The sequence below is a fragment of the Ferrovibrio xuzhouensis genome (genome assembly GCF_042648965.1).
Lineage (GTDB): Bacteria > Pseudomonadota > Alphaproteobacteria > Ferrovibrionales > Ferrovibrionaceae > Ferrovibrio > Ferrovibrio xuzhouensis.
The window spans coordinates 55,827-113,497 of sequence record NZ_JBHRYJ010000001.1 but is presented as its reverse complement, the minus strand read 5'-3'; the positions used below and the strand labels follow the sequence as shown (position 1 = coordinate 113,497).

The following is a 57,671-nucleotide window of genomic DNA, read 5'->3' as shown; positions in this document are numbered from 1 at the left end:
CGAGGCCGAAAGTGTCGTGGCTGTAAATCAGCACACGGGTGCCGTCGCTGCGCGAAACCATGCCGGGACCCCCCTTGGGACCACTTCGGCCCGGACTATGGCACAGCCATCCGTCCTAGGCCAAGAGCCTGAGGCGCGGATGTTTCTGCAAATCGTTCTGCATCCGTTGCGGCATTGGCGCCCCGCTCCGAGTGGGTTAAGGTTCAGCGGGACGAGGGGGTGCCCGTGGAGAAGAATCTTTACCGGTTTATCCTGAAACACAGCCTGAAACAGCAGATTACCATCACTCTGCTGTCTCTGGCCTCGTTCATTCCATACTACTACTACCTGAGCATGCCCAAGGCGATCGTCAACCAGGGCATACAGGGGAAGGACATCCAATTCCCGGTCGACTTGCTGGGACTTGGCTTGATCCGGCTCGACCATACCCATTATCTGCTGGCGCTCTGCGTCGGCTTTCTCGGGCTGGTCCTGGTCCAGCAGGCGTTCAAATACGTCATCAACTTCTTCCAGGGCGTGACCAGCGAGCGGATGCTACGGCGCCTCCGATACGACCTCTACGCCCAGATGCTGCGCTTTCCACTGCCGACCTTCCGGCGCACCAGCCAGGGCGAGATCATTCCGATGATCATCGCCGAGGTCGAGCCGATCGGCGGATTCATCGGCGAGAGCTTTGCGCTGCCGATTTTCCAGGGCGGCATGCTGCTGGTGATCTTCACCTTCCTGCTGGTCCAGAATCCGTTCATGGCGCTGGCCGCGGTGGCGCTGTATCCGATCCAGTTCTATTTCGTGCCGAAGATGCAGGCCAAGGTGCGCGCGCTGGGGCGCGAGCGCATCAGGAACCAGCGCCGTCTGTCGGACCGCATCGGCGAGACGGTCAGCGGCATGGTCGAGGTACATACCCATGACGTCTCGAGCCGCATGCAGGCGGAATTCACGGCGCGTCTGGGGATCAGCTACTGGATCCGCGTGGAAATCTTCCAGCGCAAGTTCATGATCAAGTTCCTGAACAACTTCATCCAGCAGCTCGGTCCGTTTTTCTTCTATGCCATCGGCGGCTACCTGGCGATCCGCGGTCAGCTCGATGTCGGTACCGTGGTGGCGGCGGTCAGCGCGCACAAGGAAATGGCGGCGCCGTGGAAGGAGTTGCTGAACCATTACCAGAACCGCGAGGATTCGAAGCAGAAATACGAGCAGGTCGTCACCCAGTTCGAGCAGGAGCGTATGCTGCCGCCCGAATACCAGCTCGATGAGCCGGAAACCCCGGTCGATCTCGGCGGTGCTATTTCAGTTTCCGGGGTGTCGCTGCACGACGACCAGGAGAACGCCATCCTCGACAACCTGACCATCACAGTGCCATGGCCGGCGCGGGTCGCCGTGGTCGGCGGCGTGGGGCGTGACGAGCTGCTGCAGCTGCTGGCGCGTACGCTGGAACCTGATCGCGGCAAGATCCTGATCAATGGCCAGGACACCGGCGCGTTGCCCGAGACGGTGACCGGGCGGCGACTGGCCTATGTCGGCAGCACGTCGCATATCTTCAATGCCACGCTCGGCGACAACCTTTTTCTCGGCCTGCGGCATCGTCCGCAGAAATCGCCCGAACGGACGCCGGACCAGCAAAGCCGCTTCGAGAAGGAGATCGGCGAGGCGATCGCCTCCGGCAACTGCCCGTTCGATCCGGAAGCCGACTGGACCGACTACAAGGCGGCCGGTGCCGATGCTCCGGATAGCCTGACCGTCCGGGCCATCGATGCGCTGAGAGCCGCGGCTTTCGATGAGGATGTCTTCCAGCTTGGCATGCGCGGCAGTATCGATCCGGAAGTCCAGCCCGATATGGCACAGCGCGTGCTGGAGGCGCGCCGGGCCTTTCGCGTCGAGTTGACCAACGGCGCGCTGGCCGACCTTGTGGAAAGCTGGGACCCCGCCAAATACAACACCAACGCCACGGTGGCCGAAAACCTGATGTTCGGGACGGCGCGGAACAGCATCTATCAGGATGACAACCTGGCGCGCGATCCGCATATCCTGTCCGTGCTGGATATGGTCGGTCTGCGGCGGCGCTTTCTCGAAATCGGCCATGAAGTCGCCAGCACCATGGTCGAACTGTTTGCCGACCTGCCGCCGGACCACGAGTTCTTCCAGCAGTTCAGCTTCATCGCCTCGGACGACCTGCCCGATTACAAGGATCTGCTGCTGCGCAGCCGGCCCGATGCGCTCGATCAGTTGCCGGAAGCCGACCGGGTCCGGCTGATGTCGTTGCCGTTCAAGCTGGTGCTGGCGCGGCATCGCCTCGGCCATTTCGACGCCTCCGAGCGGGAAGCCATCCTGCGCGCGCGCGAGATTTTCGCCCGCACCCTGCCGGACGACCGCCGCAATGCCATCGCTTTTTTCGATCCGGAACAGTTCACCGTGTCGTCGAGCATCGTCGACAACATCCTGTTCGGTCGCGTTGCCTACGGGCAGGCGCAGGCGCAGGAGAAGATCGGCCGGGTGATGGCCGATGTGGTGGCGCAGATGGAGCTGCGCGAGCCGATCATCGCCGTTGGTTTCCAGTTCGAAGTGGGCATTGCCGGCGCCCGGCTGACTGCGGCACAGCGGCAGAAACTGGCGATCGCCCGCTCGGTGGTGAAACAGCCGGACTGGCTGCTGCTGTCGGAGGCAACCGCGGCGCTCGATCCGCGCAGCCAGGCGGCGGTGATGGCGGAAGTCCTGGAGCGTCGCAAGGACCGCGGCCTTGTCTGGTCGCTGCAACGTGCCGCCGATTGCAGTGGCTTCGATCAAATCCTGGTGATCGAAGGCGGCAAGCTGGTGCAAAGCGGCAGCTATTCAGACCTGTCTGGCAGGCAGGGCCGTTTCAGGCAGCTTCTCGAACATGCTTGAGGGCGCCGATGACAATCACGGGGTTTCACCATGAGCCTGAATGAAGAAGTCGAACTGCTGCGGCGGATCCCGCTGTTCGCCAAGATCGAACCGTCCAAACTGAAACTTCTGGCCTTTACCAGCCAGCGGCTGACCTACAAGCCGGGCGATGTGCTGTGCCGGCAGGGCGATCCCGGCGACGCGGCCTTTGTCATTGTCAACGGCGAGGCCGATGTCAGTGTCGATACGCCGTCCGGTCCGCTGACGGTGGCGCATCTCAAGCAGAATGATTTCGTCGGCGAGATCGCCATTCTCTGCGAGGTGCCGCGCACGGCGACCGTGGCCGCCGTGACGGAGGTCACAACCCTGCGCATCGAGAAGGATCTGTTCTTCCGTCTGGTCAACGATTTCCCGCAGATTGCCATCGAGATCATGCGGGTGCTGGCGCATCGCCTGGAGCGCACGACCACCGACTTGCGTGAAGTCTCTGCCAAACTGAAGACCTGAAAGCCAGAAAGCATTCCCCGGACATGAGTCGACTAGACAGTTTTATCCGGCGCCTTGAGGCGCAGCGCAGCCTTTTGGACTGGGCCGCCGCATCGATCGGCGACCGGCCCGGCCTTGTTCTCGAGGTCGGCCTCGGCAACGGCCGGACGTATGACCACCTGCGGCAGAAACTGCCCGGCCGCGACATCTACGCCTTCGACCGCGCCAACAACGCCAACCCGGCCTCGGTGCCGCCGCCGGACCGGCTGCTGCTCGGCGATTTCTTCGATACGCTGCCGGAATTCGCCCGGCAGCGTCCCGGCCAGGCCGTGCTGATTCATGCCGATGCCGGCCTGGGCGACCCGGCCGCCAATGTCATTCAGGTCCGCAAGGTGGCGGCAATGGTGCCGGCGTTGGCGGCCTCAGGGGCGATCATCCTCAGCGACCAGCGATTTGAGCATCCCGATTTACTACTACAGGATGCTCCGGTGCCCATTCCGCCAAACCGTTACTACGTCTTCATCCGCAAGTAACCAATTCCGTAAAACATGCTACTCCTGATGCAGGCATCAGACTTCAGGGGGAAGCATGTCGGAACAGAAGAAGCGGAAGATCGCCATCCTGGGCGGTGGCGTCGGTGCACTGACCAGTGCCTTCTATCTCGCCAGCCGGCCAGGTGCGGCCGAGATGTACGAGATCACGGTCTATTCGATCGGCTGGCGTCTCGGTGGCAAATGCGCGACGGGACGCAATCCCGAATTCGGCAACCGCATCGAAGAGCACGGCATCCACGGTTTTCTCGGGTCGTACTACAACACGCTGTCGATGATGTCCTCCGCCTATGACCAGCTGGGCCGGCAGCCCGGCGAGCCGCTGGCGACTTTCGAGGATGCCTTCTATCCGATCGATTCCATCCTCTGCTGGGAGTTCCGCGATTACCGCTGGGTGAACTGGAAACTCACCATGCCGCGCAACGACCTCAAGCCGTGGGAGCCGCAGTCGCTGCCGACCCTGCGGCACTGGATCGAGGCGGTGATCGGTTTCATGGGGCGGCTGTTCGAGCATCACGCACCGTCGTTTGCCACCGTCGGTTTCGATGGCAGCATCGCGCGCGGCATGGTCCACTCCATGACCAGCCATGCGGCAGCCATCGCGCGCGGCGAGGGCGGCCCGCTGCTGACCGCCATCGAGGACTTCTGGAACTGGTTCAAGAGACAGGTCGAAAAGCTGGTCGAGAACAGCGATGCGCTGCGGCATCTCTATGTCACGCTCGATTATTTCCTGACCATGCTGCGTGGCATCATCAAGGATGACGTGATCAACAAGGGCTTCGACCAGCTCGACGGCGAGAATTTCTCCGACTGGTTCGCCCGTCATGGCGGCTCGATGCTGACCATCTCGTCGCCGCTCAGCATGAACACGCCGAATCTGTCCTACCAGTATCCGGATGGCGACACGACCCGCTCGCCGCAGATGGCGGCCGGCGCCTATCTGCACTGGACCCTGCGCGAATTTGCCTATCTCGGGTCATTCGGCTGGCTGTTTGCCGCCGGCACCGGCGATACCGTGGTGGCGCCGCTCTACCTCGTGCTCAAGCGGCTCGGTGTGAAATTCGAGCTGTTCCACAAGGTGCGCGAGATCACTGCCAATGCCGCCGGTGATGCCGTCGACGAGGTGGTGATCGACGTCCAGGCGACGCCGAAGGATGCGACTGCCGGCTATGATCCGCTGATCGATCTGCCGCTGGCGAAATTCGGCGGCAAGACCCTGCCGGTCTGGCCGGATCGCCCGCGTTACGAACAGCTGGCCGAGGGCGACCGCCTGCAGGCCGCCGACGTCGATCTCGAATCCTACTGGACATCCTGGCAGCCGGTCGGCGAGAAGCGCCTCAAGGCCGGCCGCGATTTCGACACGCTGATCTGCGGCATTGCCATCGGCGCGCTGCCGTATCTGGCGCCCGGGCTGATGGCGGCCAATCCGAAATGGCCCCAGATGGTCGGCGCGATCAAGACCGTGCAGACCCAGACGCTGCAGGTCTGGATGAAGCGCAGCCTGAAGCAGATGGGACTACCGTTCGACTTCAAGAATTATGACCGCCTGATCGGCGCCACCTTCGTCAATCCGATCGACGGCGTCGCCGATTTTTCCGACCTGATCCCGATGGAGACCTGGCCGGCGGCGAACATGCCGCAGTCGCTGCTGTATTTTTCCGGCGCGACGCCGCAGTACGGCCCGCAGCCGCCGTTCAGTGACCATGACTATCCGGCCCGCGAATATGATCGCGTGAAATACCAGGCCCAGCAGTATCTGCAGGCCTGCATGGGCGCCCTGCTGCCCAAGGCGGTGAGCAACGTCGTCCATCCGCCCGGCGATCCGATCGGTTTCGATTTCTCCGAACTGGTCTGCCTGGAAGACGACGCGGCCACCCTGGGTGTGGCACGGCTCGACCAGCAGTTCTGGAAACCCAACATCGATCCCACCGAGCGCTATACCACTTCGCCGCCGGGCAGCACGCAATACCGCCTGAAGGCCTGGAATTCGGGGTTCAGCAATCTCGTGCTGGCCGGCGACTGGATCTATACCGGACTTAATGTCGGCAGTTTCGAGGGCGCCTGCATGGGCGGCAAGCTCGCCGTGCATGCGGTCGACCCCACCGCCATGCCGCTCGACCAGGTCTACGGCTATCCGCCGGGGCAGGGGCCGGTCAGCCTCTGAAGTGCCCAGGCGCTGAACCACTGGTCCCTCGCCGTATCCTTGGTTAGGCTTCGGCTGCCGTCGGCGTGTTCTCTGCCGGCGGCGGCAGGCCGAACAGGACAGAACGATGGGCAAACCCGGGCCGCACAACCTGATCACCGATATTGCCGGGCTGAATGTCGGCCATGCCGATGATGCGCGGCTGCGCAGCGGCGTCACTGTCATCCTGCCGACGCATCGCGCCGCCTGTTCGGTCGATGTGCGTGGCGGCGGTTCCGGCACCCGCGAGACCGATCTGCTGCGGCCCGAGGCCACGATGCCGGCGGTGGATGCCGTCTGCCTGTCGGGCGGTTCGGCCTTCGGGCTGGATGCCGCGTCGGGTGCCATGCACTGGCTGGCGGCGCAGGGCCGCGGTTACGCGGTCGGCGGGCATCGCGTGCCGATCGTGCCGGCGGCGATCCTGTTCGATCTCAACAATGGCGGCGACAAGGCCTGGGGGGCGGAGCCACCCTATCGCAAGCTTGGCTGGGCGGCTTGTGCGGCGGCCGGTCCGGCATCGTTTCCGCTCGGCAATACCGGGGCCGGCTACGGCGCTGCGGCGGGCCGGCTCAAGGGCGGGCTCGGCAGTGCGTCGTGGGTCGAGGATGACGGCCTGATCGTGGCGGCTCTGGTGGCGGTGAATGCCGTCGGCAGTGTGCTGACGCCGGGCAACCGCGGCTTCTGGGCGGCGCCCTACGAGCAGGCCGGTGAATTCGGCGCCATTGCGCCGGCGGCCGGGGCGGGCAACATCGATCTCGGCATCGCCGCCGAATCGCGCATCGCTCCGCCACAGACCGCCACCCCGCATCTTGGCGGCCATACCTGCATCGGCGTGGTGGCGACCAATGCGGTGCTGGACAAGACGGCATTGCGTCATGTGGCCGGCATGGCCCACGATGGCCTCGCCCGGGCCATCCGCCCGGTCCACACCCCATTCGATGGGGATACGCTGTTCGCCATAGCGACGGCGGACTGGCAGGGGCCGGCCGGCGGGGATGCCGCCAGGCCGTGGCTGATCGCCCGGATCGGCAGCATTGCCGCGGATTGCGTGGCACGCGCCGTGGCGCGCGGCGTATGGTCGGCGGATACACTCGGGCATCTGAAATCGGCCCGGGAACAACTGAACGAGGGAACAGACCGATGAACAAGTGGCTAGCAGCGCTGGTCGTCGCCACACTCGTGGTGGCGGGCGGTTTGTGGTTTACCACGCGTCAGGTGGGCGAGCAGGCCGGGGCGCCGCAGCCGGCAGTGCGCGACAGCGTCGTCATCGGCATGGCGCTGGAGCCGCCGGGGCTCGACCCGACCATCGCGCCGGCCGCGGCGATCGGCGAGATCACCCATCTCAACATCTTCGAGGGTCTGACCAAAATCCGCGAGAACGGCGAGGTGGCGCCGCTGCTGGCGCAAAGCTGGACCGTGTCGCCCGACATGAAGACCTTCACCTTCAAGCTGCTGAAGGGCGTGACGTTCAGTGACGGCACGACATTCGATTCGGCTGACGTGAAATACGCCTTCGAGACCTATGGCGGCGAGAAAAGCACCAACAAGCGCAAGGCGGTCTTCGCCAATATGGCAAGTATCGAGACGCCGGACGCTGATACCGTCGTCATCATGCTGAAGTCCGCCGATCCGCAGCTGCTGTTCAGCCTGGGCGAAAACACGGCGGTGATTACCGCGCCGGAATCGGCGGCGACCAATGCCACCAAACCGGTCGGCACCGGGCCCTATGTGCTGCAGGACTGGGTGAAGGGCGATTCGGTCACCCTGGTTGCCAGCAAGAGCTATCGTAACCCGTCGGCGATCCATATCCGGACGGCGAAGTTCCGCTTTATCTCCGATGCCGGCGCCATGGTCACCGCCATGCTGGCCGGCGATCTCGATGCGATCCCGATCGGCATTACCGGCGAGAATGTTGCCCAGTTCGAGCAGGACAAGCGGTTCAGGGTCACCATCGGTTCCACCGAGGGCGAGACGATCCTGACCATCAACAACAAGCGCAAGCCGCTCGACGATGTCCGGGTGCGGCGGGCGATTTCCTATGCCATCGACCGCAAGGCGATCATCGACGGCGTCAATTCGGGCTATGGCATCCCGATCGGCAGCTGGATTCCGCCGCATGATCCGGCTTATGTCGACATGACCGGCCGCTATCCGCATGACCCGGCCAAGGCCAGGGAACTGCTGCAGGAGGCGGGGGTGAGCAACCTCGTGCTCACCCTCAAGCTGCCGCCGCCGGCCTATGCCCGCCGCGCCGGCGAGCTGATCGCCAGCGAGCTCGCCGCGGTCGGCATCACGGCGAAGATCGAGAATATGGAATGGGCGCAATGGCTGGACGGCGTGTTCAAGAACAAGAACTACGACCTGACCATCATCAGCCATGTCGAGCCGAACGACTATGTGAAGTTCGCCGACCCGAATTATTACTGGCAGTATGACAGCCCGGCCGCGCAGGCGCTGATCGCCAAGGCAGGCTCGACGCTCGACAAGGACGAACGCATCAAGGCGCTGCAGGACCTGCAGCGCCTGCTGGCCGACGATGCCGTGGTCGGCTTCCTCTACAACCTGCCGCGCATCGGCGTCTACAAGGCCGGCCTGACCGGCTTCTGGACCAATGCGCCGATCTTCGTCAACGACCTCTCGGCGGTATCCTGGCAGCAGTAGCCCGGGGCCGCGCAGGGGCGGATACGGAAAAGGGCCGCCGGATCGCTCCGGCGGGCCTTTGTGATATCAGGTCTGTCGTGGCGGTCAGCGCACGAAGACGTGGACCTCGTTGGTCGCCAGCTGGGCATTGCTGCCGGCGGTGACGTTGACCCGGCTGGCGGGCAGGCCCATGTCGGCCAGCGAGCGCAGCACCCGGTCGGCATTGCGGCGGGCCTGGTTCTGGTTGCTGGCAGTCTGGGCCTGGCTGCCGCCGGCGGCCACGGCCACCACGTCGAACATGGCATTCGGCTTGCGGGCCAGCGCCTGCGACACGGCGTTGTACAGCGCCTGCTGATAGGGCACGTCCGCGCGGTCGAAGCGGATCACCACCAGCGGGGTGCGGCCATCGGTGGCCGTCGGGCCGGCGGCCGCGGCGGCATACTGCTGGTTGCCGGCATAGTAATTGGCGCGGGTGCCGAGCGCCGGGCCGAGCATCTCGCCCTGTTTCACGCCGGTGGCCAGCGCGGTCAGGTTGGCCCGCTCGCTGCCGATATAGTTCGACTGGCGGGCGACATCCTGGCTCAGCTCGCCGAGCAGGCGGTCGATCAGCACCACGGTCTTCGAGGTCTCGTCCTCGAGCACCGCAAGCTGGCGGTGGTCCTCGTCGATGGCGCCCGACAGGCCATAGGTCGACTTGATGGTCTGCAGCAGGTAGGTCGACATCGCCGAATCGGAGGCGACCTGGTTGCCAAGGCCGCTCAGCTGGGCGACATCGGCCGACATCTTGTCGAGATCGACCTGGGCCGAATTCCACTGGCTGACCAGGATCGGGTTGCCGGGCGTGGTGCCCATCTGCAGCCGGGTGCTCACCGCGGCGACAAGGCCGTGGTAATCCTGCGAGTTCTTGGTTGCATTGGCGCGGATCGACTGCAGCTGCTGGTTCCGCTGGGTGATCGCGGACTGCAACTGGCTCAGCTCACCGCGCATCTGCTGGATCTTCTGGCCGACATAGGTGCCGGTCGGCTGGCCGGGCGTGACGCCGGGAACGACGAAATTGGTCGTGCCCATGGTCGGCGGGCTCAGCGTCGGCTGCGGATTGGCCTCGGCCTGCGAGGGCGGAATCTGCTGCCGGACCGTGGCCGGGCTGTTCGTGCCGCTCGGATCTTCACCGGCCAGCGAAGGCCAGAGCTCGTCGGAGACATAGGAGCAGCCGGACAGCAGCAGAATCAGACTGACCGCCCCCGCTGAGCCCAGGGCCCGCGTCGAAAACAGAGCCCCGCGTCGTTGCGCCGGGTTACGAACAGGATGTGCCATGCCGCGCCATCTCGGTTGATAAAATCAAGTGCGTTGTGGCCTGTGGGCCCCCCGGTCACAGCAAGCACGCCAGACAGGATTTCCCCCCGTCAGCACAGACCTGCCGCAACCGCTGGCATTCTAGGGGTGCCATGGCGGCCCCGCAAGCACCATCTTCCTGTAGAATCCGAGGGTTGTGCCAATTCAGGCCGGCGGCGATATGACCCTTGCGTGCCCCCGTCGAATTGAGTAGGTTCCGCCCCCGTCGCGGTTTCGCGGCACGTGCGCTCGTAGCTCAGCTGGATAGAGCACCAGACTACGAATCTGGGGGTCAGGAGTTCGAATCTCTTCGAGCGCACCATTTTCCCCATACTGCAGGGCATCGGCCTGTTTACCGGATGCCCGGTTGGGGACTTCGCCCCCTGACAGCCCCGCCCATCTGTACCGGTGATCCGGAGTCCCGCGACTCGGCCCTTGTCGCAGCAGGGGCGTAAGATTTCAGAAAAAGGTCCGGTGTGGCCCGGCCTTTCAGCCCGGCCGGAGCGTCAGTGGGATGCCCCGGACCGGCTGAGGGCGAGCGCTACCAGCGTGCAGACCGAACCCGAGAGCAGGTAGGCCCCCGACGCGATCAGGCCGAAATGACTGGCCAGCAGCAGGGCGGCGAGCGGCGCGAAGCCGGCGCCGAACAGCCAGGCCAGGTCGGAGGTCAGCGCCGAGGCCGTATAGCGGTAGGTGCGCGAGAAGTTCGAGGCGACAGCCCCCGAGGCCTGTCCGAACGACAGTCCGAGCAGGATGAAGCCCAGCACCATGAACAGTGTCTCGCCGACATCGCCACCGTCCAGCAGCTGCGGGGCGAAGCCGCTGAATGCGGCGATGGCAGCGGCCGTGCCGGCGAGCAGCTGGCGGCGGCCGATGCGGTCGGCGATCAGCCCCGACGCCAGCATCGCCGCGACGCCGACGGCGGCGCCGATCAGCTCGATGGTCAGGAAGCGCGCCGGCGGCTGGCTGGTGAACAGGAAAATCCACGACAGCGGGAAGACCGTCACCATGTGAAACAGCGCGAAGCTGGCCAGCGGCGCAAAGGCGCCGGCAATGATGTTGCGGCCTTCCATGCGCAGGGTTTCGATGATCGGTGTTGGCTCGAGATCGCGGTTCTCGAACTGCTTGCCGTATTCGACGGTCATCACGATCCGCAGCCGGGCGAAGAGGGCCACGACATTGATGGCAAAGGCGACGAAGAACGGATAGCGCCAGCCCCAGCTGAAGAAGTCGTCAGGGGACAGGTTGGCAATGAAATAGGCGAACAGGCCGCTGGCCACGACGAGGCCGAGCGGCGCGCCGAGCTGCGGGATCATAGCAAACCAGCCGCGCCGCCCAGCTGGCGCATTCAGCGACAGCAGCGAGGCAAGGCCGTCCCACACCCCGCCCATCGCCAGGCCCTGACCGATGCGGAACAGAGCGAGCAGCAGGGCGGAGGCAGCCCCGATCGTCTCGAACCCGGGCAGGAAGGCTACGGCGACGGTCGAGGCGCCGAGCAGGAAAAGAGCGACGGTCAGCTTGGCGCCGCGGCCATAGGCGCGATCGATCGTCATGAACACGACGGTGCCGACCGGCCGGGCGACGAACGCGAGCGCAAAGATGGCGAAGGAATACAGCGTTCCGGTCAGCGGGTCCGCATAGGGGAACACCAGCTTCGGGAAAACCAGAACCGACGCAATGGCATAGACGAAGAAGTCAAAAAACTCCGAGGTGCGGCCGATGATCACACCGATGGCTGTCTCGGCCGGCCCCACGCTGCCGTGATGATGCGCGTCGGCGGGCGGCATGTCCCGCTCAAGGCTCGACGATGCTGATGTGGCAGTGTTCATGGAGTAACCGAATATCTTTCGTGCATCGGAGGGGCTTGCCGCCCGGCTGACCCATCATATTCTCTCCCGGACCGGCGCCAAGAGGAGATGGAAAATTGTCCGTGGACATATTGCCTCATGGACAAATTGTCCAAGGGCAACTTGCCTCATCCTCCTGGCGCGGAAAAACCGCTATTTACGCCTCCGTCTGTTTCCATGACCCGGCGGATTTCCCCTTGCGCCTCTTTCGCATCATAACCTTAACCTCTCTGGTCCTGTCCGTGGGCGGCTGCAAAGCCGTCGTCCTCGACCCTGCGGGGGATGTTGCAGCCCAGCAGCGCGACCTGTTGCTGCAGGCCACCGGGCTGATGCTGCTGATCATCGTGCCGGTGATGGCGCTGACGGTGTTCTTCGCCTGGCGCTACCGGCACAGTAACAAGTCTGCGCGGTATGAACCCGACTGGGATCATTCGATGCAGCTTGAACTGGTGATCTGGGGCGCCCCGCTGCTGATCATCATCTGCCTCGGCGCGCTGACCTGGATGGGCACCCATCTGCTCGATCCCTATCGCCCGCTCGACCGCATCGCCGCCGGCCGTCCGGTGCCCGGCAGCGCCACGCCGCTGGAGGTCGATGCCATCGCGCTCGACTGGAAATGGCTGTTCATCTATCCGCAATACGGCATTGCCACCGTCAACGAGATGGCCGCCCCGGTGGACCGGCCGATCACCTTCCGCATCACCGCCTCGTCGGTGATGAACTCCTTCTATATCCCGGCCCTGGCGGGACAGGTCTATGCGATGCCGGGCATGGAAACGAAGCTGCACGCGGTGATCAACCAGCCTGGCGCCTACAAGGGGTTTTCCGCCAACTACAGCGGCGCCGGCTTCTCCGGCATGCGCTTCACCTTCCATGGCGTCGACGACGCCGGTTTCGACAAATGGGTGAGTGATATCAGGACGGCCGGCGACGCACTCAGTCGTGCCCGCTATCTCGAACTTGAGCGCCCGAGCGAGAACGTGCCGGTGCGGACGTTCGGCGCCGTCGACAAATCGCTCTATAACGCCATCCTCAACATGTGCGTGCAGCCGGGCAAGATGTGCATGAGCGAGATGATGTCGGTGGATGCCCGGGGCGGCCTGGGGCTGGCCGGCATCGACAACCTGCTGCCGCTGGAATACGACAAGTATGCCCGTCGCGGCAGCACGGTTTTCGGCACCAGGCCGCGCCCGGTTGCCGGCCTCTGTGCGATCCCGCCGGAGGAGACCGGCATCGAGGCGCTCGCGGCCCCGCTGTCCCGACCCGCCCGGGATGCAGCTCCGGCATCGCCGTCCTATTCGCCCGTCGGCCTGCGCCGGCCCGAACCGTCGCCCGCCGCGCGGCCGTCCAATTCCTGAGGCATTTCCAATGGATTCCTCCATGCTCAAGTTCATTTTCGGGCGGCTGACGCTGGATGCACTGCCGCTGCACGAGCCGATTCTGGTCGGCACCTTTGCCGTGGTCGCGCTGGGTGGTGTCGCGCTGTTCGGCGCGCTGACCTATTTCCGGCTCTGGGGCTACCTGTGGAAGGAGTGGTTCACCAGCGTCGATCACAAGAAGATCGGCATCATGTACATGGTGCTGGGCATCGTGATGCTGCTGCGCGGTTTCGCCGATGCCATCATGATGCGGCTGCAGCAGGCCATCGCCTTCAACGGCTCGGAAGGCTACCTGCCGGCCCATCACTACGACCAGATTTTTACGGCCCATGGCGTCATCATGATCTTCTTCGTGGCGATGCCGCTGGTCACCGGACTGATGAACTATGTCGTGCCGCTGCAGATCGGTGCCCGCGACGTCTCCTTCCCGTTCCTGAATAATTTCAGCTTCTGGATGACGGTGGGCGGCGCCGTCATTGTCATGATGTCGCTGTTCATCGGCGAGTTCGCCCGCACTGGCTGGCTCGCCTATCCGCCGCTGTCGGAAACCGCCTACAGTCCCGATGTCGGCGTGGATTATTACATCTGGGGCCTGCAGGTCGCTGGCCTCGGCACGTTGCTGTCTGGCGTCAATCTGATCTGCACGATCATCAAGTTGCGCGCCCCGGGCATGACGCTGATGAAGATGCCTGTGTTCACCTGGACCGCGTTGTGCACCAACGTGCTGATCGTCGCCTCGTTTCCGGTGCTGACGGCGGTGCTGGCGCTGCTGACCCTCGACCGCTATGTCGGCACGAATTTCTTCACGAACGACTTCGGCGGCAATCCGATGATGTACGTGAACCTGATCTGGATCTGGGGTCACCCGGAGGTCTACATCCTGATCCTGCCGCTGTTCGGCGTCTTCTCGGAAGTCACCGCCACCTTCTCGGGCAAGAAGCTGTTCGGCTATACCTCGATGGTCTATGCAACCGTGGTGATCACGGTGCTGTCCTACCTGGTGTGGCTGCATCACTTCTTCACCATGGGCTCCGGCGCCAGCGTCAATTCCTTCTTCGGGATCACCACGATGATCATCTCGATCCCGACCGGCGCCAAACTGTTCAACTGGCTGTTCACCATCTACCGGGGCCGCGTCCGGTTCGAACTGCCGATGATGTGGACGGTCGCCTTCATGCTCACCTTCGTGATCGGCGGCATGACCGGCGTGATGCTGGCGGTGCCGCCGGCCGATTTCGTGTTGCACAACAGCCTGTTCCTGATCGCCCATTTCCACAATGTGATCATCGGCGGCGTGCTGTTCGGCCTGTTCGCCGGCATCAGCTACTGGTTCCCCAAAGCCTTCGGGTTCAAGCTCGATCCCTTCTGGGGCAAGCTGTCGTTCTGGTTCTGGGTGATCGGTTTCTACTTCGCCTTCATGCCGCTCTATGTGCTGGGCCTGATGGGGGTGACGCGCCGGGTGCGGGTCTTCGACGATCCGTCGCTGCAGGTCTGGTTCGTGGTGGCCTGCTTCGGTGCCTTCCTGATCGCGCTCGGTATCCTGTGTTTCCTGATCCAGATCGCCGTCAGCATCCGCAAGCGCGAACAGCTCCGCGATCCCACCGGTGATCCGTGGCAGGGCCGCACCCTCGAGTGGTCGACCTCTTCGCCGCCGCCGGAATACAATTTTGCCTTCACGCCGGTGATCCACGACCGGGATTCCTGGTGGGACATGAAACGGCGCGGCTATGTTCGCCCGCTCACGGGGTTCAAGCCCATCCACATGCCGAAGAGCACCGGCACCGGAGTGATCCTCGCCGGCCTCAGCGTCGTGTTTGCCTTTGCCATGATCTGGTACATCTGGTGGCTGGCGGCGCTCAGCTTCCTGGCCCTGGTCGTCACCGCGATCGGCCATACCTTCAACTATCACCGGGATTTCGATATTCCGGCGGATGAAGTTGTGCGGGCCGAGGACCGGCGGACGCAGCTTCTTGCCGCCCGGAGCTGAACCATGACCACAGCCATCACCGAAACCCACGCCGCCGGTCACGCGCCGGTTTTTTATGTGGCGGACGAGCATCCGCATGCCGAAGGGCACAGCACCATGCTCGGCTTCTGGATCTACCTGATGAGCGACTGCCTCATCTTCGCGATCCTGTTCGCCACCTATGCCGTCCTCGGCGGGAACTACGCCGCCGGCCCGTCGCCAAAGGATGTCTTCGAGCTGCCACTGGTGGCGGTCAACACCACGATGCTGCTGCTGTCGTCGATCACCTACGGCTTTGCCGTGCTGGCGATGCAGAAGGGGCGGGTCGTGCCGACGCAGGCGTGGCTGGCGATCACCGCCGTTTTCGGTCTCTGCTTCGTCGGCATCGAGTTGCACGAGTTTTCCGGCCTGATCGCCGAGGGTGCGGGGCCCGGGCGCAGCGCCTTCCTGTCGGCCTTCTTCACCCTGGTCGGCACGCATGGCCTGCATGTCAGCACCGGCCTGCTCTGGCTGGTGACCCTGATGGTGCAGGTCGGCCGCCACGGTCTGACCACGGCGAACCGTCGCCGCCTGATGTGCCTCAGCATGTTCTGGCATTTTCTCGACGTCATCTGGATCGGCGTCTTCACATTCGTCTACCTGATGGGGATGCTGCGATGAGTGCGAATGCACAGGCAGGCCACGACGCGGCCCATGCGGGTGGTCACCACGATCACGAGACCGGCGGTGCCCATGCCAGCCTGCGCGGCTACCTGATCGGTTTTGGCCTGTCGGTCGTCCTGACGGCCATTCCGTTCTGGCTGGTGATGTCGGGCGTGCTCGACAGCAAGCAGGCGACCGCCATTGCCATCATGGTGTTTGCCGTGGTGCAGATCGTCGTCCACATGATCTTCTTCCTGCATATGGATGCACGGTCGGAGGGTGGCTGGTCGATGATGGCGCTGATCTTCACCCTGATCGTGGTGGGCATCGCGATGTCCGGCTCGCTGTGGGTGATGTTCCACCTCAACGCCAACATGATGCCGACCATGCATGACATGAGCCGGGTGCCGTGACGTCTGCGGCGGATACGCGGCCGGTGATCCGGCCCGCGCTCCGTCAGGCTGCCATGGTGCGGGCGGGCAGAGGCTGGTCGCGCCCGTCGCGCCGGCTGATCGTGCTGACCGTTTTTGCCGTTCTTGGCATTGCCCTGCTGTCTGCCCTCGGTGTCTGGCAGGTCGAGCGGCGGGCCTGGAAGCTGGGCCTGATCGACCGGGTGGACCAGCGTGTCCATGCCGCCCCCGTTGTTGCGCCCGGCCCGGCCGACTGGCCGGCGGTGACGCGGGCCCGCGACGAGTATCTGCGGGTGACCGCCAGCGGCCGTTTCCTGAACGACCGCGAGACCCTGATCCGGGCCGCGACCGAGCTTGGTTCGGGTTACTGGGTGCTCACCCCGTTCCGGGTCGATGCGGGCTTCACCCTGCTGGTCAACCGCGGCTTCGTGCCGCCGGACCGGCGCGACCCGGACAGCCGTCGCTCCGAACAGGTCACCGGCGAGACGCAGGTCACCGGGCTGCTGCGCATCAGCGAGCCCGGGGGCGGGTTTCTGCGTAAGAACGATCCTGCGCAGGACCGCTGGTACTCGCGCGATGTGGCCGCCATCGCCGGTGCCCGCGGCCTGCCGGATGTCGCGCCGTATTTTGTCGATGCGGCTGCAGGAACCGCCGGCCCGGGCGACTGGCCGCGGGGCGGATTGACCGTGATTGCCTTTCCCAACAACCATCTGGTCTATGCCATCACCTGGTTCGGATTGGCCCTCATGCTGTCCTGTGCGATAGTCTTTGCATGGCGCGAAGAAGGGCGACATGACGGACGACACTCGCCGAACGATTGACCGATATGCTGTCGTGGGCGCCCGGGAACGCGTGCGGGCTGGCTGGCAGACGTGGGTCGACCGGCTGCAGCGGCTGCTGACCCTGTTCGCCGATGACAGCGGGTCGGGCGCGGGCATTCATACTGTGCCAGATCCCGACGTCACCAACCGCAGGAACATGGCGCTGCTGATCCAGCTGCGCTCGATCGCCATCGTCGGCCAGGTCGTCACGATTGTGGTGGTCGAAGCCTGGCTCGGTGTCGCCCTGCCGCTGGCCCAGATGGCGCTGGTGTTGCTGGCTTTGATCACGCTGAACATCGCAACCGGCGTGTGGCTGCGCCTGCGCCGGGCGGTGACCGGGCGGGCCCTGCTGCTGGTGCTGGTCTTCGACGTGGCGGCGCTGAGCGTGCAGCTCTGGCTGAGCGGCGGCGCGGTCAATCCCTTCATATCGCTGTTCCTGCTGCAGGTCACGCTGGGGGCCGTGCTGCTGGATGCCCTGTCGACCTGGATCATTGTGGTACTGGCCTGCCTGAGCGTGGTCGGCCTGACCTTCTGGCACCGCCCGCTGGCGCTGCCGGACCCGTCAATCGGCGACATGTTTTCCCTGCACTTGACCGGCATGCTGGCCTGCTTCCTGCTCGATGCCGTCCTTCTGGTCGTCTTCGTGACCCGGGTGAGCCGGAACCTGCGGGAGCGCGACGCGCATGTCGCCGCTATGCGTCAGCATGCGGCGGAGGAAAATCATATCGTCAGGATGGGGTTGCTGGCTTCCGGCGCCGCCCATGAACTGGGCACGCCGCTCTCCTCGCTCTCGGTCATTCTTGGTGACTGGCGGCGCATGCCGGCGGTGGTCGGCGATACCGAAATGGCGCAGGAGCTCGAGGAGATGCAGGCGGCGGTCCGGCGCTGCAAGGCGATCGTGACCGGCATTCTGCTGTCGGCCGGGCAGACGCGGGGAGAAGCCTCCGAGGCGACCACCTTGAACGCCTTTATCGAGGGGATCGTCCTTGAATGGCGTGGCTTGCGTGCGACGGCCGGCTTCGCGCTGGAAAACGGCATTCACGATGCGGAGCTTCCCGTCGCATCCGATGCCGTCATCAGGCAGGCCATCTTCAACGTGCTGGACAATGCCTTCGAGGCATCGCCGCAGAACGTACGGCTCACCGTCGATCAGGACCGGGATATGCTGGTCCTGCGCGTCTATGATGCCGGGCCTGGCTTCGATCCGGCCATGCTGTCGCAGATCGGCAAGCCGTATCAGTCCAGCAAGGGCCGGGCCGGTGGCGGGCTTGGCCTGTTTCTGGTGGTGAATGTCGTCCGCAAGCTGGGTGGTTCGGTTGCGGCGCGCAACCTGCCGCAGGGCGGTGCCGTGGTGATGCTCACCTTGCCTCTGGCAGCGCTCAAGATCCCGGAGGGCCAGCATGCCTGACGAGATGTCCGGCGGACCGCGGCTGCTGATCGTCGAGGACGACGCGGATTTTGCACGCACCCTGAAGCGCTCCTTCGAACGGCGTGGCTATGAGGCTCGGGTGGCCGACAGCCTGGAGCAGATGCAGGAGATCCTGAAGACGCACAGTCCCAGCCATGCGGTGGTCGACCTGAAGCTCGGTGGCGCCTCGGGTCTGGCCTGTGTCGAGGCCCTGCATGCACATGACCCCGGGATGCTGATTGTCGTGCTGACCGGTTATGCCAGCATCGGCACCGCGGTGGAGGCGATCAAGCTCGGGGCCTGCCATTATCTCGCCAAGCCGTCCAATACGGACGATATCGAGGCGGCGTTCAACAAGCGGAACGGGGATGCCGAGGCGCCCGTGGTGGAGCGGCCGAGCAACATCAAGACGCTGGAATGGGAATTGATCCACCGGACGCTCGCCGAAGCGGACTTCAACATCTCGGAGACCGCCCGGCGGCTCGGCATGCACCGGCGTACCCTGGCGCGCAAGTTGGACAAGAAGCGGCTGGACTGACCGGCCCAGTCCGGCCGGATTCAGAGTTCGCCGAAGGCGGTCCGGATCGGCCCGGGCTGGATGCCGCTGGCCAGCAGCTGGCCGGCAACGGTTTCCTTCAGGCGCGCCAGGCCCTCGGCGTCGTTTGCTTCGCAGCGTGCCACCAGAATGTCCTGGGTGTTGGAGGCGCGCAGCAGCCACCAGCCCTCGTCGGTGCTGACCCGGATGCCGTCGATGTCGTTGAGTGCGGTGCCGTTCGACCGCAGCCGCGCCTTGATCTCCTCGATGACCGGGAACTTCCGCGATTCCGGACAGTCGATGCGCAGTTCCGGCGTATTGATCATGGCCGGCAGGCGGGCGTGCAGTTCCGACAGGCTGCGGGAGTTGCGGGCGATGATGTTCAGCAGCCGCAGTGCCGCATAGAGCGCGTCGTCGAAGCCGTAGTAATGATCGGCAAAGAAGATATGCCCGCTCATCTCGCCGGCCAACAGGGCACCGGTCTCCCGCATCTTGGCCTTGATCAGCGAATGGCCGGTACGCCACATCAGCGGCTTGCCGCCGTATCGCGTCACGGTGTCGAACAGCGCCTGGCTGGTTTTGACATCGGCAATGACGGTGGCGCCCGGATGGGCGCGCAGCACGTCCTCGGCCCACAGCATCATCAGTTGGTCGCCCCAGAGGATGTCGCCGCTGTCGTCGATCACGCCGATGCGGTCGCCGTCGCCATCGAAGGCGATGCCGAGGTCGCAATGCTGGCGGTGCACTTCCCGGCGCAACTGTTCAAGGGTTTCCGGCAGGGTCGGGTCCGGGTGGTGGCCGGGAAATTCGCCATCGACCTCGCCATTCAGTACGATGTGGCGGCCGGGGATCGCCCGCACGAGGCGTTCCACCACCGGGCAGGCGGCGCCGTTGCCGGGATCCCAGACGACGTTCAGCGGGCGGGCGAGATCGGTGTCCTGCAGCAGCCGCTTCACATAGGCGCCGAGCACCGAGCGGCGGGTCGACCTGCCCTGGCCGGTTTCCATCGCATCGCTGTCGATGATTTCGCCCAGTTCCTGGATCGCTTTGCCGTAGATCGTCTTGCCGCCAAGCACCAGCTTGAAGCCATTGTAGTCCGGCGGGTTGTGCGAGCCGGTGATCATGGCGCCGGCATCGGCCTTCAGGTGACGTTCGGCGAAATACAGCATCGGCGTCGGACCAACGCCGATCCGGATCACATCGAGGCCGGCACTGCGCAGGCCGCGCGCGAAGCGGTTGGCGATCTGGGGTGAGCTGAGGCGTCCGTCCTGGCCGACTGCAACCGTCTGGCCGCCGTGGCGCCGGACCATGGTGCCGAAGGCCCGCCCGAGGTTCTGGGCATCGTTCGGGCGCAACGTCGTACCAACGATGCCGCGGATGTCGTATTCCCGCAGGATGCTGTGATCGAACTTCTGCCTCGACATGGCCTTTTCTCCTGTGCCGCACAACCGATGCCTCGCTCTTAGAGGAAAGGCGCCGGTCTTGTGTGTGGTAAAGGCGTGTCCGGCCCGATCCACTGGCCGGTATGACAAAGAATCGATTTGCATGTGACTATTCTGTGGTTCGGCCACCGGCATGTCTTTGTGCCCTTGAACCGCCGCAAATGCCTGTTCATATTTTGCAGGTGCGAACAAGAGTCCCGCGGCTTCGCGACTGGAGGCATCTGCGGACTGGCGTTCGTTATCCGCCTTATTGCGGCGGACAAGCCCGCTCCGGCCGGTCATATGGCTGACGGAGTGATTCCATAATCAGGGGGAAACGCGAAGAGGAGGCGTAGCGTCGTCAGGCGCCGCGTTCGTGTGACTATTGTGCCAGACGCGGCAGTTGATTTTGAGACCCCGATAAAACCGCGAACAGGGAGCATCATGAAAGGGGCCGGTACATGGATGGTGCTGTGCGCCTGCCTGGCAACACTCTCGGCCTGCGATTCACGCCGCTGGCCGCTGGGTGCCGACTTCCGGCTGCCACCGCAGTCCGGCAGCAGAGCGGCCACGCCGACAGCCCCGGAAAAATCCCCCCGCACCGCAGCCACAGCCTCGCTCGGGCCTGCCGGCCGGTCACCGTCCGACAATGCCGGCGATCCCATACTGGTCGGCCTGAATGCCGACCAGCTGCGCGGCATGCTCGGCTCGCCTGCCGAGCAGGAGCAGGAGCCGCCGGCCGAGGTTTGGCGCTATCGCTACGGTCGCTGCACCCTTGATATTTCGCTCTATCCCGATGTTCACACCAACACGCTTCACTCACTCAGCTATGAGGTAAACGGAGATGACGGCACTGATCAGAGCAAACGCCAATGTACCGCCAGGCTTCGCTCCTGGGCGCACCGATAGTGCTGCGCCGCCGCAGCACCTGATATCGTCGGAAGCGGGCGATGCCCTGCGCATCGTGCTGGTCGACGACGACGACGACTTCCGCGAGGCGATCGGCGCCGAGCTGGAAGACCTCGGGTTCCACGTTACCGGCCTGCCCGACGGGCCGTCGATGCTGGACTATTTTGCGGCCGGCAACAGCAGCGACGTGGTAGTGCTGGACTGGCGCCTGCCGGGTACCTCGGGCCTCGATCTGCTCGGCCAGGCGCGTAGGCGCGGCATTGCCGTCCCCGTCGTCTTCCTGACCGGCATGCCGGCGGCGGCCTACGAGAATGCCGCCCTTGATGGCGGCGCGATGGATTTCGTCAACAAGTCGCGCGGCGCCGCCATCCTGGCAAAACGGATTCGCCTGATCTGCGAAGCAGGCAAGCTGCCGCCGGCGGAGCGGCATGAGGAAACGATCGCTTGCGGCGAACTCGTGCTGCGGCCGAAAGTCAGCCGCGCCGTGTGGCGGGACCAGGACCTGAATCTGACCGTGGTCGAATTCAACATCATTCGGCTGTTGGTGCAGAATGTCGACGAGTATGTCACCTACCGGGCGATTTATGACTGCGTGCATCATGCGGGTTTCATAGCCGGAGACGGAGAGAATGGATACCGAACCAATGTCCGCTCTTCCATCAAGAGAATTCGCAACAAGTTCCGCGCCATTGATCCGGACTTCTCCGAAATCGAAAACTTCCTGGCCTTCGGCTACAGATGGCGGAGCGAAACGTCCATGGCGTAGGCGCCTTCGGCTTGTCCGCCGGCTGGCGCATTCGCTGACGCTCAAGCTGGTCCTGCTGATCGGGGTGTTCATCGCGCTGCCGATCGTCCTGTACGGGCAGTTCGAAAGTGCCGACACCCAGCGCCGGGAACTGGTCAGTCGCGGCATCCAGCAGCGCAGCTGGCTGATCGCCCAGGCGCTGACCCCCTTGCTTGATCGCCCGGATGGTCTGCCGCACAAGGCGATGAATCAGATGCTGGCGCGATTCAACGACGGCCGCACGTTTCTCAAGCTGATGTTCCGCCCGGCCGGCACGGCGGCCGGCGGCAGCTTCTACTATATCGCATCGGCGCCGGAAGTGGCCGCCAACGGGGTCGGGGCGGAACTCCAGAGCCTGGCCGAGCACGGCGTGCTGCGACAGCTGGCCGACAGCTGCGAATGGAATACGCCGCTCGACCTGCGCTACCGGCAGCCGGACGGGCATGAGGAAATCCTGACCGCAGTGCTGCCGATCCAGTCCCGCTGGGGCTGCTGGGTGCTGGTCTCGTCGCATCCGGCCACCGAATTCCTGAATATCTCGATCGGACGGTCGTACTGGCAGACCCGCGAGGTACGGATTGCCGCGGCCATCTATCTGGCCTTTGCCCTGCTGGCGACCCTGGTCGCGGTCAGCGTGTGGCGCAGCCTGCATCATTTCCGCCGCGTCGCCCGCGAAATCCGCCAGGGCCGCGGTCGGGCCCGGCCGTTCGCCAACCGGGCCGTGGTCCCCGAACTGACCAGTGTGGCAGTCGATTTCGATTATCTGGTGCGCGACCTGCGCCGGGTGGCCCATGACATCCGCCAGACCGCCGAAGACAACGCCCATTCCTTCAAGGGCCCGATCAGCACGATCCAGTCGGCCATGGAACCGATCCGGAATATGGTGGCGGCGGAAAATCCGCGGGGCCAGCGGGCCATCCGGCTGGTCGATGCGTCGGTACGCCGGTTGTATGCCATGGTGAATGCCGCGCAACGGCTGGATCACGATACGGCGGACATGATCGATGCGCCGCGCATGGCGGTCAACGTAACCGATGTGGTCGGTGATATCCTGTATCGTTATCGCGAAACGCTGGGCGACCGCAATATCCGCCTGATCCGGGTGCTTGAGGAAAACGCACTCGTTTGGTCCGGTGCCGGTGTCATCGATATTGCATTCGAAAATATCCTGTCGAATGCGATCAGCTTTTCGCCGGCAGGCAGCGGCATTTCAGTCTACCTGTTCCGCGACAACGGCTGGGTGCACCTGCATGTGGATGACGAAGGGCCGGGCATCGCGCAGGAAAAACTGGAGCATGTGTTCGATCGCTATTTTTCGCTGCGGCCGCGGCGCGATCGCGAGTCCGGTGAAGGCGCCGCTCATGCCGGCCTCGGCCTGTGGATCGTGCGCCGGAATGTCGAGGCCCTGGGCGGCAGCATAGAAGCGATCAACCGCATCAGCGGCGGCCTCAGCATGCGCATCAAGCTGCCTCTTGCAGGATAGTTGAGTCTGCAGACACAGGAAGATCACTGGCCGATACGGCGTGGCCCGAAGATAGTCGGATCGTTGCACATATGACAGCGAGGTCGACAATGAATGCCGTGACGGATACCAGCCGGCTGCTGGAGCAGACCAGCTTTCGCATTCATCCCGTCATTCTGGCTGGCGGCTCAGGCACGCGCCTGTGGCCGCTGTCGCGGGCGTCCTACCCGAAGCAGCTGCTGCCGCTGACCTCCGAGCACACGCTGCTGCAGGAGACGGTCCTGCGCAACCTGTCCGATGCCGGATATGCCGAACCGATCATCGTCTGCAACGAAGATCATCGCTTCATGATCGAGGAACAGCTTCAGCAGGTCGGTGTTTCCGCGCAGCAGATCATTCTCGAGCCGGTCGGCCGCAACACCGGACCGGCGCTGACGGCGGCGGCCCTGTTGCTGAACCGCCGCGAACCCGGGGCGATGATGCTGGTGCAGCCAGCCGATCATGCCATCGGCGCGGTGGAAGCACTGCATATGGCCGTGCAGGCCGGCCTGTCGCCGGCCGATGCCGGGCGGCTGGTCACGTTCGGCATCAAGCCGACGCGCCCGGAAACCGGCTATGGCTATATCAAGATCGGCCCGGTCCTTGAAGGGGCCGACCATGTCCGCCATGTCGACCGGTTCGTCGAGAAGCCGGATGCAGAAACCGCGGCCCGCTACCTGGACAGCGGCGCCTTCCTGTGGAACAGCGGCATCTTCCTGATGTCGGCCAGCCATTATCTCGATCAGGTGGGCCAGCTGCATCCGGCCATGCTGGAGGCCTGCGAGCAGGCCGTGGAGCGCGGGCAGGAGGATCTTGGATTCTTCCGCCTTGACCGCGGCACATTCGCGAATGCGCCGGCCCTGTCGATCGACCGGGCCGTCATGGAGCATACCGCTCAGGCTGCGGTCATCCCCGTTGACATGGCATGGAATGATCTCGGGTCATGGCAGGCCCTGCACGAGGTCGGCGACGCCGATGCCGAAGGCAATGTCATTTCCGGCGATGTGATCGCCCATGATGTCAGCAACTCCTACCTGCGGGCCGACGGCAAGCTGCTGGCGGTCATTGGTCTCGATAATGTGGTGGTGGTGAATACCGATGATGCGGTATTGGTTGCCGCCGCCGACCGGGTCGGCGAGGTCGGGCAGATCGTCGAGGCCCTGAAGCAGCGCAACCGCCAGGAATCGCTCGGTCACCGCAAGACCAACCGCCCCTGGGGTTCTTACATGTCCGTCGATACCGGGGAGCGCTTCCAGGTCAAGCGCCTGACCGTCAAGCCGGGCGAGAAGCTCAGCCTGCAGAAGCATTTCCATCGTTCGGAGCATTGGGTGGTCGTACACGGCACGGCCATGGTCGAGCGCGACGGCGAGAGCATGCTGGTGCGCGAAAACGAGTCCGTCTACATCCCGATCGGTGCCGCACACCGGCTCGGCAATCCCGGCAAGCTGCCGCTGCACCTGATCGAGGTCCAGTCCGGCTCCTATCTCGGCGAAGACGATATCGTGCGTCTGGCGGACAGTTATGGCCGCCTTTGAGGAGGAGGACCGTCCGGCCCTGCTGATCGCCGGCGGGGCAGGTTATATCGGCAGTCATGTCTGCAAGGCGGTCGCCGAGGCCGGCTATCTGCCGGTTACCTACGATAACCTGATGTCAGGTCATGCCTGGGCGGTGCGCTGGGGGCCGCTCGAAGGCGGCGACCTGCAGGATCCGGCACGTCTGGACGAGGTGATGCGCCGCTACCGTCCGGTCGCGGTCATCCATCTGGCCGGCCTGATCATCTCAAGCGAATCGGTGCGCGATCCGGCGCTGTATTACGCCCATAACGTGGCCGGCACGCTCTGCCTGCTCGATGCCATGCGCCGCAACGGCATCGAGCGCATCGTCTTTTCGTCCAGCGCCGCCGTCTATGGCGAACCGGAGGTCAGCCCGATCTCCGAACAGCATCCGCAACTGCCGGTCAGCCCCTATGGCGACAGCAAACGGATGGTCGAAACGATCCTGCGCGACTATGCCCGCGCCTATGGCCTGCATTCGGTGTCGCTGCGGTATTTCAATGCCGCCGGCGCGAGTTCTTGCGGCGACATCGGCGAGGCCCATCATATCGAGACTCACCTTGTGCCGCTGATCCTGGAGGTGGCAGCCGGCGAGCGTGCGGCCCTGTCAATCTACGGGGCGGATTATCCGACCCGGGACGGTACCTGCCTGCGCGATTATGTCCATGTCTGCGACCTGGCCGATGCCCATGTGCTGGCGCTGCAATACCTGCAGCAGGCCGTGGGCGCCCATGCCTTCAATCTCGGCCATGGCCAGGGGGCGACCGTGCGCGAGGTTCTGGCAACAGCCGGGCAGGTGACCGGCCGGAAAATCCCGACCCGGATCGAGCAGCGCCGGCCGGGCGACCCGGCGATCCTGCTGGCGGACGCTACACGCGCCAGGCGTGTGCTGGGCTGGCAGCCGGCGGTATCGGACCTTGAGACCATCGTGGCCTCGGCCTGGCGCTGGCATCAAAGCATTTTGCATCGGAAGCAAGCCTATAGTAATGAATAAATGTGTTTTTTTGGCTTGTGAGGATGCAGATGGCCGTTTCCATCCGGGGGCTCCTCCCGAAACTGTATCTGACGGCGGCGATTGCCGGCCTGATCGGAACGTCAGGCGCCGCCTCGGCGCAGAGCACAACACGCGAATTGCCGCCCGATGAAGTGCCCCGCGGCGCCACGGTCGCCGAGCGGCCGCGGCCCGACTACGACCCGCCGGGCGTGCGGCTGGGCGGCTTCCTGCTGCTGCCCGACCTGACCGTCGCCGAAAGTTTCAACAGCAATATCTACGCGACGCAGAACAACCCGGCCAGCGACTTCATCACGGCGGTGTCGCCGAAGGTTGACCTGCGGTCGGACTGGGGCAGTCATGCCCTTAATCTGCACGCCGACAGCACCATCGTGCGCTACACGACGCATGATTCGGAAAACTACAACGACTATACCCTCGCGACCGATGGCCGCCTCGATGTGCTGCGCGACCTGCAGTTGTTCGGCGGCGCCGGGTATCAGGTGCGTCACGAGCCACGGTCCTCGCCGGACAACCAGGGTGGCGTCGAGCCGACGGAATACAGCGTCGCCTCGGTCAATGCGGCGGTCGAGAAAACCTTCAACCGCCTGGTCATGCGCCTGGATGGCAAAGCCGAACGATACGTCTATCAGGACGTCGCTGCTGCCAACGGCACCACCATCAGCCAGTCCGGCCGCGACCGCGACCAGAGCGAGCTGTCATTGCGCAGCGGCTATGAATTCGCTCCGCACCGGCAGATCTATGCGCTCGGCGCGGCGAACAACCGCCGTTACGACAATACGCTGGATTCCGGCGGCTTTGCCCGCGACTCCGACGGTTATCTGATGGCGCTGGGGACCAGCTATGACATCGATGGTGTCATCATCGTCGATATCTATGCCGGTTATCGCGAGCAGAATTACGATGACGCGCGTCTCGACTCGATCGGCGGCTGGACCAGCAAAGGCAAGCTGACCTGGAATGTGACGCGCCTGACCACGATCACCGGCACGCTGTCGCGCGAGATCGAGGAAACCACGCTGGCCAACGCCTCCGGTTATTTCGCCACCGTGGCCAATCTGCGTGCGGATCACGAACTGCTGCGCAATCTGCTGCTGAATGCATCGGTCGGTTATGAAGACGACGACTTCGAAGGCATCGGCCGCAACGACCGCTACTACACCGGCACTCTCGGGGCCAAGTACCTGCTGAACCGGAATTTCTCGCTGTCCGCAGGCTATGGTTACCGGACGCGCAACTCGGATGCCGCCAATTCCGACTTCAGCGAGAATGTGGTTTTTCTGCGGCTGAGCAGCCATCTCTGAGCCACGCAGCCGCATTCAGAGGCCATTGTTTGGTCACACCCCGATCTGACCGATCTTGATACAAGACGCCTGAGAGCTGTCGCCCCGGGGCGACAGCGCAACTCAGGAGGGGCGCTGCCATGCCTCGTATCCAGGATCGAATTTTCCGGACGCTGCGTCGATGCCTTGGCCTGTTCACGGTTCTGGCCGTGGCCGGCTTCCTGCTGCAGGGCTGCGGCGCCCCGGCGGAGCCATCTGATGCCCCGCCGGTCGCCTCTGCCGCCGATGCCTACAAGCTGGGTGCCGGCGATCATGTCCGCATCACGGTTTTCGGTCAGCCCGATCTGACCGGCGAATACACGGTCGATGGCGGCGGCATGCTGGCCTTTCCGCTGGTCGGCGAGATTCATGCCGGCGGCCTGACCGCATCGCAATTGCAGACGACACTGGTCGACAAGCTGCAGCCGCAATATCTGCGCGATCCCAGCGTCAGTGCCGAAATCCTCACCTACCGGCCGTTCTATATCGTCGGCGAAGTTCGCGCGCCCGGCAGCTACCCCTATGTTGCGGGCATGACGGTGATCAATGCCGTTGCCCTGGCCGGTGGTTATACCTACCGCGCCCGCGAGGACGATTTCTACATCACCCGCCGCGCCAGCCCGGGCGACCGCAAGCGCCTGACGGCTTCGGCCAATGCGCCGGTCCTGCCGGGTGACGTGATCACCGTACGCGAGCGGTATTTCTGATGGCTGTTCCCGATCGTTTCGCCGCCGTCGGCCCGCTGCGTACCGGCCCGGCCCTGCGGGCACCGGAGCCGCCACCGTATTACGCCGCGCCGCCGCCGCCCGAGCAGCCGGAATTCGTCGATCTGTTCCGCCGGCTGTGGCGTCACCGGCTGCTGGTCATGGGCTGCCTTGTGGCCTGCGCCATTGCGGCAATCGTCGCCGTGCGCGCGATGCCGTCCTATTACATCGCCGAGGCCCGCGTCGTGGTCGGCGTGCCGGCCCTGCGCGTTCTCAATATCGAATCCGTTCTTGCCGACCTCAATCCGGATGCCGACCAGATTCAAAACGAGGCCTATGTCGTGCAGTCCCGCGCGGTGGCCGGTCAGGTGGTCGACAGTCAGCGCCTGATGCAGGATCCGGAGTTCAATCCGACCCTGGCGCCGCCATCGTTCTGGAGCCGCCTGCTCGCCAGCGCCGACCGCCTGATCAGTGGCGTGCGCGAGAAGCTTCCGGCGGAACTGCGGAAAGACGATAGCGCGGCAGCGCCGGCGGCGCCGGTGCCCCATGGCGGCAATGCCCGTGATGCCGTCGTCGACGCACTGCTCTCGCGCCTCGACGTCTCGGTGCTCGGCCGGTCGCATGTGCTGAGCATCAAGATGCGGGCCGCCGAATCCGACAAGGCGGCGGCGTTGGCCAACGCTTTCGCGGATCGCTATCTGGCGCAGCAGAAACAGGACAAGGTCGCGGCGAATGACGAGGCGGAAACCTTCCTCGTCAACCGGATCACCGAGTTGCGGGCCCAGGCCGACAAGGCCGACCGCGCCGTGGAGGAATACCGCCAGCGCTACGGACTGTACAAGGGCGCCAGCGTGGGCGTCACCACGCAACAGCTGACCGAGCTGAACACCCAGCTGATTTCGGCGCAGACGGCCAAGGCCGAGGCCGAATCCCGGCTGGGCGAGGCGCAGGCGCTGAGCAAGACCGGCATCCAGGGCGACAGTATCCCGGTGGTCCTGCAATCGCCGCTGATCCAGTCGCTGAAACAACAGGAGGCGACGGCGGCCGGGCGGCTGGCCGATCTGTCCGGCAGCTATGGTCCGCAGCATCCGCGGATCGTGCGGGCGCGCGCCGAAGTCGAGGATATCCGCCGCAAGATCCGGCTGGAGATTTCCCGCACGGTGGACGGGCTGCGTCACGAGGCCCGCACCGCCCAGGCACGCTATGAGGCGTTGCGACAGAATTTCGAGGCACTCAAGAAGCAGACCGGCGGCGTGAACGAGAAATCCATCGAACTCTCGGCACTGGAGCGCGAGGCGACGGTGGACCGCAACCTGCTCGAGCAGATGATGAGTCGGGCCAAGGAATCGATCGGCCAGGACCAGTTGCAGCGGCCGAATGCCAAGCTGATCTCGGTGGCATCGCCGCCGGCACGCCCGGGGTATCCGCCGAAGACGCTGATCGTGTTTCTCGGCGCCGTCGGCGGTCTGCTGCTCGGCATGGCCATCGCCCTGCTGAAGGACAGCATCGATTCGAGTTTCCGCCGTGGCGATCAGATCGAGGCTGCCACCGGGCTGCCGGTGCTGGCCATGGTGCCGGTGCTGACCGGGCGCATCACGCCGATCGCCCATGTGCTGCGACGGCCGATCTCGCCCTACAGCGAAGCGCTGCGGAAGCTGAATATCGGGTTGGAAATGTCGGAAGCCACCCATTCGCCGAAGACGGTCCTGTTCGCTTCGGCGGTGCCGGAAGAGGGCAAGTCGGTGCTGGTCAGTTCCCTCGGCCGCATGCTGGCGAGCCACGGCCGGCGCGTGCTGCTGATCGACTGCGACTGGCGCAATCCGCGGCTGCACCGGCTGTTCCGCTGCGGCAATCGCACCGGCCTGGCCGACCTGCTGACCGATGAAGATATCGGCGTCGAGCCGCATATCGTCTCCGACACCCTGTCCGGCGTCGACATTCTGCCGGCCGGTCAGTTTACCGCCCAGGCGATGCGGTATCTGACATCCGATCGCATGCGGCTGCTGCTGGATGCGCTGTCCCAGCGCTACGACCTGATCCTGCTCGACAGCGCGCCGGTCCTGGTCGGCGCGGAAATCCTCACCCTGTCGCGCATGGTCGAGAAGGTGGCCTATGTGATCCGCTGGGGACATACCCGGCGGGATGTCGCCATGGAGGCCCTGAAAGACCTGGTCGACGTGCATGCCGACATCGCCGGTGTTGTCATGACGCGGGTCGATCCCAAGGGCTATCGCAAATATGCGGCCGGCCACCTGATCTACGAATACGAACGACCGATGCTGGCCAAGGCAGCCGAATGGAACTGACGTGTCCGCAGACCCCGTGCTGATCGTCACCCAGAACTACTGGCCGGAGGAGATCGGCTCGGCGCCCTATTGCGTCGATATCGCGGAATGGCTGGTGACGGCCGGCGGCGAGGTGCGGGTGCTGACCGGCCTGCCGCATTATCCGGACCCGGCGGCCTTTGCCGGCTTCAACGCGGCGCCGCCATATCATGAGACCCGCAACGGGGTTTCCGTCACCCGGCTGCGCAGCGGCAGCCGCACCAGCCGTAGCGTGCGCGGCCGCATCGCCGGCGAGCTGGGTTTCCTACTGTCGGGGCTGCGGGCGCTGCTGGCCCGGCATGCGCGGCGGGAAGAGCTGGTCGTGTCGCTGTGCCCGTCGATCCTGACGGTCCTGCTCGGCATTGCGGCGACGCGCCGGGGCGGCCGCCATGTTGCGCTGGTGCACGACATCCAGTCGGGCCTGGCCGGCGGCCTCGGCATGGTGCGCAGCGGCTTGCTGCTGCGTGTCATGCGGTTCTGTGAACGGCTTGTCCTCAATCGCACCGATCTTGTCGTCGTGTTGACTGCTGCCATGCGGGCGAAGTTGCGGGCCCTGGGTGTGCGTGTGCCGATCGAGGTGCTGCCGATCTGGGTCGATACCGAGGCCATCCGCCCGCTGCCGCCCTTCGCCGGCCCCGCGACGCTGCTGTACAGCGGCAATCTGGGACGCAAGCAGGGACTGGGGCAGGTGGTGGCACTGGCAGAGACGCTGCAGCAGAGCCGGCCGGATATCACGGTCCTGGTGCGCGGCGCCGGATCGGGGCGCGCCGGTCTGCTGGCGGAAGCGGAAGCGAAGGGCCTGTCCAATCTGCAGGTCGAACCGCTGCTGCCGAGAGAGCAACTGGCGGCCGGCCTTGGCCAGGGTACCGTCCATCTGGTGCCGCAGAATCCCGAAGGCGCCGATTTCGCCGTGCCCTCGAAGGTCTTCGGCATCATGGCGGCTGGCCGTACCTTCGTGGCCACGGCCCAGCCGGGCAGCACGCTGGACCTGATGCGCCGCGAATCCGGCGGGTTTCTCTGCGTGCCGCCGCATGACACGGCCGCGCTGGCGGCAGCCGCCGGCCGGCTGGTCGACGACCCGGAGCTGTGCCGCGCACTGGCGGCGAACGGTCGGCATTACGTCGAGCAGGTTCATGCAAAATCAAAACTGCTGGCGCGATTCGCCGGGTGGCTCGCCGACCTGTCCCGTGAAGGCGAGATCGCCGGCCGCAGCCGCAGCCTGCTGGTCTTCGAGCCGGACGAGGACGGCCACCCGCGCGAATGGATCCAGCATCTGCTCAATCACGCCCTCGAACAGACGACCGTGGACGACATCTGGCTGGTGCTGGCCCCGGGATTGGCAAAGACGGCTTTGCAGGATATTCCCGACCAGCTTGGCCGGCGGGTGCATGTCATCACGCTGCAACCGCGGGAGTACCGCCTGTGCACGCACCGACGCCTGGCGGTCAGCGGCTTTGCCCGCTGGTGGACCATGCGGCGCTATCTTGCGCGCGTGGCACCTGATATCGGCTATTTCCTGTCGCTGGATCACCTGTCGCTGCCGCTGGCGCTGGGCCTCGGCATGGGCGGCCACACGGTCGGCGGCATCCTGTTCCGGCCCTCCGTGCATTATGCGGAATTCCCCGACCATCAGCCGACCTGGCAGGAGCGGCTGCGCGACTGGCGCAAGTCGCTGCTCTATCCGCGGATGTTGCGGAATCGCGACTTGCGGACGGTGCTGACGCTCGACCCGTTCTTTCCCGATTATGCGGCGCAGGCCTATGCCGGCGGAGAAAAAGTCGTCGCGCTGCCGGATCCGGCCTATGCGGCTTCGGTGGCTTCCGACGCGGCGACGCTGCCGGAGTCCTCGCCGGAACGGGTTACCTTTCTCATTTTCGGCGTCCTGACCGCGCGCAAGGGAATCCTGCGGCTGCTTGATGCCCTGCTGCTGCTGCCGCCCGATATCGCGGCGCGGACGGCGGTTATCATCGCCGGCAAGGTGGCCACCGAGATTGCCGAAGACGTTTCCCGCCGCATCGCCGAGATCGGCCGTGCGCGACCGGACCTGTGGCTCCACACAAAGAACCGGCATCTGTCCAGCGGAGAGATCGATGCTCTCGTCGATCGCTGCGATGTCGTGCTGGCGCCCTACCAGAGGTTCGTCGGGTCCAGCGGCGTCCTGCTGTGGGCGGCCAGCCGGGGGCGGCCGCTGCTGGCGCAGGATTATGGACTGGTGGGCAGGCTGACAGCCGATCACGGCCTCGGCCTGACAGTCGACACCACGGATGCGACGCGCCTCGCGGCGGCAATTACCCGCATGGTGCAGGAAGGTCCGGCGCGTTTCGCCGATGCCGCGCGCATGGCAGATTTCGTCGCTGCGCATACGCCAGCCGCATTTGCCGACGGCATTTTTCGCAGTGCGGCCGCCGCCTGACAGCTGCCCCAGCTTGGTCACACGCCCCAGCTTGGTCACACGACTGAGCCGCATCGATATGGCACACCGGTAGGCGGATAGAGTTCCTTCGCGCGGGGCCAGCCGGCGATTCCGGTGGCCAGGCAAGGGGGAACACCGCCGCCACGGAGATGCACGATGACGATGGAATTGCTCCGCGTTCCGCAGTCCCGCAAGACTCCCGCCCCCAGGGCCCAGGGAATGGCGCGGCAGGTGGTGGGACGGGGTGAAATCCGGCATTTCCCGACATCCGCTGTGCGCGATGCCATCGCCCACGATATCACGGCTCGGGACATCGCTGCACGTGAGGCGGCACCGGCCGGCGATGCGGGCCGGGCACTGGCGCCATCGTCGCCACCCGTATCGATGCGGGTGGTGGGTGGCCTGCTGTGTTTCGGCGATGCCGCCATGGCATTGCTGACCGGCATCATCACGCTGCAGCTGGTCGGTCCTGATCTGCCGAAGCCTGCGGAGTATTACATTCTGGTGTCGCTGCTCGGTGCGCTGGCGTTTGTTAACACCCTGTATGTCGCCGGCGTATATCGGCCGGCCGTTCTGCGGCGGTCCTCGTTGCCGATCATGCAGGTGGCGTTGTCCTGGTGTCTGGCGACCGGGGTGACTGTTGTGGCCATGGCCGTCAGCGGCGTCTCGCTGGCGGCAAATACCACCTGGCTGCTGTTGTGGCTGACCATCGGCCTGTTCATGCCGCTGGTGAGCCGGGCGATCCTGGCCGCGCGCGTCGATGGCTGGCGGCACGCGGGCCGCCTGCAGCGACGGATCGCGGTATTCGGTACCGGACCGATCGGCCAGCACCTGCTGCGCAAGCTCAGCGTGCTGACCGAGCACGACGATTCCAGGGTCGTCGGCGTTTATGACGAACGCCTGTCGCGCCTGCCTGACCACTGCATGGGTCACCGCATCCAGGGCGATATCGATCATCTTCTCGACGAGGCACGGAAGGGGCGGATCGACGGGGTGATCGTTGCCCTGCCGCTGGCGGCAGACCGGCGCGTTACCGCCGTGGTGGATCGCCTGCGCAATGCGGCCATCGATATCGGCGTGTGCCTGGACCAATACGGCTTCCAGGCTTCCGGCCCGGACATCGCGGCGGGTGATGGCGACACGCTGGCCGGGGTTCCCGTCTTCTGGGTCGAACGGCGACCGCTGCGCGACTGGCGGGGCATCGCCAAGGAAGTCGAGGATCGCCTGTTTGCCGCTTTCGTTCTGGTCCTGATTGCGCCGGTGCTGGCCACGATCGCGCTGCTGATCAAGCTGGACAGCCCGGGACCGGTCTTGTTCAAGCAGAAGCGCCATGGCTACAACAACCGCCTGATCGAGGTGTTCAAGTTCCGCACCATGTATCACCATGCGCGGGACGAGAATGCCGAGCGGCAGACCAGCCGCGATGACCCGCGGGTTACCAGGATCGGCCGGATCCTGCGGCGGACCAGCCTCGACGAGCTGCCGCAATTCTTCAATGTCCTGCGCGGCGACATGTCGGTGGTCGGTCCGCGCCCGCATGCGCTTGCCGCCAAGGCTGGTGGATTATTGTATCAGGAGGCGGTGGAGAATTACGACCAACGCCACCGCATGAAGCCCGGCATAACCGGCTGGGCCCAGGTCTCCGGCTGGCGCGGCGAGACGGCTGCTGTCGAGCAGATCGAACAGCGCGTACGACATGACCTCTATTATATCGACAACTGGTCCATCATGATGGACGCCAAAATCATCCTGCGGACCATGACGAGCGGATTTACCGGTGAAAATGCTTACTGAACTGACCAATCGGAAAACGGATGAAGCCCCGGCACAGTATCTGTGGCTGACCTTGGCGGACCCCGAGCCGCGCCATAACGGGCAGTTCATCTATTCCGGCGGACTGATCGACGCCATGATCGAAACCGGTGCCCACATCGATATTCTGGGACTGGCGCGGTCGCGGGATATTCCGCCGACCCGCAACACGGCGGCGAATGCGAGCTGGTGGCTCAGCGACAATCTGCGGCGCTCGAGCTGGCGCAGCCTGCTGTCGGTGCTGCCGGGCATCGCGGACCGTGCCTGGACGCCGCAGCTGCGACGCCGGCTGCAGGAGCGTCTGGGCGCCAGAAAGTGGGATGCCATTGTCCTTGACGGTATTTCGGTCGGCTGGGCGCTGCCGCTGGTGCTGCGGCATTATCCCGACCGGACGTCGCGCCCGCGTCTGATCTATATTTCGCATAACCACGAACGCAGCCTGCGGGTACAGATCGCCGGCAACCATCCGAATTTTGTCAAACGCCAGGTCCTGCGGTTTGATGCCCTGAAGACCGGCTGGCTCGAAAGCCGGATGCTCGATGCCGTCGACATGGTCACGGCGATCACGCCCGAGGACCGGATGCTGTATCTGGCGGATCGGCCGGACCGCCGGGTGGAAGTGCTGACGCCAGGATACAGTGGCCAGAAAGCGGTGACGCGGCATATCACGCAGGCGCAGCCGCGCCGGGCTATTATTCTTGGCAGTTTCGACTGGATCGCCAAGCGGATCAATCTCGAGCAGTTTATTGCCGTTGCCGACCCGTTGTTCGCTGCCAACAACGCCGAGCTGCAGGTCGTCGGCAGCGCAGACGAGGATTTCCTGCGTTACATGCGCGGGCGGGTGTCTGCCACGCGCTTCACCGGCACGGTGGACGGTGTGCTCGATTTCATGCGCGAGGCGCGCGTGGCTCTGGTCGTCGAACGGTTCGGCGGCGGTTTCAAGTTGAAGGTATTGGACTATATCTTTAATCGCATGCCGATCCTGGCGCTCAGCGGATCGGTGGCCGGAGTGCCCCTGCAGCATCAGGATAGCATCCTCTACTACCCGGACTATGCTGCGCTGGCACGTGGCGCCCTGCAGGTCATCGACGATTTCGAGCAGCTCAACCGCCTGCACGATCGCGCCTACGATGCCTGCCGCGACAGTTTTCACTGGACCAGCCGGGGGACGCAGCTGGCGACGGCCATCGGGGCGCTATGACCCGCGCCGGGATGGCCCGCAGCGCAGCGGCGGCTCCAGGGTTGGCGGCCTTCGATTTCATCCTGCTGGCAGTCTTCTTCATCGGTATCTATCTGGAGGTGGCGATTCATATCAGTCCCTCCATACCGTTGCCCTCGGCGCCTTCGGGGCTTGCCGGCCTGGTGTTGCTGTGGCGCCGGCGCGACCAGATGCAGCCGATGCATCTGGCCGGACTGTTCGGCATCATCCTGCTCTATGTCGGTGCCGTATTGTCGGCACCGGACTATACCTATCTGCCCAAGCGATTCACCGGCCTCGTCCAGCTCGTCTATTCGCTGGTGATCGGTTACGCCATGCTGCTGACCGTCCTGCTGGCGACGCGGCGCCAGCTCGCCCGGTTCTTCCTCGGGTTTTCGCTCTTCATCGTGATCGGCTGCCTGCTTGAGACCTATGCGGGTCTCGACCGGCTGAGCGACCAGGTGCGGCTCGCAATCTACGATTCCGGCATCTATGACGCCGACCTGCGCGACCGACTGCTTTACGGCAAGGTGCGGCCCAAGCTGTTCACCTCGGAACCCTCGGCTGTCACCTTTTCCTATACGCTGTTTACCCTGTCGTGGTTCATCGTTTCGACCAGCCGCTGGAAGCTGCCGCTGTTTGCCGTGCTGCTGGCCTCCGGCCTGCTCGCCATGCCCGGCCCGACGCTGCTGCTGTCCCTGCCGGTGCTGGTGGCCTATTATCTGTTCGTCGATGCTGGCCGCGGCAGCGCGACACGGCGCATCGCCGTCATCATGCTGTCGGCCATCCTGCTGGTGGTGTTTGTCACCATCGGCCTGACGGTCTATTCCGAGCGCCTGAGCTTCATCCTGGCCGGCAATGACCCGAGCTTCTTCTACCGGGTGATCGGGCCTGCCCTGGTAGCGCGACATGTCATCGAGCAGTACCCCTGGGCCGGCGCCGGGCTGACGGGAGCAGATTTCATCGCCGATCTGGTACTCAATGTGTATGTGCAGTCGGCGAATTTCTCCGCCGGCTGGAAGATCACGCGCATCGCCGACGTGCTGACCAATTTTTTCTGGCTGCACTGGATCTATCTCGGTCTGGTCTGGGGCTCGGTCATCTTCGTGGCGCTGTCGGTCTGGCTGCGGCAGCTCGGCGCGCCCAGCCTCGCTTTCTGCTGGATCGCCTGGGCGGTATTCGGCCAGGCCTCGGGGGCCTACGTCGGTCCCAAAACCTGGGCCGTGCTGCTGCTATCGGCCGGCCTCACCATCCTGGCGCGGCGCCAGCCGGTCGCGCCGGCGGCGCCCGCACGCCGGGCCTACTGGCGGCCGTTGCCGGGGGTGCGCCATGCAGCCGCCTGACCGGCCCGGTCCGGGCCGGCGCAGCCTGCTGCTGGCCGGCGCCGGCGCGATGGCCGGCGGCTGGCTGGGTGCACCCCCGGCCGCCGCGAGTCCGCGCGAGGCGGGGCGGCCGGGGATGCGTTTGTCGGCCACCGATTTCGGTGCAGTGGGCGATGGCCGCGCCGACGACACACAGGCCCTGCAGAACGCCCTGACCGCGGCCTTCAGTGGCGCCGGCGCGCTGCTGACGATCCCGCCGGGGGATTACCGGGTCACCCGGGGCCTGCAGGTGACGCTGACCGGCGAGGTGACGCGCCAGCACGGCATCATCGCCCATGGCGCCCGGCTGGTATCGGAGATCCGGGGTAAAGTCAGTGTCCTGCGCATCGACAGTGCCGCCACCGCGCGCTTCATGCTGATCGAGGGACTCGATATTCTCGGCAACGGCAAGGACGGACACGGCATCGAGGTCCTTTGCGAGAGCAAGGAACACTACCTGTATAATTTCTGCCTGCGCGATGTCGTTGTGCAGAACTGCGGCGGCGATGGCTGTCATCTTGAAGGCAACGTCTTCGAGGGCCAGCTGATCAACTGCTACCTGCGGCACAATGGCGGCAACGGAGCCACCTTCGCTCACGGCCGCCGCGCCGGTATCCTGTCCGCCATGCATGTCATGGGCTGCGTGTTCGGCGAGAATGCGAAGAACGGCGTGGCCATGATCCAGGGCTGCTACGACGTCGGATTTCACGGCTGCTATTTCCTGCTCAGCGGGCGGTTCGGCCTGCAGGCGGAAAACGGCTGTACCCTGCTGACCCATTGCGGTTTCGAGAACAACCATGAGGCCGCCCGTGACTTCGCCGGCGGCGGCGCCGGCATCTCGCTGCAGGGTTTTGCCACGCTGGTCGGCTGCACCGCCTATTCGATGTTCAAGCAGCAGCGGCTGATCGACGCCTATGTCACCGGCCGCCTGGTGATGGTCGGCTGCGCCGGCAGTGGCGATGCCGGCGCCCGGCAGGCCGGCTTGGCGCGGCTGCGGGGTGACGGCAAGGCGACAGCCACAGTGGTCGGTTGCAGCGGCAGGATCAGTTATCAGGGCGGGTTCGAAGGCACCGAACTGGGCAATGACGGCGCCGGTGGGGGCTTGCGCTGCGGTGCCGGCTGGCAGAGCAAAAACCAGTTGCGCCTTGGCGACTACCACCTCTGGGTCGATCGCAGCGGCCGCCTGCGCATCAAGGATTCACCACCGCAACGCGACGACGACGGCGCCGCCGTCGGCGTGTGACGCGTCAGCCCGGGCCGGTGGCTCCGGCCACGGCGTGGCTGCGCATCAGCTGCCAGGCGGTGGTCAGGGCCCGCCGGCTGCGCGGTAGCGCCAGATAGACCGTCGCGGTGACGATCAGTCCGACGGCCATCGCCACCATCAGTCCGGCAAACGCCCCGAGCCCGGAGAAGGCTGTGGTCTGCCGCAGCCACCAGATCGCCACCGGCGTGGCCACGGCCGCAGCGGCGGCCGGCACAATGCCGGCAAAGAGGTCCGCCGTGCTGACCGGGCCTTTGCGTCCGGCCAGCCAGAAGGCGGCCGGCAGGCGCAGCAGCGGACCCGCCACCGCATAGGCGACGGCGACTCCGGTGGCGCCGAAAGGCAGGCCGGCGGCAATCGCGCCGACGACCAGCACGGCATCGGCCAGTCCGGCACGCAGCATCTCGCCGGAACGGTTCTGGGTCTGGTAGAGCAGGGCGGCTGCCAGCGTGACCGGCAGCACCGCGGCGGCGGCGGCGAAACAGGCCACATAGACGGCCGCCGCAGCCCAGTGCGGGCCGAACAGCAGAACCACGATCCAGTCGGCGGTGGCAATGGCGCCGGCGGCCACCGGCATCGTCACCATGGCGAATTTTTCGAACACCAGTAGGAAGCCGTTGCGATAGCGGATCGGCTGGTCCTGCAGGCGGCTCAGCGCCGGCATCGCTACGGCATACAGCGGCGCATTGAGGTTGTTGACCGGCACCAGCAGCAGCTTGGCCGCCCGCTCGTAAAGGCCGAGGGTCACGGGACCCCACAGCCAGCCGATCAGGATCTGGTCGACGCTACGGGCGGCGACGCTGATCAGGCCAAAGCCGGTCACCGAGGCACCGAAGCCCAGCATGTCGCGCAGGCCGGCCGTGGTGACGGCAAAGCCGGGCCGCCAGGCGCAGAGCAGCCAGCTGCCGATCAGCATGAGGGCGGCCGCCAGCAGCCGCTGCACCACCAGCGCCCAGTAGCCGGCGCCGTGCCAGGCGAGCGCGATGGCGATGGCGGCGGCGGTCAGTTCGGCGCTGGTCTCGAGCAGGGCGATGGTGCCGAACCGCATCTGCCGGCGCAGCAATGCCCAGTGCTGCACGGTGGCGCCGCTGGCAATGAAGCCGGCGGCCAGCCAGCGGGTGATGCCGGTCAGTTCCGGCTGGCCATAGAAAGCTGCCAGCAGCGGCGCGACCAGCATCAGGGCCGCGGCGATACCCAGGCTGATCGCGATGTTGATCCAGAACAGGGTGGAGACCTGTGCCTGGCTGATCTCCTCGCGCTGGATGGTGGCCGCCGACAGGCCGAATTCCTTCACCATGTCGAGGATGATGGCGATGGAGCCGGCCATGGCGACGAGGCCGAAGGTTTCCGGCGTCAGCAGGCGGGCAAGCAGGGCAGTCGCCGCGAACTGCGCGGCGAAGCGGACCAGCTGGCTGGCAAAGGCGATCGTGCCGCCGCGCAGGGAGCGGCGGCCGAGATCGCGCTGCAGGTGGCTGGTATCGAGGCCGTCGGCGGTGGCGGACACGGGCGACCTAGTGATGAGCCAGTGCTCCCTGGCGGGCGCTGTCATGGTTTTCCGCATACCAGGCATAGGTTTCCTTCAGGCCGTCGCGCAGGCTGATCCGGGCCTGCCAGCCGAGGCCGCGCAGCCGGCTGGTGTCGACCACCTTGCGCGGCGTGCCGTCGGGCCGACTGGTGTCGAAGGTGATGCGTCCGCGGTAGCCGACGATCTCGCCGGTCAGTTCGGCCAGATCGGCAATCGGGATTTCCTGTCCGGTGCCGAGATTGATCGGCGGCTCGTCGGAATACTGCTTCATGGCGAAGACGATGCCATCGGCTGCGTCATCGACATGCAGGAATTCCCGCTGGGCGCGGCCGCTGCCCCAGACGCTGACGGTCGGCGACCCGCTGACCTTGGCGGTGTGGAATTTGGCCAGCAGGGCCGGGATCACATGGCTGTTCTGCAGGTCGAAATTGTCGCCCGGTCCATAGAGATTGGTCGGCATGACCGACACGAAGTCGCAGCCATGTTGCCGGCGATAGGCCTGGCAGAGCATCAGGCCGGCGATCTTGGCGATGGCATACCACTGATTGGTCGATTCGAGTGGCCCGGTCAGCAGGGCGGTTTCGGGGATCGGTTGCGGCGCCATGCGCGGATAGATGCAGGACGAGCCGAGGAAGACCAGCTTCTCGACCCGGTGCCGCCGTGCCGCGTCGATGACATTCGCCTCGATCATCAGGTTGTCGTAGAGGAATTCACCCGGGCGAGTGTCGTTGGCATGGATGCCGCCGACTTTTGCCGCGGCGACGAAGACGGCATGGGGGTGGACCTCGCGCATCCACAGGTCGACCTGCGCCGGATCGCGCAGGTCGAGGCGCTGGCGCGGCGCCGTCATTACCTCGCAGTTCTCGCTTTGCAGGCGCCGCTGGATCGCGCTGCCGACCAGGCCACGGTGGCCGGCAACCCAGACGCGCTTGCCGGCCAGGGAATACTGGTTTCGTTCAGGCATTGCGGAACTCGTTTTGCTGCATGGACAGGCGGTCGGCTGCGACCATTTCGGCGACCAGTTCCTCGAAGGTGGTCTTGTGGCGCCAGCCGATGCGGTCGATCGCCTTGCCGGGGCTGCCCTGCAGGAAATCCACCTCGGTCGGCCGGTAGTAGGCCGGGTCGATGGCGACCAGTGTATCGCCGGTGCGCTGGCAGACGCCCTTCTCGTCAAGGCCCTTGCCCTTCCAGGCGATCGGCCGCTCGATATGGCGGAAGGCGAGTTCGACGAACTCCCGCACCGAATGCACCTCGCCGGTGGCGAGAACGTAATCGTCCGGCTGCTCCTGCTGCAGGATCATCCACATGCCCTCGACATAATCGCGGGCATGGCCCCAGTCGCGCTTCGAGTCGATGTTGCCCAGAAACAGGCATTTCTCCATGCCATGCTCGATGGCGGCGACGGCACGCGAGATCTTGCGGGTGACGAAGGTCTCGCCGCGGATCGGGCTTTCATGGTTGAACAGGATGCCGTTCGACGCATGCATGCCATAGGCTTCGCGGTAATTCACCGTGATCCAGTAGGCATACAGCTTGGCGACGGCGTAGGGACTGCGCGGATAGAAGGGCGTGGTCTCGCGCTGCGGGGTTTCCATGACCTTGCCGAACAGCTCGGAGGTCGAGGCCTGGTAAAAGCGGACGCGCTCCTGCATGCGCAGGATGCGGATCGCCTCCAGCAGGCGCAGGGTGCCGAGCGCGTCGGTGTTGGCGGTGTATTCCGGGGTCTCGAAGCTGACCTGGACATGGCTCTGCGCTGCCAGATTGTAGATCTCGGTTGGCTGCACCGTGTCGATCAGGCGGATCAGCGAGGTGGAATCGGTCATGTCGCCATAATGCAGGAAGAAGCGGACGTCGGATTCATGGCGATCCTGATAGAGATGGTCGACACGCCGGGTGTTGATCGAGGACGAGCGCCGCTTGATGCCATGCACCGTATAGCCGCGGTCCAGCAGCATCTCGGCAAGGTAGGCGCCATCCTGTCCGGTGGCCCCGGTAATCAGCGCGACTTTGTCGGTCATGGGGAGGTCCTTGTTTTCAGGGTGTTTTGGGTCTGATGTTCGGCGGTCAGGCGTGATGCGCGATGCGGTCGGCGACCGCGTCCCAGGAATATGACCGCAGGATATGGGCCTGGCCGCTGCGTCCCATGCCGGCGAGCCGCTTCGGGTCGGCCAGGGCATCGAGAATGACTGCGGCGAGCTGTTCCGGGTCGGCACGGTCGACCAGAAAACCATGCCGTCCGCCTTCGGTGATCTCCGGCAGCCCGTTGCGGTTCAGGCCGATCACCGGCGTGCGGGACACCATGGCTTCGAGATACACCTGTCCCCACGGGTCGTTCAGCATGGGCTGGACCAGCAGGCTCGACATGCGCATCAGGCGCTGCAGCTCGCGCCATGGCAGATGAGCGTAGAAACGGATCGACGGATCCTCCGGCACGAAAGGCCGGCTGCGCTTGTCACCGACAACCGTCAGCTGGATATCCGGGCGGCGGGCGCGGGCAATCCGCAGGGCGTCCAGCAGCAGCATCCCGCCCTTGGCGGCGAACAGGTGCTTGGCGACGAACAGCAGGTGCGGCCGGTCATAATCCTTGGCGCCGGCATAGGGTTCGATATCGCCCATCCCGGAGCCCACGGCAGTCACGCGATCCGGTGCCACGCCATAGTGACTGATGATGTGGTCCCGGACGTAGGCGCCGAAGGTGAAGATATGCTCGACCGAGTCGAGAGACTGTTTTTCCAGGTCCTCGAAGGCGGCGATGGCCGAACGGGAATAGTGGTGACGGTCCGGACGATGGGCCAGCGACAGGGCCCAGTCATGATCGCAATACAGATAGTGACGGATGCCACTGTCCGGCATGCGGGCGGGAAGGTCGAGGGTGCCCATGTGGAGCACATGGCGAATCCGCCGGCGGCGCAGCGTTTCCTCCAGCTGCTCGCCGGCCCGCCGGCGGGCGGCCTGCATGCGGCGCACGGCTTCGCTGCCGGGCGGCCGGCCGTAGCCCATCAGCATGTATTGCAGGGCCAGCAGGCGCAGTTCGCCGCGGCGGATGCCGGAGCAGACCCCTTCGACGGCGATGCCCATCTTCTGCAGGCAGCGCCCGACATTGGCCGGCGCCCCCGACCAGGTGCTGCGGTCCAGCGGATCGCCGAAAACGCTGCTGATGGCGACGCGGTCGAAGCGACGGGCATGGGACGACGGATCAGGCGAATACGGGCTGGCCTGGATGGCGCTGGCGGTCAAGGGGGCCTCGTAGGGTTACGGGATATCCTGCAGGCAGGAAAGCCGAATGCCCGCGCATGGGCCAGTGATCAACCTGTGTCCGCATTCCGCGGTTCCAGCGTGGTTCCGCAGCACAGATTGATCACACTTGGTATGCGGAGGGCTCTGTACTATGGCCGCCACTCAATGATGTATCCGTTGCCGGGTTGAGGCGCCGCCATCGACAGCCAGGAGCCAGGAATGCAGTTTCGCATCCGTCGCAGTTCACCGGAGCTGGTTTTCTTTGCGCCGGATGTCGCCGATCATGTGACGGCGACCCGGGCGGAGGCATTCAGGGACTACGGGTACAGCCTCACAACATTCGGCTTCCGTCGCGATCGCTACAGCAGAACTGGCGGCCTGGGTGGGGATTGCATCCTCTTGGGGCAGACCCAGGAGGGGCGATATGTTCACCGTATCCTTGCCCTGTTGAAGGCTCTGCCTAAACTGTTTCAGAACCGGCATGCGATCAGAGGCGCCCGCATCTTCTATGCTCGCAATATCGATCAGCTGTTTCTCGCGCTGCTGTCCTGCGTACTGGCGCGGCGGCGCCCCAGGGTCGTTTACGAGGTACTTGATGTCCAGCCTGCCTTCACGGGCAACGGCGTCTTGTCGCGGCTGTTGCGGTCCGCCGAGCGCTGGGCATTGCGGCGTGTCGATATGCTGGTCCTGTCGTCTCCCGGATTCCTGAAACACTATTACCGGCCGGTACAGCGATACAGCAGGCCGTGGTTTCTGCTGGAAAACAAACTGCCGCCTGCCTTTTCCGGGCTTGAGCGCCCTGCGGAAATCGCAGTGCCACAGCGGCGCCGGCGAAGCGGCGGCACGCGCTGGGTGGTTGCCTATTGCGGCGTGATCAGGGGACAGCAGACATTCGATCTCATTGTCCGGCTGGCCGAGCGCCTGCAAGGCATTGTCGAGTTTCGCTTCCACGGGCTGGTAACAACAGTCGATCTTCCCGGCTTTCACGAGGCAAGCCGTCGCCTGCCGAACCTGGTCTACGCGGGTCCCTATCTGGCGGCCCGCGACCTGCCCGCCATCTATCGCTCGGTGGACTTCGCCTGGGGTCTCGACCTGGAGAACAGCGAGCACAACTCGCGCTGGCTGCTGCCCTGCCGGCTCTACGAGGCCGGCTTTTTCGGTGTGCCCTGCCTGACGGCGGCCGGCTTCGAGGTCGGCGAGCGCGTCGAGGACAGCAGGATCGGCTGGAGTTTCGAGTTGCCCTACGAACGCTCGCTTTACGACTTTTTCCTCAATCTCGACGATGCCGAATACGAGGAGAAACGCCGCCGGCTTCTCGACATGCCGGAAAGCAGCTTTGTCGGTGGCGAGGATGCCATGGAACTCTGCCGCCTGATCGACGGCCGCAAGGCCTAGCCGGCGCCGGTATGCCCTGCGCCGGCGGCAGAGGCATGCCGGTTGACCATGACGCAATCGAACTCGATCAGGCGCATCGCCGGGTCCCGGCTGATCGGATAGAGGCCCGAGATATCGAAATTGCGCTCGTTGAGATAGCGGATGGTCTGCATGTAGTCCGGCATGTCGCGATAGATGCCGATGATCGATGCCTCGGTTTGCAGGGCGCGAATGGCCGGCAGTGATGCGGCGGCGCCGGCCAGCACTTCGAGATCGAAGCCCTGGGTGTCGACCTTCAGATAGATATTGCGGAAACCATGGCGGGCCTGCAGGTCAGGCAGAATATCGTCCAGCCGGTGGATTTCCACCAGTTCGCTGTGGCTCGTCTCGTTCAGGCCTTCGAATTCCGGAACCGCCGTATTGTCCGGCATACGGAACGAACTGAACTGGTCGGATTTCATCACATTGATGGTTGCCTGGCTGCGGCTGCTGCCGAGCGCATGACCGAGGATTGTCCATTTCGGGTCGGCCGCTTGGCGCTGCCGCAGGATTTCGATATTCTGCCGCACCGGCTCGAAGGAGATGATGCGGCCGGCATAAGGCACCTGCTCGCGCAGGAAATCGTGGTACTGGCCGGTATTGGCGCCGACATCGAGCACGCAGTCGATGTCGAGGTGGCGGAACAGCTGGCCGAGGTGGATGGCGAAATCGCGGTCCTTGATGTCACGCAGCGGCATGATGTCATAGCCGAGCGAGCGGCTTGTGCTGCGGATCCATCGTTTCAGGGGCTGTAGCATCATGGCATGTCGGTCATTCTGTTTTGGGCGGGGCAGCGATGCTGCTGGACACAGCATGGGTGGCATTGCTGCGGAACGGGAGTGATCCTTCTGTGGCCAGGGTTGCGGCGGGGGCGGTCGCGCCGGCCAGATGGACTCCGTCGGCGGCGAGCTGCCGGATATCCCGGAACATCACGGCCAGTTCGAAACTGGCCAGGAAGGCCAGGCAGTAAAAGGACGTCGGGTGCATATGCTCCCAGCGCAGCAGGGGTGCGGTCAGCCTGTCCGGAGAGACCAGAAGATGGGCCGCAACCACGATGCCGGTGCCGAGGATGAGGCCGGCGGCGATGTCGGTCGGATAGTGATAGCCCAGATAGACGCGCGGCAGGCAGACGGCGACCAGGGCCCAGATCGCGCAGAGCAGGCCGCCGCGCCAGCTCTGGATCCAGACGGCGACCGCCAGGCCCGAGAACAGCACGGCATGGTCGCTCGGGAACGAACTCCAGCCATCCAGCATGCCGGAGCCGACGCCATCGGGCAGCATGAAGTGCAGGGCGGCATTGTGCATGGGCCGGTCGCGGAACGGCAGTTCAACCTGCAGGACGCGGCTGACGATCACTGCCATGGCGGTGGCGGTCAGGGCGATGATGATCTGTCCACGGCGGGTTTCCGTGGCGTCATCGCGGCGGAACCAGTGCCACCACAGGAACGCCATGAACAGGCCGCCCTTCAGCAGCCCGGAATCGGACAACGTATATATAAGGTGATCGAGGGCCGGGTTGAGCCCGGCATACTGGTTCAGCAGCCGGATCAGATGGACGTCCATAGTATTCAGGGTCTGTTGCATGGCCGTGTTTTCCGTTGTCAGGCCGGCGCTCCCGTCGCCGTTATTCGCAGTCTTCGCCTCTTCGCAAGGCTTGTTGGTGACCAAGCGTGCAGGCTATGTGTCAATTTGGTGGCGATGACCGGCAACAGGCTGGCCTGCTTCTTGCTTGGGCAATGGTAATGATGATGTTCCACCCGCCTCGCCATCGCCATGGCTGAAACCCGCCTGAAAGTCGCGGTTATCGACGAGAATCACGTCCGCGCCGCGATTCTCGAAGACGGCCTGCGCATGGCCGGTTACAGCGAGGTGACGGTGATCTCGGAAATGACCAGCCTGCTGCGCCGGCTGGTCGATCTGGAACCGGACGTCGTCATCATCGATCTCGAAAACCCCAGCCGCGACGTCCTCGAGCAGATGTTCCAGGTCTCCCGCGTGGTCGCCCGCCCGGTGGCGATGTTCGTCGACCAGTCCGATACGGCGATGACCGAGGCCGCCATCGACGCCGGCGTTTCCGCCTATATCGTCGATGGCCTGAAGAAGGAGCGCGTCAAGTCGATCGTCGACATGGCGATCCGGCGTTTCAACGTGTTCTCCCGCCTGCAGGGGGAATTAGCCAGCGCCAGATCGGAGCTGGCCGACCGCAAGACCATCGAGCGGGCCAAGGGCATCCTGATGTCGACCCGGAACATGACGGAAGGCGAGGCCTACGCCCTGCTGCGCAAGACCGCGATGAACCAGAACCGGCGGCTGGCCGATATCGCGCAGAGCGTGGTGACCGCGGCCGGCCTGCTGGGGCCGTCGGGCGACCGGGGAGCGGAGTGAGGACATGCTGATGAGCAACATCCGGCAACAGGGCGGCGAAGGTGGCGGCAAGGACGTGGCGGTGATCCGTGCGGGTTTCATTCCGCTACTCGACTGCGCCATTCTGGTGGCGGCGGAAGAACTGGGCTTTGCCGCGCAGGAAGGCATCCGCCTCGAACTGATCCGCGAGACATCCTGGGCCAATATCCGCGACCGCCTGGCGATCCGCCATTTCGATGTTGCCCATATGCTGGCGCCGCTGCCGATTGCCGCTTCGCTCGGCATCGGCCATCTGACCGTGCCGATGATTGTCCCGATGGCGCTGAATCTCGGCGGCAATGCCATCACCGTCTCCAACGCGCTGTGGCAGGCGATGCAGGATGCCGGTGCCGCCGCGCAGGGCGATCCGGCAGTGAATGGTCCGGCGCTCGCCCGTGTGGTGGCGGCCCGCCGGCAGGCCGGCGGCGACCCGCTGACCTTCGGCATGGTCTTCCCGTTTTCCTGCCACAACTACGAACTGCGCTACTGGCTCGCTGCCTGCGGCGTCCATCCCGACCGCGATGTCCGGCTGGTGGTGATACCGCCGCCGTTCATGGTCGATGCCCTGGCCGCCGGCCAGATCGACGGCTTCTGCGTCGGCGACCCGTGGAACTCGCTGGCGGTGGCGGCCGGCGTCGGTGCCATTGCCACCACCAAGGCGGGGATCTGGCACAACAGCCCGGAGAAGGTGCTGGGCATGCGCGCCGACTGGGCCGAACAGCACCCCGAACGCGTGAATGCGCTGCTGCGCGCGCTGCACCGGGCGTCGCTGTGGTGCGACGACCCGGCCCATCACGGCGACCTCGCCACCATGCTGGCCGATGCGCGGTATCTCGACCGGCCGCGCGAGGTGCTGCTGCGCGGCCTGACGGGGCGGCTCGCACTGGTGCCGGGTCAGGAAACCGCCATTCCCGATTTCCTGGTCTATGCCGCCAAGGCCGCGACCTTTCCCTGGGTCAGCCATGCGCTCTGGCTGTACAGCCAGATGGTGCGCTGGGGCCAGACCGCGCATTCGGCTGTGGCTGTGCAGGTGGCGCAGCACACCTACCGGCCGGACCTTTATCGTGCCGCGCTGCGCGACCTCGATGTCGCCATGCCCAGCGCCAATGCCAAGGTCGAAGGCGCGCTTGCCGCCGCCCGGCCGGTCGCCTCGTCGACCGGCAAGCTGGTGCTGGGGCCGGACGGCTTTTTCGACGGCGCCTCCTTCGATCCGGCTCTGCTCGACGAATACATTGCCGGATTCCAGATGCGCGCCGATCTGCCAGCCGGCATCCTGCCGACCTGAGCCCGAATCGGGTGCGCTGCACAATTGGGCAGCATTCGGTCTCAAAACGGGCAGGACGGATGATCCGAAGCACCGAAAGGCCGCCGCATCTTCGGACATAAGATACTGATATCCGCCCGGTCCGGTCTGGCGCCAGAGACTGGCATGGGCCGTGCAAGGATACAGGCGAAGCCGGAGCTGGCTTCATACAGGTAATTCGCCCGCTGCCGGGCGCAGGCAACGCTGCCGATGAAGGAAACCGAAGACCTCAGGTCGACGGAATCCGGGAATCGGGAGCGTTTTTTTTGTGTCTGAAGCACGGCAGGACAGGCAACAGGGCAGCAGCCGAGACAGGCGACAGACCGGAACGGGACAGATGGAGGCAGGACGATGAGTGCAGGATGGGCAGAAGAGAAGCAGGCTGCAGGTGCGATCGGCCGCCGCGGGCTGCTGCTGGCTGCGGTTGCCACGATGACGCTGGGCCTGGCCGGAATGGCGCAGGCGGCCAAGCTCGATGTCGAGAAGGACGAGCTGAAATTCGGCTTCATCAAGCTGACCGACATGGCGCCGCTGGCGGTCGCCAAGGAGAAGGGCTTCTTCGAGGACGAAGGCCTCTACGTCACGCTGGAACCGCAGGCGAACTGGAAAGTCCTGCTTGATCGCGTGATTACAGGCGAACTCGACGGCGCCCATATGCTGGCCGGCCAGCCGCTTGCCGCCACCATCGGCTTCGGCACCAAGGCGCATATCGTCACGCCGTTCTCGATGGACCTGAACGGCAACGGCATCACCGTCTCCAACGAAGTCTGGCAGATGATGAAGGCCCATATTCCGAACGGTCCGGACGGCAGGCCGCAGCATCCCATCAAGGCCACCGCGCTGAAGCCGGTGGTCGACAAGTTCAAGGCCGAGGGCAAGCCCTTCAAGATGGGCATGGTCTTCCCGGTCTCGACCCATAACTACGAGCTGCGCTACTGGCTGGCGTCGGGCGGCATCAACCCGGGCTATTACTCGAAGAGCGATATCTCCGGCCAGATCAAGGCCGACGCCCTGCTGTCGGTGACGCCGCCGCCGCAGATGCCCTCCACCCTGGAGGCCGGCACGATCAACGGCTACTGCGTCGGCGAGCCGTGGAACCAGCAGGCGGTGTTCAAGGGCATCGGCGTGCCGGTGATCACCGACTACGAGATCTGGAAGAACAATCCGGAGAAGGTGTTCGGCATCACGGCGGAATTCGCCGAGAAATACCCGAAGACCACGCTGGCGCTGACCAAGGCGCTGATCCGCGCGGCGATGTGGCTCGACGAGAATAACGATGCCAACCGCAAGGAAGCCGTGAAGATCCTGGCCAAGTCGGAATATGTCGGTGCCGATCCGGAGGTGATCGCCAACTCGATGACCGGCACCTTCGAATACGAGAAGGGCGACAAGCGGCCAGTGCCGGATTTCAACGTTTTCTTCCGCTACTTCGCGACCTATCCGTATTACTCGGATGCCGTCTGGTACCTGACCCAGATGCGCCGCTGGGGCCAGATCACCGAATTCAAGGCGGATGACTGGTATGCCCAGACGGCGAAAAGCGTCTATCGCCCCGACATCTACCTGAAGGCGGCCAAGATGCTGGTCGATGAAGGCAAGGCGAAGCAGCCCGACTTCCCCTGGGACAGCGATGGCTTTCGCAAGCCGACCGCCGAGTTCATCGACGGCATCACTTACGACGGCCGCAAGCCCAACGCCTATATCGACAGCCTGCCGATCGGCCTGAAGGGCAAGCAGGTGGTCGAGGGAACCGACGTCACCGGCGGCTGACGGATCACCGGGGTCGCCGTTGCGGCGGCTCCGGCCATTCCGCGGCAGAAGAGCACAGTCAGTGGAGCAGGGCATGAGCACGGCAAGCGAATATGCGGGGATCACCGGTGACGAGATGCGGCGCCGACGGCAGGAAAAGCTGTTCGCCCGGATCAACCGTACCGCGACCTACCTGAATGTCGTCGGTTTCGGCTGGTTGGTGCCGCTTCTCAAGATCGCCGCCGGCGACCATCCGCGCCACCAGCTGCGCGAGTTGCGCCAGCAGCTGCTGATCCCGCTGGTCGGCATCGCCGCCTTCCTCGCACTCTGGGCCGGGCTGGCGCCGCAGGTGCATACCTCGCTCGGTGCCATCCCGGGACCGGCCCAGGTCTGGGAGCAGGCGGTCAATCTCTACCAGGACCACAAGGCCGAACGTGCCAAGGAAGCGGCCTTCTACGCCCGCCAGGACGAGCGCAACCGGGAACTGGTCGCCGAGGGCAAGGCCGACCGGGTCAAATGGCGCAACTACACCGGCAAGGCGACCTATCTCGACCAGATCCTGACCAGCCTGAAGACCGTGGCGCTGGGTTTCATCATCGCGACCCTGGTGGCGGTACCGGTCGGCATCATGTGCGGCCTGTCGCGCTCGGTGAACGGCGCGGTCAACCCGCTGATCCAGATCTTCAAGCCGGTTTCGCCGCTGGCCTGGCTGCCGATCGTCACCATGACGGTCTCGGCACTCTATATCGATACGTCTGATGCCTTTCCGAAATCGCTGGTGATCTCGGCGATCACGGTAACGCTCTGCTCGCTGTGGCCGACGCTGATCAATACCACGCTCGGCGTCGTCTCGGTCGACAAGGACCTGATGAATGTCAGCCGCGTGCTGCGCCTGCCGACCTGGAAGACGGTGACCAAGCTGGTGCTGCCGTCGGCGCTGCCGCTGATCTTTACCGGCCTGCGCCTGTCGCTGGGCGTGGGCTGGATGGTGCTGATCGCCGCCGAGATGCTGGCGCAGAATCCGGGCCTCGGGAAATTCGTCTGGGACGAATTCCAGAACGGTTCGTCCTCGTCGTTGGCCCGCATCATCGTTGCCGTGCTGACCATCGGCATCATCGGCTTCCTGCTCGACCGTCTGATGTATGCCCTGCAGGCGGCCTTCACCTATTCGACCAACCGCTGAACAGAGAGGGGCGCGCAATGGCATTCCTCGAACTGAACGGCGTCAGCAAGGGATACGGCGCGGGCGCCAGCCGTACCGAGGTGCTGAGCGACATCAATCTCAAGATCGAGGAGGGCGAGTTCATCGCCATCGTCGGATTCTCGGGGTCGGGCAAGACCACGCTGATGTCGCTGGTCGCCGGACTGATCGCCCCGGATGCCGGCAGCCTGTCACTCAAGGGCAAACCGGTCACCGGACCGGGACCGGATCGCGGCCTGGTGTTCCAGAGCTATTCGCTGATGCCCTGGCTGACCGTTGCCGGTAATGTGGCGCTGGCGGTGGATGCCGTCTTCACCCGCGAGAGCAAGGCCGAGCGGGCGGCCCGCACGCGGCGCTATATCGAGATGGTCGGCCTCGGCCACGCGGCAGATCGCCGCCCGGCGGAACTGTCCGGCGGCATGCGCCAGCGCGTCGCCGTGGCCCGGGCGCTCGCCATGAGCCCCGATATCCTGCTGCTCGACGAGCCGCTCTCGGCGCTCGATGCGCTCACCCGCGCCAAGCTGCAGGATGAGATCGAGGCGATCTGGCAGCAGGACAGGAAGACCGTCCTGCTGATCACCAATGATGTCGACGAGGCGATTCTGCTGGCCGACCGCATCATCCCGCTGACACCGGGCCCGAAGGCGACGCTCGGCCGCGAATTCCGTGTCGACATGCCGCGGCCTCGCGACCGCACCGCCATCAACAGCGATGCCCGCTTCAAGGCCCTGCGACACGAGGTCACCGCCTACCTGATGGATCTGGCCATGGCACGCGAGGCGGCGGCGGCCGACGACGGCCGAGCGCTGCCCGATATCGCGCCGGTGGTGTTCGACTCCCGCCCGCCGCGGGCTTATCGGGCCGCCGCGGCCTCGCCGATCCAGGACCGCTATGTCGATTTCTCGCAGGTCCGCAAGATCTATCCGACGCCGAAGGGCCCGCTGACCGTGGTCGAGGACTTCGACCTGAAAATGAAAAAGGGTGAATTCGTCTCGCTGATCGGCCATTCCGGCTGCGGCAAGTCGACCGTGCTGTCCATGGTGGCGGGTCTCAGCGAGATTTCCGGCGGCGGCATCATCCTCGACGGCAAGGAGGTCTGGGGGGCGGGACCGGAACGCGCCGTCGTCTTCCAGGCGCCATCGCTGGTGCCCTGGCTGACCGCGCGCGACAACGTGGCGCTCGGCGTCGACCGGGTCTATCCGAAGGCGAGCGCGGCCGAACGGCGCGACATCATCGAATATTACCTCGCCCGCGTCGGACTGGGCGATGCCATGGACAAGCCGGCGGCCGACATGTCGAACGGCATGCGCCAGCGCGTCGGCATCGCCCGCGCGTTTGCCCTGTCGCCCAAGCTGCTGCTGCTCGACGAGCCCTTCGGCATGCTCGACAGCCTGACCCGCTGGAGCCTGCAGGAGGTGCTGATGGATGTCTGGTCGCGCACCCAGGTAACGGCGATCTGCGTCACCCACGACGTCGACGAGGCGATCCTGCTGGCCGACCGTGTGGTGATGATGACCAACGGCCCGCAGGCCCGCATCGGCAACATCATGCAGGTCGACCTGCCGCGGCCGCGCAGCCGCAAGGCGCTGCTGGAGCATGCGCGCTATTACGACTACCGCGCCGAACTTCTGTCCTTTCTCGAGGAATACGAAGGCGGCGCCCATGGCAAACAGAAGGCGAAACAGCCCGGCGATGCGGTCGTCGGCCGGGCGGCGTGACGGAGGCGGCAATGGCACAGAAACTCGTCATCATCGGCAATGGCATGGCGCCCGGGCGCATGCTGGAGCATCTGCTGGAAGTCGCGCCGGACCGGTATGACGTGACCATCTTCAATGCCGAACCGCGGGTCAATTACGACCGCATCATGCTGTCGCCGGTGCTCTCGGGCGAGAAAACCTACGAGCAGATCGTCATTCATGGCGATGGCTGGTACATCGAGCATGGCATCACCCTCTACAAGGGCATGCGCATCGCCGCCATCGACACCGCGGCAAAGACGGTGACGGCCGAGAACGGCCAGGTCGAGGCTTACGACAAGCTGGTGATCGCCACGGGCTCGCTGCCGTTCATCATCCCGGTGCCTGGCCATACCCTGCCCGGCGTGCTGACCTACCGCGATCTCGACGACGTCGATGCCATGCTGATTGCCGCGAAGGCGCGCGGCAATGCCGTGGTGATCGGCGGCGGCCTGCTTGGTCTTGAGGCGGCTGCCGGCCTGGCCGAACAGGGCATGCAGGTTACCGTCGTGCACCTGATGCCGACCCTGATGGAGCGCCAGCTCGATCCGGCTGCCGGCTACCTGCTGAAGCGTGCCGTCGAGCAGCGTGGCATCAAGGTGCTGACCGCCGCCAACACCAAGGCGATCATCGGCACCAACCGCGTCGAGGCGGTGGAGCTGGACGACGGCAGCCGCATCCCGGCTGACCTCGTAGTCATGGCGGCCGGCATCCGCCCGAACGGGGCGCTTGCCAAGGCAGCCGGCCTGGCCGTTAACCGCGGCATCGTCGTCGACGACCAGATGCGCACGTCGGACCCGGACATTTTTGCGCTCGGCGAATGCGCCGAACACCGCGGCGTCGCCTATGGCCTGGTCGCGCCGCTCTACGAGATGGCCGGCGTTCTGGCCCGGACCCTGGTCGGCGAGGGCGCCGCCTATGGCGGCTCGGTCACCGCCACCAAGCTGAAGGTAACCGGCATCGACCTCTATTCGGCCGGCGATTTTGCCGATGCCAGGGACCGCGACGAGATCGTGCTGCGCGATGCGGCGGCCGGCATCTACAAGAGGCTGGTGCTGCAGAACGGCCGCATCATCGGTGTCGTGCTCTATGGCGACACCGCCGACGGGGCCTGGTTTTTCGACCTGCTGAAAAAACAGGCCGACATCTCCGAGATGCGCGACACGCTGATCTTCGGCCGCGGCTTCGTCGGGGGCGTCCCGCAGGACCCTGTGGCGGCCGTTGCATCCCTGTCGGATGACATGGAGATCTGCGGCTGCAACGGCGTCTGCAAGGGCAAGATCACCGCGGCAATCACCGCCAAGGGGCTGACCAGCCTCGACCAGGTGCGTGCCCATACCAAGGCCTCGGCCTCCTGCGGCACCTGCACCGGGCTGGTCGAACAACTGCTGGCGCTGACGCTCGGCGATGGCTACAAGCCGGCCGAACTGACGGCGATGTGCGGCTGCACGGATCTCGGCCATGACGAGGTGCGCCGCCTGATCGTCGCCCGCGAACTGAAGTCGATCCCGGCGGTGATGCAGGAACTGGAGTGGAAGACCTCCTGCGGCTGTTCCAAATGCCGGCCGGCGCTGAACTACTACCTGATCGCCAGCTGGCCCGGCGAATACGTCGACGACAGCCAGTCGCGCTACATCAACGAACGCGCCCACGCCAATATCCAGAAGGACGGCACATATTCCGTCGTGCCGCGCATGTGGGGCGGGGTGACCAGCGCCAAGGAACTGCGCGCCATCGCCGATGTGGCGGATAAATACAACATCCCCACTGTCAAGATGACCGGCGGCCAGCGTGTCGATCTGCTCGGCGTGAAGAAGGAAGACCTGCCCGGCGTCTGGGCCGACCTCAATGCGGCCGGCATGGTCTCGGGCCATGCCTATGGCAAGGCGCTCAGGACGGTGAAAACCTGTGTCGGCAGCGAATGGTGCCGTTTCGGCACCCAGGATTCGACCGGGCTCGGCATCAAGCTGGAGAAATTCGCCTGGGGCAGCTGGACGCCGCACAAGGTGAAGCTGGCGGTCTCCGGCTGTCCGCGCAACTGCGCCGAGGCCACCGTGAAGGATATTGGCGTTGTCTGCGTCGATTCCGGCTATGAGCTGCATATCGCCGGTGCCGCCGGCCTGCACGTCAAGGCAACCGTCCTGCTGTGCAAGGTCGCCAGCGAGGATGAGGTGCTGGAATATACCGGTGCCATCATGCAGCTCTATCGCGAGCAGGCGCATTACCTCGACCGTATTCATAAATGGGTCGACCGTGTCGGCCTCGACACGGTGAAGCAGCAGATCGTCGCGGATACCGAACGCCGGCATGCGCTGTTCAGCCGCTTCGTGCATGCCCAGAGCTTCGCCCAGATCGACCCCTGGGCCGAACGCGCCGGCGGCGCCCATGCCCATGAATACAAGCCGATGGCCGACCTGCGCCTGCGGGAGGCCGCGGAATGAACCTGATCCTGACACGTGCGGATACGGAGACTATGACGGACAGCGACTGGATCGAGGTCGGCAGCCTCGAGGATATTCCGCGCCGTGGCGCGCGGCTGGTGAAGACGACGCGCGGCGATGTCGCGGTGTTCCGCACCATGGACGATGCGGTCTTCGCCCTCGACGACCGCTGCCCGCACAGCGGCGGGCCGTTGTCGCAGGGCATCGTGCAGGGCCATGCGGTCACCTGCCCGCTGCACAACTGGCTGATCAGCCTGGAAACCGGCGAGGCACAGGGCGCCGACCAGGGCTGCACTCACCGGATCGCCGTGCGGCTCGACGGCGACCGCATCCAGCTCGCTCGCGCCGACCTGCTGCAGCGGAGCGCCTGACCGCCATGCTGCAGCGCATCGCCAGCAAGACGCGCACCACCTGCCCCTATTGCGGGGTGGGCTGCGGTCTAGTGGTGCGCCGCGCGGCTGAGGATGGCGCGGTCAGCGTGGCCGGCGATCCGGATCATCCGGCCAATGCCGGCCGGCTCTGCTCCAAGGGTTCGGCACTGGCGGAAACCCTGTCGCTCGACGACCGGCTGCTGCATCCGCTGGTCAACGGCCAGAAGGTCGGCTGGGACACGGCAATCGATCTGGTCGCCGACCGGTTTGCGCAGACCACCGCCGAGCACGGTCCGGATTCAGTTGCCTTCTATGTTTCGGGTCAGCTGCTGACTGAGGATTACTACGTCGCCAACAAGCTGATGAAGGGCTTCATCGGCTCGGCCAATATCGACACCAATTCGCGACTCTGCATGGCCTCCTCGGTGGCCGGCCACAAGCGCGCCTTCGGCAGCGACACGGTGCCCGGCACCTACAGCGATCTCGACAGTGCCGATCTGGTGGTGCTGGTCGGCTCCAACCTCGCCTGGTGTCATCCGGTGCTGTTCCAGCGGCTGCTGGCGGCCAAGGCGGCCCGGCCGGAGATGGTGATCGTCGTTGTCGATCCGCGCCGCACCATGACGGCGGAAGCCGCCGACCTGCATCTGGCGCTCAAGCCCGGCACCGATGTTGCTCTGTTCAACGGCCTGCTGGCGCATCTGGCGGCATCGCAGGCCGTCGACGGCGTTTTCACCGCGCAGCATACCGCCGGTTTCGATGCGGCGCTGGCGGCACTCGATGGCGCCGGCCTGGCCGAGACCGCTGCGGTCACCGGCCTGCCGGTGGCCGACCTGAATGCTTTCTATGACCTGTTCCGCCGCACCGGGAAGGTGGTCACCGCCTATTCGCAGGGCGTCAACCAGTCTTCCGCCGGCACCGACAAGGTCAACAGCATCATCAACTGCCATCTCTATACCGGGCGCATCGGCCGGCCCGGCATGGGGCCGTTTTCGATCACCGGCCAGCCCAATGCCATGGGCGGGCGCGAGGTCGGCGGGCTGGCGAACCAGCTCGCCTGCCATATGGAGCTCGACAACCCCGAGCATCGCCGGATCGTGCAGGATTTCTGGCAGGCGCCGCGCATGGCGTCGCGGCCGGGCCTCAAGGCGGTCGACCTGTTCGAGGCAGTGCGCGCCGGCAAGGTGAAGGCACTGTGGATTGCGGGCACCAATCCGGTCGACAGCCTGCCCGATGCGGATCGCGTGCGCGCCGCGCTGGCCGCCTGTCCCTTCGTGGTGGTTTCCGATGTCGCCCGCCATACCGACACCACGGCACTGGCCCATGTGCTGTTGCCGGCGGCGGCCTGGGGCGAGAAGGACGGCACGGTGACCAATTCCGAGCGGCGTATCTCGCGCCAGCGCGGCTTCCTGCCGCTGCCGGGCGAGGCGCAGCCCGACTGGTGGATCTTTGCCGCGGTCGGTCGCGGCATGGGCTGGGCGGAGGCCTTCGCCTACCGCAATGCCGCCGAAATCTTCGCCGAATATGCCGCGCTGTCGGGTTTCCGCAATGCCGGCACGCGCGACTTCGACATTTCGGCCCATGCCGGCATCACCCGCGATGCTTATGACAGCTTGCCCCCGTTCCAGTGGCCGCTGCCTGCGGCAGGGCAGCCCGGCATCG

At 65.1% G+C, this 57,671-nt stretch carries 45 protein-coding genes and 1 tRNA gene (2 of these 46 cut by a window edge); 36 read left to right on the top strand and 10 right to left on the bottom strand.

All coding sequences use genetic code 11. From position 1 onward, the window contains the following. Positions 1 to 61: the 5' end (the start) of a glycosyltransferase family protein gene (locus ACFOOQ_RS00505; protein WP_379720148.1), read on the bottom strand. 1,160 nt of this gene lie to the left of the window's left edge; 61 of the gene's 1,221 nt are visible here — the first part of the coding sequence; the start codon lies at positions 59 to 61; its stop codon lies off the left edge, out of view. 164 nt (positions 62 to 225) lie between these two features. Here ACFOOQ_RS00505 and ACFOOQ_RS00500 point away from each other — a divergent pair, with 164 nt between their 5' ends. The 6 genes from ACFOOQ_RS00500 to ACFOOQ_RS00475 all read left to right on the top strand — a co-directional run bounded on the left by ACFOOQ_RS00500 (position 226) and on the right by ACFOOQ_RS00475 (position 8,739). After that, on the top strand, positions 226 to 2,880 hold the full coding sequence (locus ACFOOQ_RS00500) for an ABC transporter transmembrane domain-containing protein (RefSeq protein ID WP_379720145.1): 2,655 nt from the start codon (positions 226 to 228) through the stop codon (positions 2,878 to 2,880). Positions 2,881 to 2,910: 30 nt separating this feature from the next. Beyond that, on the top strand, positions 2,911 to 3,366 hold the full coding sequence (locus ACFOOQ_RS00495; RefSeq protein WP_379720143.1) for a cyclic nucleotide-binding domain-containing protein: 456 nt from the start codon (positions 2,911 to 2,913) through the stop codon (positions 3,364 to 3,366). A gap of 23 nt (positions 3,367 to 3,389) precedes the next feature. Further along, positions 3,390 to 3,878 (top strand): class I SAM-dependent methyltransferase, encoded by a 489-nt coding sequence (locus tag ACFOOQ_RS00490; RefSeq protein ID WP_379720140.1) that lies wholly within the window; start codon positions 3,390 to 3,392, stop codon positions 3,876 to 3,878. 55 nt (positions 3,879 to 3,933) lie between these two features. Next, positions 3,934 to 6,060: an NAD(P)-binding protein gene (locus ACFOOQ_RS00485; RefSeq protein ID WP_379720137.1), complete on the top strand. Its 2,127-nt coding sequence runs from the start codon at positions 3,934 to 3,936 to the stop codon at positions 6,058 to 6,060. A 106-nt stretch (positions 6,061 to 6,166) separates the two neighbouring features. Further along, positions 6,167 to 7,222: a P1 family peptidase gene (locus ACFOOQ_RS00480; protein WP_379720135.1), complete on the top strand. Its 1,056-nt coding sequence runs from the start codon at positions 6,167 to 6,169 to the stop codon at positions 7,220 to 7,222. Beyond that, positions 7,219 to 8,739 (top strand): ABC transporter substrate-binding protein, encoded by a 1,521-nt coding sequence (locus ACFOOQ_RS00475; protein WP_379720132.1) that lies wholly within the window; start codon positions 7,219 to 7,221, stop codon positions 8,737 to 8,739. Before ACFOOQ_RS00480 ends, ACFOOQ_RS00475 begins: the two co-directional genes overlap by 4 nt. A gap of 84 nt (positions 8,740 to 8,823) precedes the next feature. On the opposite strand, the gene ACFOOQ_RS00470 is transcribed toward ACFOOQ_RS00475, so the two are convergent. Further along, entirely contained in the window at positions 8,824 to 10,032 is a 1,209-nt protein-coding gene (locus ACFOOQ_RS00470) for a hypothetical protein (protein ID WP_379720129.1), read from the bottom strand. Between the two features lie 263 nt (positions 10,033 to 10,295). Here ACFOOQ_RS00470 and ACFOOQ_RS00465 point away from each other — a divergent pair. Next, positions 10,296 to 10,372 (top strand) — tRNA-Arg (locus tag ACFOOQ_RS00465). Positions 10,373 to 10,556: 184 nt separating this feature from the next. Here ACFOOQ_RS00465 and ACFOOQ_RS00460 read toward each other — a convergent pair. After that, entirely contained in the window at positions 10,557 to 11,837 is a 1,281-nt protein-coding gene (locus ACFOOQ_RS00460; RefSeq protein ID WP_379720126.1) for an MFS transporter, read from the bottom strand. Between the two features lie 302 nt (positions 11,838 to 12,139). Between ACFOOQ_RS00460 and cyoA the strand changes: the two genes are divergently transcribed. The 7 genes from cyoA to ACFOOQ_RS00425 are packed head-to-tail and all read left to right on the top strand — an operon-like array spanning position 12,140 to position 19,061. Then, on the top strand, positions 12,140 to 13,255 hold the full coding sequence (gene cyoA, locus ACFOOQ_RS00455; protein ID WP_379720123.1) for a ubiquinol oxidase subunit II: 1,116 nt from the start codon (positions 12,140 to 12,142) through the stop codon (positions 13,253 to 13,255). Positions 13,256 to 13,277: 22 nt separating this feature from the next. Then, on the top strand, positions 13,278 to 15,263 hold the full coding sequence (gene cyoB, locus ACFOOQ_RS00450; RefSeq protein ID WP_379720120.1) for a cytochrome o ubiquinol oxidase subunit I: 1,986 nt from the start codon (positions 13,278 to 13,280) through the stop codon (positions 15,261 to 15,263). Positions 15,264 to 15,266: 3 nt separating this feature from the next. Further along, on the top strand, positions 15,267 to 15,902 hold the full coding sequence (cyoC, locus tag ACFOOQ_RS00445; protein ID WP_379720117.1) for a cytochrome o ubiquinol oxidase subunit III: 636 nt from the start codon (positions 15,267 to 15,269) through the stop codon (positions 15,900 to 15,902). Then, on the top strand, positions 15,899 to 16,297 hold the full coding sequence (gene cyoD, locus ACFOOQ_RS00440; protein WP_379720114.1) for a cytochrome o ubiquinol oxidase subunit IV: 399 nt from the start codon (positions 15,899 to 15,901) through the stop codon (positions 16,295 to 16,297). Before cyoC ends, cyoD begins: the two co-directional genes overlap by 4 nt. A gap of 23 nt (positions 16,298 to 16,320) precedes the next feature. Beyond that, entirely contained in the window at positions 16,321 to 17,115 is a 795-nt protein-coding gene (locus ACFOOQ_RS00435) for an SURF1 family protein (protein WP_379720111.1), read from the top strand. Next, positions 17,087 to 18,523 (top strand): ATP-binding protein, encoded by a 1,437-nt coding sequence (locus ACFOOQ_RS00430; protein WP_379720108.1) that lies wholly within the window; start codon positions 17,087 to 17,089, stop codon positions 18,521 to 18,523. The genes ACFOOQ_RS00435 and ACFOOQ_RS00430 overlap by 29 nt, the downstream gene beginning before the upstream one ends. After that, positions 18,516 to 19,061: a response regulator transcription factor gene (locus tag ACFOOQ_RS00425; protein WP_379720105.1), complete on the top strand. Its 546-nt coding sequence runs from the start codon at positions 18,516 to 18,518 to the stop codon at positions 19,059 to 19,061. Before ACFOOQ_RS00430 ends, ACFOOQ_RS00425 begins: the two co-directional genes overlap by 8 nt. Positions 19,062 to 19,081: 20 nt before the next feature. Here ACFOOQ_RS00425 and pgmG read toward each other — a convergent pair whose 3' ends face one another. After that, positions 19,082 to 20,482 (bottom strand): phosphoglucomutase/phosphomannomutase PgmG, encoded by a 1,401-nt coding sequence (gene pgmG / locus ACFOOQ_RS00420; protein WP_379720102.1) that lies wholly within the window; start codon positions 20,480 to 20,482, stop codon positions 19,082 to 19,084. A gap of 441 nt (positions 20,483 to 20,923) precedes the next feature. Between pgmG and ACFOOQ_RS00415 the strand changes: the two genes are divergently transcribed. From ACFOOQ_RS00415 to ACFOOQ_RS00355, 13 genes are all read left to right on the top strand, one after another. After that, a complete protein-coding gene (locus ACFOOQ_RS00415; protein ID WP_379720099.1) occupies positions 20,924 to 21,388 on the top strand; it encodes a hypothetical protein in 465 nt (154 codons plus the stop codon). Next, on the top strand, positions 21,324 to 22,154 hold the full coding sequence (locus tag ACFOOQ_RS00410; RefSeq protein ID WP_379720096.1) for a response regulator transcription factor: 831 nt from the start codon (positions 21,324 to 21,326) through the stop codon (positions 22,152 to 22,154). The genes ACFOOQ_RS00415 and ACFOOQ_RS00410 overlap by 65 nt, the downstream gene beginning before the upstream one ends. Positions 22,155 to 22,218: 64 nt before the next feature. Continuing rightward, positions 22,219 to 23,655 (top strand): sensor histidine kinase, encoded by a 1,437-nt coding sequence (locus ACFOOQ_RS00405; protein ID WP_379720093.1) that lies wholly within the window; start codon positions 22,219 to 22,221, stop codon positions 23,653 to 23,655. Between the two features lie 89 nt (positions 23,656 to 23,744). Continuing rightward, on the top strand, positions 23,745 to 25,208 hold the full coding sequence (locus ACFOOQ_RS00400; protein ID WP_379720090.1) for a mannose-1-phosphate guanylyltransferase/mannose-6-phosphate isomerase: 1,464 nt from the start codon (positions 23,745 to 23,747) through the stop codon (positions 25,206 to 25,208). Continuing rightward, positions 25,195 to 26,220, top strand: a complete 1,026-nt coding sequence (galE, locus tag ACFOOQ_RS00395; protein ID WP_379720087.1) for a UDP-glucose 4-epimerase GalE — start codon at positions 25,195 to 25,197, stop codon at positions 26,218 to 26,220. Before ACFOOQ_RS00400 ends, galE begins: the two co-directional genes overlap by 14 nt. Positions 26,221 to 26,249: 29 nt before the next feature. Then, complete coding sequence (locus tag ACFOOQ_RS00390; RefSeq protein ID WP_379720084.1) at positions 26,250 to 27,542, top strand: outer membrane beta-barrel protein; 1,293 nt, start codon at positions 26,250 to 26,252, stop codon at positions 27,540 to 27,542. Between the two features lie 119 nt (positions 27,543 to 27,661). Then, positions 27,662 to 28,267 carry a polysaccharide biosynthesis/export family protein gene (locus ACFOOQ_RS00385; protein ID WP_379720081.1) on the top strand — a complete coding sequence of 202 codons (606 nt, stop codon included), beginning with the start codon at positions 27,662 to 27,664 and terminating at the stop codon, positions 28,265 to 28,267. After that, positions 28,267 to 30,570, top strand: coding sequence for a GumC family protein (locus ACFOOQ_RS00380; RefSeq protein WP_379720078.1), 2,304 nt, complete (start codon positions 28,267 to 28,269; stop codon positions 30,568 to 30,570). The genes ACFOOQ_RS00385 and ACFOOQ_RS00380 overlap by 1 nt, the downstream gene beginning before the upstream one ends. Before the next feature lies 1 nt (position 30,571). Next, entirely contained in the window at positions 30,572 to 33,001 is a 2,430-nt protein-coding gene (locus ACFOOQ_RS00375; RefSeq protein WP_379720075.1) for a glycosyltransferase, read from the top strand. 156 nt (positions 33,002 to 33,157) lie between these two features. After that, positions 33,158 to 34,795 (top strand): undecaprenyl-phosphate glucose phosphotransferase, encoded by a 1,638-nt coding sequence (locus tag ACFOOQ_RS00370; RefSeq protein ID WP_379720072.1) that lies wholly within the window; start codon positions 33,158 to 33,160, stop codon positions 34,793 to 34,795. Further along, positions 34,785 to 36,014 carry a glycosyltransferase gene (locus ACFOOQ_RS00365; RefSeq protein WP_379725277.1) on the top strand — a complete coding sequence of 410 codons (1,230 nt, stop codon included), beginning with the start codon at positions 34,785 to 34,787 and terminating at the stop codon, positions 36,012 to 36,014. The genes ACFOOQ_RS00370 and ACFOOQ_RS00365 overlap by 11 nt, the downstream gene beginning before the upstream one ends. Positions 36,015 to 36,025: 11 nt before the next feature. Beyond that, positions 36,026 to 37,354 carry a hypothetical protein gene (locus ACFOOQ_RS00360; protein WP_379720069.1) on the top strand — a complete coding sequence of 443 codons (1,329 nt, stop codon included), beginning with the start codon at positions 36,026 to 36,028 and terminating at the stop codon, positions 37,352 to 37,354. Further along, positions 37,341 to 38,615: a glycosyl hydrolase family 28-related protein gene (locus ACFOOQ_RS00355; RefSeq protein WP_379720066.1), complete on the top strand. Its 1,275-nt coding sequence runs from the start codon at positions 37,341 to 37,343 to the stop codon at positions 38,613 to 38,615. Before ACFOOQ_RS00360 ends, ACFOOQ_RS00355 begins: the two co-directional genes overlap by 14 nt. Positions 38,616 to 38,619: 4 nt before the next feature. Here ACFOOQ_RS00355 and ACFOOQ_RS00350 read toward each other — a convergent pair whose 3' ends face one another. The 4 genes from ACFOOQ_RS00350 to ACFOOQ_RS00335 are packed head-to-tail and all read right to left on the bottom strand — an operon-like array spanning position 38,620 to position 43,395. Continuing rightward, the gene (locus ACFOOQ_RS00350) at positions 38,620 to 40,137 is read right to left on the bottom strand and encodes a lipopolysaccharide biosynthesis protein (RefSeq protein WP_379720063.1); all 1,518 of its coding nucleotides are present in this window, start codon (positions 40,135 to 40,137) and stop codon (positions 38,620 to 38,622) included. Between the two features lie 7 nt (positions 40,138 to 40,144). Further along, a complete protein-coding gene (gene fcl / locus ACFOOQ_RS00345) occupies positions 40,145 to 41,122 on the bottom strand; it encodes a GDP-L-fucose synthase (protein WP_379720060.1) in 978 nt (325 codons plus the stop codon). Further along, a complete protein-coding gene (gene gmd / locus ACFOOQ_RS00340; RefSeq protein ID WP_379720057.1) occupies positions 41,115 to 42,176 on the bottom strand; it encodes a GDP-mannose 4,6-dehydratase in 1,062 nt (353 codons plus the stop codon). The genes fcl and gmd overlap by 8 nt, the downstream gene beginning before the upstream one ends. A 46-nt stretch (positions 42,177 to 42,222) precedes the next feature. Beyond that, positions 42,223 to 43,395 carry a glycosyltransferase family 4 protein gene (locus ACFOOQ_RS00335; RefSeq protein ID WP_379720054.1) on the bottom strand — a complete coding sequence of 391 codons (1,173 nt, stop codon included), beginning with the start codon at positions 43,393 to 43,395 and terminating at the stop codon, positions 42,223 to 42,225. Positions 43,396 to 43,614: 219 nt separating this feature from the next. Between ACFOOQ_RS00335 and ACFOOQ_RS00330 the strand changes: the two genes are divergently transcribed. Further along, the gene (locus tag ACFOOQ_RS00330; RefSeq protein WP_379720051.1) at positions 43,615 to 44,790 is read left to right on the top strand and encodes a hypothetical protein; all 1,176 of its coding nucleotides are present in this window, start codon (positions 43,615 to 43,617) and stop codon (positions 44,788 to 44,790) included. Here ACFOOQ_RS00330 and ACFOOQ_RS00325 read toward each other — a convergent pair. Both ACFOOQ_RS00325 and ACFOOQ_RS00320 read right to left on the bottom strand, forming a co-directional pair. Further along, positions 44,787 to 45,569 carry an FkbM family methyltransferase gene (locus ACFOOQ_RS00325; protein ID WP_379720048.1) on the bottom strand — a complete coding sequence of 261 codons (783 nt, stop codon included), beginning with the start codon at positions 45,567 to 45,569 and terminating at the stop codon, positions 44,787 to 44,789. The genes ACFOOQ_RS00330 and ACFOOQ_RS00325 overlap by 4 nt on opposite strands. Before the next feature lie 10 nt (positions 45,570 to 45,579). Then, positions 45,580 to 46,392: a phosphatase PAP2 family protein gene (locus tag ACFOOQ_RS00320; protein ID WP_379720045.1), complete on the bottom strand. Its 813-nt coding sequence runs from the start codon at positions 46,390 to 46,392 to the stop codon at positions 45,580 to 45,582. 189 nt (positions 46,393 to 46,581) lie between these two features. Between ACFOOQ_RS00320 and ACFOOQ_RS00315 the strand changes: the two genes are divergently transcribed. From ACFOOQ_RS00315 to ACFOOQ_RS00280, 8 genes are all read left to right on the top strand, one after another. Further along, a complete protein-coding gene (locus ACFOOQ_RS00315) occupies positions 46,582 to 47,193 on the top strand; it encodes an ANTAR domain-containing response regulator (protein ID WP_379720042.1) in 612 nt (203 codons plus the stop codon). Positions 47,194 to 47,197: 4 nt separating this feature from the next. Continuing rightward, positions 47,198 to 48,496, top strand: a complete 1,299-nt coding sequence (locus tag ACFOOQ_RS00310) for a CmpA/NrtA family ABC transporter substrate-binding protein (RefSeq protein ID WP_379720039.1) — start codon at positions 47,198 to 47,200, stop codon at positions 48,494 to 48,496. A gap of 369 nt (positions 48,497 to 48,865) precedes the next feature. Continuing rightward, the gene (locus tag ACFOOQ_RS00305) at positions 48,866 to 50,284 is read left to right on the top strand and encodes a CmpA/NrtA family ABC transporter substrate-binding protein (RefSeq protein ID WP_379720036.1); all 1,419 of its coding nucleotides are present in this window, start codon (positions 48,866 to 48,868) and stop codon (positions 50,282 to 50,284) included. A gap of 73 nt (positions 50,285 to 50,357) precedes the next feature. Beyond that, on the top strand, positions 50,358 to 51,446 hold the full coding sequence (locus ACFOOQ_RS00300) for an ABC transporter permease (protein WP_379720033.1): 1,089 nt from the start codon (positions 50,358 to 50,360) through the stop codon (positions 51,444 to 51,446). A 17-nt stretch (positions 51,447 to 51,463) separates the two neighbouring features. Next, entirely contained in the window at positions 51,464 to 53,182 is a 1,719-nt protein-coding gene (locus ACFOOQ_RS00295) for an ABC transporter ATP-binding protein (RefSeq protein WP_379720030.1), read from the top strand. Between the two features lie 11 nt (positions 53,183 to 53,193). Then, positions 53,194 to 55,641 carry a nitrite reductase large subunit NirB gene (gene nirB / locus ACFOOQ_RS00290; protein ID WP_379720027.1) on the top strand — a complete coding sequence of 816 codons (2,448 nt, stop codon included), beginning with the start codon at positions 53,194 to 53,196 and terminating at the stop codon, positions 55,639 to 55,641. Positions 55,642 to 55,673: 32 nt separating this feature from the next. Then, entirely contained in the window at positions 55,674 to 56,012 is a 339-nt protein-coding gene (gene nirD, locus ACFOOQ_RS00285) for a nitrite reductase small subunit NirD (protein WP_379720024.1), read from the top strand. A gap of 5 nt (positions 56,013 to 56,017) precedes the next feature. Beyond that, positions 56,018 to 57,671, top strand: partial view of a nitrate reductase gene (locus ACFOOQ_RS00280; RefSeq protein WP_379720021.1) — the 5' portion only. 1,043 nt of this gene lie beyond the right edge of the window; the window shows 1,654 of its 2,697 coding nt (coding positions 1-1,654); the start codon lies at positions 56,018 to 56,020; its stop codon lies beyond the right edge, outside the window.

Excerpts from the sequence above, each read along its gene's own strand:
- ACFOOQ_RS00495 (WP_379720143.1), top strand. The coding sequence starts at position 2,911 with ATGAGCCTGAATGAAGAAGTCGAACTGCTGCGGCGGATCCCGCTGTTC.
- ACFOOQ_RS00490 (WP_379720140.1), top strand. The coding sequence starts at position 3,390 with ATGAGTCGACTAGACAGTTTTATCCGGCGCCTTGAGGCGCAGCGCAGC.
- ACFOOQ_RS00485 (WP_379720137.1), top strand. The coding sequence starts at position 3,934 with ATGTCGGAACAGAAGAAGCGGAAGATCGCCATCCTGGGCGGTGGCGTC.
- ACFOOQ_RS00480 (WP_379720135.1), top strand. The coding sequence starts at position 6,167 with ATGGGCAAACCCGGGCCGCACAACCTGATCACCGATATTGCCGGGCTG.
- ACFOOQ_RS00475 (WP_379720132.1), top strand. The coding sequence starts at position 7,219 with ATGAACAAGTGGCTAGCAGCGCTGGTCGTCGCCACACTCGTGGTGGCG.
- ACFOOQ_RS00470 (WP_379720129.1), bottom strand. The coding sequence starts at position 10,032 with ATGGCACATCCTGTTCGTAACCCGGCGCAACGACGCGGGGCTCTGTTT.
- ACFOOQ_RS00460 (WP_379720126.1), bottom strand. The coding sequence starts at position 11,837 with ATGCCGCCCGCCGACGCGCATCATCACGGCAGCGTGGGGCCGGCCGAG.
- cyoB (WP_379720120.1), top strand. The coding sequence starts at position 13,278 with ATGCTCAAGTTCATTTTCGGGCGGCTGACGCTGGATGCACTGCCGCTG.
- cyoC (WP_379720117.1), top strand. The coding sequence starts at position 15,267 with ATGACCACAGCCATCACCGAAACCCACGCCGCCGGTCACGCGCCGGTT.
- cyoD (WP_379720114.1), top strand. The coding sequence starts at position 15,899 with ATGAGTGCGAATGCACAGGCAGGCCACGACGCGGCCCATGCGGGTGGT.
- ACFOOQ_RS00430 (WP_379720108.1), top strand. The coding sequence starts at position 17,087 with ATGACGGACGACACTCGCCGAACGATTGACCGATATGCTGTCGTGGGC.
- ACFOOQ_RS00425 (WP_379720105.1), top strand. The coding sequence starts at position 18,516 with ATGCCTGACGAGATGTCCGGCGGACCGCGGCTGCTGATCGTCGAGGAC.
- pgmG (WP_379720102.1), bottom strand. The coding sequence starts at position 20,482 with ATGTCGAGGCAGAAGTTCGATCACAGCATCCTGCGGGAATACGACATC.
- ACFOOQ_RS00415 (WP_379720099.1), top strand. The coding sequence starts at position 20,924 with ATGAAAGGGGCCGGTACATGGATGGTGCTGTGCGCCTGCCTGGCAACA.
- ACFOOQ_RS00410 (WP_379720096.1), top strand. The coding sequence starts at position 21,324 with ATGACGGCACTGATCAGAGCAAACGCCAATGTACCGCCAGGCTTCGCT.
- ACFOOQ_RS00400 (WP_379720090.1), top strand. The coding sequence starts at position 23,745 with ATGAATGCCGTGACGGATACCAGCCGGCTGCTGGAGCAGACCAGCTTT.
- galE (WP_379720087.1), top strand. The coding sequence starts at position 25,195 with ATGGCCGCCTTTGAGGAGGAGGACCGTCCGGCCCTGCTGATCGCCGGC.
- ACFOOQ_RS00390 (WP_379720084.1), top strand. The coding sequence starts at position 26,250 with ATGGCCGTTTCCATCCGGGGGCTCCTCCCGAAACTGTATCTGACGGCG.
- ACFOOQ_RS00385 (WP_379720081.1), top strand. The coding sequence starts at position 27,662 with ATGCCTCGTATCCAGGATCGAATTTTCCGGACGCTGCGTCGATGCCTT.
- ACFOOQ_RS00380 (WP_379720078.1), top strand. The coding sequence starts at position 28,267 with ATGGCTGTTCCCGATCGTTTCGCCGCCGTCGGCCCGCTGCGTACCGGC.
- ACFOOQ_RS00370 (WP_379720072.1), top strand. The coding sequence starts at position 33,158 with ATGACGATGGAATTGCTCCGCGTTCCGCAGTCCCGCAAGACTCCCGCC.
- ACFOOQ_RS00365 (WP_379725277.1), top strand. The coding sequence starts at position 34,785 with ATGCTTACTGAACTGACCAATCGGAAAACGGATGAAGCCCCGGCACAG.
- ACFOOQ_RS00360 (WP_379720069.1), top strand. The coding sequence starts at position 36,026 with ATGGCCCGCAGCGCAGCGGCGGCTCCAGGGTTGGCGGCCTTCGATTTC.
- ACFOOQ_RS00355 (WP_379720066.1), top strand. The coding sequence starts at position 37,341 with ATGCAGCCGCCTGACCGGCCCGGTCCGGGCCGGCGCAGCCTGCTGCTG.
- fcl (WP_379720060.1), bottom strand. The coding sequence starts at position 41,122 with ATGCCTGAACGAAACCAGTATTCCCTGGCCGGCAAGCGCGTCTGGGTT.
- gmd (WP_379720057.1), bottom strand. The coding sequence starts at position 42,176 with ATGACCGACAAAGTCGCGCTGATTACCGGGGCCACCGGACAGGATGGC.
- ACFOOQ_RS00330 (WP_379720051.1), top strand. The coding sequence starts at position 43,615 with ATGCAGTTTCGCATCCGTCGCAGTTCACCGGAGCTGGTTTTCTTTGCG.
- ACFOOQ_RS00325 (WP_379720048.1), bottom strand. The coding sequence starts at position 45,569 with ATGATGCTACAGCCCCTGAAACGATGGATCCGCAGCACAAGCCGCTCG.
- ACFOOQ_RS00320 (WP_379720045.1), bottom strand. The coding sequence starts at position 46,392 with ATGCAACAGACCCTGAATACTATGGACGTCCATCTGATCCGGCTGCTG.
- ACFOOQ_RS00315 (WP_379720042.1), top strand. The coding sequence starts at position 46,582 with ATGGCTGAAACCCGCCTGAAAGTCGCGGTTATCGACGAGAATCACGTC.
- ACFOOQ_RS00310 (WP_379720039.1), top strand. The coding sequence starts at position 47,198 with ATGCTGATGAGCAACATCCGGCAACAGGGCGGCGAAGGTGGCGGCAAG.
- ACFOOQ_RS00305 (WP_379720036.1), top strand. The coding sequence starts at position 48,866 with ATGAGTGCAGGATGGGCAGAAGAGAAGCAGGCTGCAGGTGCGATCGGC.
- ACFOOQ_RS00300 (WP_379720033.1), top strand. The coding sequence starts at position 50,358 with ATGAGCACGGCAAGCGAATATGCGGGGATCACCGGTGACGAGATGCGG.
- ACFOOQ_RS00295 (WP_379720030.1), top strand. The coding sequence starts at position 51,464 with ATGGCATTCCTCGAACTGAACGGCGTCAGCAAGGGATACGGCGCGGGC.
- nirB (WP_379720027.1), top strand. The coding sequence starts at position 53,194 with ATGGCACAGAAACTCGTCATCATCGGCAATGGCATGGCGCCCGGGCGC.
- nirD (WP_379720024.1), top strand. The coding sequence starts at position 55,674 with ATGACGGACAGCGACTGGATCGAGGTCGGCAGCCTCGAGGATATTCCG.